The following is a 57,671-nucleotide window of genomic DNA, read 5'->3' as shown; positions in this document are numbered from 1 at the left end:
AATGCACTTGAATATGCAAACAACAATGCGCAGATTTGGATCAGATTACAAAGCCACACTCAAAGTGCTCTGCTACAGATTGGCGATGATGGACCAGGCATACCAGACAAAGACAAACATAAAGTCTTCGATAAGTTCTATCGCGCTGATATTAGTCGCTCTAAACCAGGAAATGGCTTAGGTCTAAGTATTGTGAAGGCAATTTGTGATGTCCATAACGCGCAATTATGCTTATTAGATAAGCAGCAAGGTGCTGTTTTTAATATCGAAATTCCTATGCCTTAAATTCATACAATTTTGTATGAAAGCCGTATTACAACTGTAAAACACGCTCAGCGTTTTTAGCTCTACACTTAAGTTATCGTTAAGTAACGAGAGAGAAACAATGACTAAACTAATTCAACTCAAATATCTCTGTGTTCTGATCTGCTTAAGCCTTACGGGTTGTGGCTCTGGTGGTTCAGAATCAACCTCTCAGGCACCAGAACAAGTTGTCGATAATAGTAGTGGCTCAAGCTCCAGCAACGACTCTGATGACAATTCAGGGCAAGACAACACTGATGATTCGAGCGAAGATTCAGGCTCAGATAGTGACTCAGATCAGAATGATGATGCTGATAACGATGCAGATAATGACTCTGATGATCAAGATGCCGACGACAATACCGGTGACGACACAAGTGAAGAGAGCGATCTAACCTTTGCCACTGCAACCTCGACTTCTCGTTTTATTCAGCATGCCACTTTTGGCGTCACACCGACCGATATTACAAATTTAACTGGTCAAAGTGCCTCCAAGTGGTTTAAAGAGCAACTTCAGCTTACACCGAGTTTAAAACTGCCTGTTGTCAATGAATATGCCCCGACTGAAATCAATGAGGACGATGAATTCGATATACTTCATGTTGGTTCAACAACCATCGCTTTTTGGCGACATGCTATCTCAGCAGATGATCAATTAAGACAGCGTATGGCCTTTGCCTTGTCAGAAATACTCGTTGTTTCAAATGCAGGTGGTGAAGAACTCACAGACATTCCAGAAGCAGTATCAAGCTATCAAGATATCCTAATCAATCATGCATTTGGTAATTACCGAACATTACTCGAGGCTGTCACCTACTCCCCATCGATGGGCTTTTACTTAACTTACATGGGCAACATGAAAGGCGATGAGACAACTGGCAGAGTCCCCGACGAAAACTACGCAAGAGAACTACTGCAACTTTTCACCCTTGGTGTGGTTGCTTTAAATCAAGATGGTACAGAGCAAGTAGATGACGATGGCAAACAAATTGAACTGTATAGTAATGAAGATATTACCGGTCTTGCTCGCGTTTTCACTGGCCTAGATCTTGATCACGATACTGCTGAAGAAACGCAAAGCCACGAGTTTGCGATCCCTATGGCGATTTACCCTGAATTACACTCAGAAAAAGAAAAATCATTTTTAGGAACGCAAATTGCTGCAGGTACGGGCGCTCAAGCGTCAATCACTCAAGCTCTGGATCATATTTTTAATCATCCAAATATGCCTCCTTTTGTTAGTAAGCAGCTTATTCAACGTTTGGTGTCATCGAATCCCACTGCTGAGTATGTAACTAGAGTAGCAACTGCTTTTTCTCAAGGTCAATTTACACTCCCCGATGGTTCTAGTGTTGGCGATAAGCAAAGAGGTGATTTAACCGCGACCTTAGCAGCCATTTTATTTGACCCTGAAGCCACAGGTGAGCCAAGTACTAGTTCAGGTAAAATTAGAGAGCCGATTTTACGTTTTACGCAATGGGCACGCGCATTCGAAATCGAAAACGTCACACCTGAATTCCAAGAAATGCTCTGGGATACCAGCCCTGCAAGTATGTTAAGCCAGCACCCATATCGCTCAAAAAGTGTATTTAACTTTTTTAGACCCGGCTACGCAGCCCCCGGTACTGAAACAGCCGCCAATGGTTTGGTCGCTCCTGAGCTTCAGATCACCAATGCCACTTCTATCCCCGGATACACCAACTTTATGACCTTTTATATCGCAGGCCTTCAAGGAGATGTTGATGTAGAAGAGTTACAAGCCGACTTTGATGACAACAACATTCGACTGGATGCTCGCAATGCAGTGAATAGCTTTTTTACGGATTACGATAAAGAACTGGCATTAGCCAATGATGTTGATGCCCTGCTGGCACATTTAAATTTACTCCTCAGTGCAGAGCAGCTTTCAGCTAAAACGCTAGAGGATATAAAGCCTATTATCAGTAGCATCGAAGAAAATGATGAAGAGGGTTATTTACTGAGAGTAAAACTGGCCATTTTACTGGTTATGACATCACCTGATTACTTGGTTCAAAAATAGGAGCTTTCTCATGAATAGACGACATTTCTTAAAATTCAGTGGCGCTTCTATGATGGCAACATCTATGCTGCAATTAGGACAAGCACTTGCGAATACCGACGCTCAAGATGAAGATTATAAAGCACTGGTATGTGTTTTCTTATACGGCGGAATGGATAACCACGATACGCTTATTCCATATGACAGCGATAGCTACAACACATGGGCAAGCCACAGAAGTAGCTTACTAAGCCAATATACAACGAAACGCACCATAGCAAACCTCAACCCGATTAATACGCCCTCTCGATTTGGCACACGCAGTTTTGCGCTGGCTCCCGAGTTATCTGGCATGGCCAATTTATACCAGCAAGGCAAGTTGGCTATTGTTGGCAATGTAGGGCCACTGGTGGAGCCCATTTCGGCCGAAATGGTTAAACAAAAAACCGCCAAACTACCTGCTCGACTATTCTCGCATAATGACCAACAATCAACTTGGTTATCAGGGCAGACAGAAGGTGCCCAATTTGGTTGGGGCGGGCTCATGAGCGATGCATTAGTAACGCAAGGGCTTGCTGAACAAACACCATTTAATGCTATCTCGACTGATGAAGCCCCTTTATGGCTAACGGGAGAAAACACCTTCCCCTATAATGTCAGCGGCGGCGAAGCGGCAACAATCAGAGCATTAGATGAATTTGACAATAATGCGCAACTAATAGCCCACTTTAGTGCGCAAAACCATAGTTCAAATAACTTGCTACAAAAAGATTTGGCCAAGTTTATGAATGACTCTTATACAGCCAACGAGCAATTTAACAACGCCGTTGCTAACACTGAGGTGTCATTACCACCATTCCCTACCACACCTTTGGCTATGCAATTAGAAACTGTGAGCAAAAGTATTGCAACACGCACCGAGCTGGGCACCAAACGACAAATCTTTATCGTGGCAATGGGTGGCTTTGACACCCATTCAGGCCAAGCGCAAAGCTTACCCAATTTACAAAGCAACATAGACGGTGCACTTGTTGCCTTTAATAACGCCATGGAAAGCTTAAATTTAAGTAATAACGTCACGCTTTTCACCGCGTCTGATTTTGGTCGAACTTTAGCAATCAATGGTGATGGAACCGATCATGGTTGGGGTAGCCATCACTTCGTCATGGGAGGCGCTGTCAATGGTGGCACCATTTTTGGTGATGTGCCCGTATCTGAACTCGACCATGATTTTGATGCTGGAGGCGGCCGATTGATCCCTACAACATCCATTGAGCAATATGCGGCAAGTTTAGGGCAGTGGTTAGGACTAAATGACACATCATTGAGCCAAGTATTTCCTAATTTATCTCAATTTAGTGAGCCATTATCACTATTCAAATAGTGTTTTTTGCTCATTTTCCCCTAGGGCGTGTTTATCTTTGAGGTATGAATTTTGTTCAAATCAAAGGCTTTCAGTACACGAAATGAGCTACGAAGCATAATGGGTTATGCAAGTGGCGAATGACAAAGTAGTGGAAGCTTTTGGTTGAACTCTTCGAGCAGCGCGAGTTGGTCATTTATTCGGCGTTATCGGCTGACTTACATAGAGCAACTATGCTACGCAGCCTCTTCCTGGCCTAAATACCCAACTCACTGCTGCAAAAACAAACAGCAAAGGTCAACACGCCCTAGTAAGCCCCAATCGAATGGGGCTTTTTTTGTTTGGCTTATTTATCACAAATCGATAAGCTGTTTGTGATTCATCGCGTATAGTTGCACACCTGATTAGAACGTTCCAAAATAGTGGTGATATTTACAACAGGCTTATAAAAATGAAAAAGTTATTATTGGCAGCCTTGGTGTTAAGCGCCAACGTTTTTGCCGCCGACACCTTTGATGCACAAACAATTAAAGTAACTGAACAATTAAAACAAAAATCGCTCAATAGCGAATTGGCTTACGATATTGTGGCAAGACTGACTACGGAAGTTGGACCACGTATGGCGGGCACACCTAAAGATCTAGAAGCCGTAGACTGGGCGATGAAAGAGCTAAAGCGTTTGGGCTTCGACAAAGTTTGGAAAGAGCCAGCTAAATTCCCAGCTTGGTTGCGTTATTCTGAATCTGCCGAAATTATTCAGCCGTCAAAGCAACCTATTCACATCACCGCACTCGGTAACAGTGTCAGCACGCCAAAAGATGGGACGCGCGCACCTATTGTCATCTTTGAAACCTTAGAAGAGCTAGAAGCTGCACCAAAGAATGCCGCAAAAGGTAAGATTGTTTTTATCAATTACCGCATGGACCGCAGCCTAGACGGCAACAGTTACGGCCCTGCTGTACAGGCGCGTAACCGGGGTGCCGTTGTTGCCAGCCAAAAAGGCGCAGTGGCATTTATGATGCGCTCGGTCAGCACTGCAAAACACCGTTTTGCACACACTGGCGGTAACCATTATAAAGATGGCATTAAAGCCATTCCTGCCGTTGCACTGGCAAACCCAGATGCAGACCAAATTGAGCGTTTATTGCAACTTGGTCACAAAGTTGAAGTTAACTTAAACGTACAAGCTGAATCAAAAGGCATGGGCATTTCTTACAATGTCATTGGTGAATTTACCGGCACAGAAAAACCTAACGAATACGTGCTGTTAGGCGCACATTTAGATTCATGGGATTTAGGCACAGGCGCACTTGATGACGGCGCAGGCGTGGCGATAATCACTGCTGCTGCAAAGCACATTAGTGAGCTGACTGACACCAAACGTAGTGTACGCGTGGTGTTATTTGCCGCAGAAGAGCAAGGTCTTTGGGGTGCAAAAGCTTATGTGAAGCAGCATCAAAACGAGCTGGGTAATATTGTTGCTGCGGCGGAATCTGATTTTGGTGCCGATCGTATCTATGCGATTGAATCTCGTGTCGCTTCAAACTCATTACCGACAGTGCGTGCGATTGCTAAGCATTTAAAAGACTTAGGGGTTAAATACGATGCGCGAAACAATGCTTTTGGTGGTCCCGATCTAATTCCATTTAAAGACTCTAAAGTCGTGCCTATTTTCTCTCTACATCAAGATGGTACTGACTATTTTGACTACCACCACACTGCTGATGACACGTTAGATAAAATTGACCCAGCAAAGTTAAACCAAAACGTAGCGGTTTACGCTGTGTTTGCGTATCTTGCAGCACAAAGCCCAACTAAAATGATAGGCAAGTAAGTTTACGTATTTAACCTGAGCTCAGGCTATTTAAGGAGAAACACCCAGTTTCTCCTTTTCTTCACCCATCTTCGCCAGATTTAAAAACCACACACCCCACTTCCCCATCTGGCAAGGCGAAAATAGTGACAAATTTATACAACTCACCGTATAATAGTGCCCCTTTTTCAAGCCTGTATTTATAAGAGCTTTTGCTATTTTAATCTCGTTTCGGTAATTGAGTTGTTTTAAGGTCGGGTCATTAATGAATCAAGCTGTACTTATCACTAAACATGATAAATCTAAGTGCATCGCAAACGCACTCGCGCCGCTTGGCTTTGATGTGGTTGAAAGCAATGCGTTTGACACCGATAGCTTAGGCACATTCGCAGGCGACATAGAACGCACGCTCAGCCCTAAAGAAGCGGCTTTAAAAAAAGCGAAAATGGCGTGTGAGTTGCTCGGTGCCGAATTTGGTTTGGGCAGCGAAGGGAGTTTTGGCAATGGTCCTTACCCGGGCATAGTGAACTGGAATGACGAGATTTTATGTTTTTATGAACGTGCAACCGGGCAAGCAATTTATGCAACCGCTTCAGGGCCTTTTGCAATCTCGAGTATTCAAGTAGACAGTGAGACTTGTCGCGATACCTTGTTAAAAAAGCTCAATCATTTTCAAAGCCAGCGTTGGTTACTGAAATTTGATGAGCAAGTCTTAAAGGGGTTAAGTAGCGAAACCTTGATCGAAACTTTAGCTGACAAGCAATTAACCGAAGCGTTAATTGAACCAGATTTACGCGCTATGCACTGCCCGCTTCGCCAGCAGATGATCAGTAAAGCTGCAGACGATTTAGCAAACAGGCTCAATGCCATTTGCCCTAAGTGCAATGCCAAAAATTTTGTTGTAAAAGAAGCTATTGCAGGTTTGCCTTGTGAACAATGCGGCCTTGCAACACAACAAATTAAGCAGCATAAATATCACTGTGAATGCTGCGACCATACTGAATTAAAAAATACCGAACAAACCGCTGCCGATCCCTATTATTGTCAGCTCTGTAATCCTTAAGGTTTACCTATGAATGAATTTGAAACACTCGAGCTTCTCACCGGAGACGAAGGGATCGCCCAAGCCGTTAAGCTGCTTAAACAAGGTGAATGTGTCGCCCTACCGACTGAAACCGTGTACGGCCTTGCCGCGGATGCAACACAGCCAGAAGCCGTGGCAAAAATATTTGCAGCAAAAGGTCGCCCATCAAATCATCCTTTAATCGTGCATATTCCCGATGAAACACATATTGCTCGTTGGGCAGACTCTAAGCCTTCAGATCTACAAAAAATCGCAGACGCATTTTGGCCGGGGCCATTAACGGTTATTTTAAACACCAAAGCTGGGCTGAATAACCCAGTAACCGGTGGAAAAGACACCATTGCACTTCGCGTGCCCTCTCACCCGCTGTTTCTGAAAGTGTTAATTGATTTAGATACAGGATTAGCGGCACCTTCGGCAAATCGCTATAAGCAATTGAGCCCAACGGTGCCTGAACAAGTAGTTGTGCAATTGACGGGGCGTATACCTGCTGTATTAGAGGGCGGCGCATGCGAGCATGGTCTGGAATCAACTATTTTAGATTTAACATCCGATGAGTTAAGAGTATTGCGCGCAGGTCCAATTTCAGCCGCTGAGATTGAACAATGTTTAGGTAAACCAGTCACAACACCGATGGAGCATAACGAAGCGGTGCCGGGTAACGTAAAAGCACACTACCAGCCAAATGCACCTGTGACTTTAGTTAAAACCGCTGAGCTTACTCATGCGATTCAAAATGAAAGCAACAAAAACATTGCGATACTTGCCTACTCAGAGCAGGTTTTAGCCGAGGTAAGTGCATTAGATTTACAGCCAGAACTTATCAAACAGATAGCCTGCGATGCCGCAGGTTATGGTAAAGCTCTATACTACGACTTATACTGCTTAGATAAATTGACGCCGTCTAAAATCTTTGTCGAAACACCGCCTGTGAATGAAGACTGGCAAGCCGTTAATAACCGCCTTTCTCGCGCCGCATCTTTCGAGTTTATTCCTGAATAACCGATCATTAACACAAATGGCCCAGTAAATAGATTTATTGGGCTCGAGTATATTAAACTCATTATATAAACATCTAAGCTACAAATGAATTTCGTAAATCTCTTTTGACTTAATCTCACAACCTACTTACTTATGAAATGTAAAAATTCTCTTAATTTGATCAATCTTAAAACACACCGCCCATAGACACTTTATTTATAGGTAACTGAATGGAAATTTAAAGATTTTAATTGGAAATATTGCCATTCCTTTTCTAAGCTAGGAAATAATTTAACCGAGACGCATGCAAGGATGTATTCATGCTTTCACCGAAGAGCTGGCGTTTTTCGATTCGATTTACGCTTTTTTTTATATTTCTCATTGCCACCACAATAACTGCAGGTGTGGCGATTTTATTGCAATATCACTTTTCTACTCAACAGACTAAACAGAATGCCTTTGAGCAGTTTCAAACGTCATCAGAATACACTCGTGACTACCTAGCTGCAATTGATCACCAAGCCAATGGATTAACCGAGCTACTTTCTACGAATACTAGCTTTAACCAAATCGAAGGGTTATCGACTGGGCAACTGCAAATGTTTGCCAAAGCAATGGAAAATAATCCTATTTATTATTCTATTTTTATTGGCCACCCCTCTGGCCATTTCGGGCAACTTATTAACCTTAATTCGCAAGAAATTAAAACTAAATTAAACGCCTTGGCTTCAGACAGGTGGTTAAAAATTGAAATAGCGCCTAATACAGAAGTACCGACTAGAACGATTACTTTTTTAGATAAAAACTTATCACCTCGTGCTAGCTACAGTGAATATCATGAATTCGACCCGACAGCACGCCCATGGTTCAAGGGCGCAAGTTATGAACAGGTATATAAATCAGCACCTTATCAGTTTAAATCTCTCGAAGCACCTGGGTTAACTTACTCTAAAAACATGCGAGCATCGGAAGCTGTTATAGGTGTCGATATTGCGCTTTCTAGTTTAACTAAGTATCTAAAGAAACATAGCCTAGTCATAGGAAGTGACTTATTTGTTTATCAGGCCACTGGTGAAGTCATTGCAACCAACCAGCTACAAAAGACGGAAAATACGAGTTTCGAATATAACAATTTTTCACTCTCAGAAAATGAAAAAGAAATTATCCGAAATGCACCTAATTTACAAATATCTAATTCTAAGGATTGGAGCCCAATTGATTTTGCCATTTCTGGTCAACCCAAGGGTTATTCAGTTGATAAATTGAATCTGATTGCTCAGATGACCGGTCTTGAAATAGAGTTTGTGAATGGTTTTACTTGGCCTGAACTCGTTGGCAAATTTAAAAACTATGAACTCGATGGATTACAAGCGGTTTATAAAACGTCTGAAAATAAAGAAATGGGCATTTTATCAGACCCCTATTTAGAATTACCATACGCGACTATTACGCTATCCAATGCTCAGGAGTTTACTAACATAGAGCAACTAAAGGGGAAAACCTTAGCTATAGCAAAAGGCTGGTCTATTATTCCCCTATTGAAGAAACAATTCCCAGAAGTAACTTTAATCGAAGTTGATACTCTCAAAGAGGTGTTTTTTGCAGTTAAGAATGGCAAAGCCGATGCCGGATTTGACAACCAATTGTCACTTTTGCAAACCCAATCAGAGTTTTTTATAGATGGAATAAAAGTCAATGAGCCTCTCTCTTTTGCGCCTCATGAATTCCCGTCTTCTTTGCATTTATTACTCAAGCCTGAGTTAAAAAGTTTAGTGCCTATTATTAACCGGGCAATAACGAGTATTTCCCCCTCTCAGGAGGCACAATTAATAAATAAATGGCTAACCATATCAAACATGCTAAATGTAACCAAACAGTCATTTACTGTGCCGCACAAAGTCCTCTTAGATGCAATAGATAATGATTCATTGCAAAATGAACTGCTTAAAGTAAAACTTGATAAAGCTGAGGCCTACGTCTATGTTAGCCCTGTGAAAGTCAATGATGGTCAAGAAACCTTTTTTGCGATCGTCACGCCCACAGATCAGCTTTATGCTAAAAGCTTGAACCAAGTTAAAGCTTCTATATTTCTAACTACAGCATGCCTTGTTTGTTTACTCCCTCTGTCTTACTTATTTTCAGCGCCCATAGTGCAGCCAATTCATAAACTCATGGCACAGAACAAGAAAATCAAATGCAGGCAGTATGATGACGTTGCTATTGAGCACAGTAACATCAAAGAACTTGATCAGCTTGGTGCTTCTTTAGCAGAAATGTCATCGTCAATAAAAAAACATGAAAAACAGCAAGCTGAATTATTAGAGTCGTTTGTAGAACTGATTGCACAAGCCATTGATGACAAGTCTCCCTATACTGCTGGCCACTGTAAACGTGTGCCAGATATAGGTATTAGGTTAGCGGAAGCAGCCTCATCGGCCAGCTATGGCATATTTAGTGACTTCAATTTGAAAACGGCTGAGCAAAAACGTGAATTCAAAATGGCTGCTTGGTTGCATGATTGTGGCAAAATCACCACACCCGAATATATCGTCGACAAAGCAACCAAATTAGAAACGATTTATAATCGTATACATGAAATTCGTATGCGTTTTGAGGTTTTATATCGAGATGCTGTCATTGACTATCACCAAAACACACAGCTTCAACCTCAATCTCAAGCGTTCTACAAAACCGAACTTGAGAGAAGATTCAAACAATTAAAAGATGACTTTGCATTTATTGCAAAATGTAATCAAGGTGGGGAATACCTCAGTGATGAAGCTGTTTCTCGTCTTGAAGAGTTATCTTTAATAACTTGGGAGCGCCACTTTGACGATACACTGGGTTTATCGCAATTGGAGCTAGAAGCCAAACAAGGGTTAAAAACTCCTTTACCTTGTGTTGAAATGCTGCTCAATGATAAAACTGAGCATCTTCAACCTAGAACAATCAAGCCTGAGTATGCCGAAAAATATGGGATCAAAATGGACATCCCAGATCTACTTAGTAATAAAGGCGAGCTTTATAACCTAACAGTCTCTCGCGGCACACTTACGCATGAAGACCGATTTAGAATCAATGAGCACATGATAAGCACCATAAAAATGCTCGATAGCCTGCCATTTCCTGAGGATTTAGCCAATGTACCGCGTTGGGCGTCAACCCATCACGAAACCTTAATAGGCACAGGCTACCCAAGGAAACTAAAAAAAGAAGACTTATCGATCCCTGAACGCATCCTTGTTGTGGCTGATATTTTCGAAGCATTGACTGCTTCAGATAGACCTTACAAGAAAGCGAAAACCTTATCAGAGTCACTGAAAATTATGCAGTTTATGGTCAAAGATCAACACATAGACTCAGATGTTTTTGAGCTGTTTTTAACCTCGGGTGTGTACTTAGACTATGCCAAACATCATCTCGCACCTTCACAAATTGACGAGGTTGATATTGATAGATTGATTGGTAAGGAAAAAGTAGCTTAATCTGGCCGAGTATTATTGTATTTTGACACTTTGATGAAGTGTCAAAATACAATTAATTTCTCAAATTTATTTTCACCCCTTTTCAAGCTGTGAATCGTTATACAAAAATAATGATAATTTCTGGGAAGAATTCATATGCCAAAATTTGCGCACCGTATAAAATCAAATAAGGCTTTTTTTACTTTTTCAATCATATTATGTATCTATATCTTGCTTCGCCTTGTTGCATTTATTCAGCACCAAACAATTAAGCTACCTGGGCAATACTTCTCTTATCAAAACAAACAAGTTCGCTATTTATGCAAAGGTGATAACGCGCCTTTTGTTTTCTTCGAAACTGGATTTGCAGCTGACTCAGAACAAAGCTGGAGTACCATCACCAAAGCATTACCTAATGACTTTACCAGCTGCTATTACGACAGGCTTGGTCATGGTGGTAGTGATAATGTGCCAGTTACTTTTACAACAAATGAAAAATCAGCACTGCAAACTGCACTGATAAAGCATATAGCTGGCAACGAGCCTGTTGTTTTAGTCGCACACTCATATGGTGGCATTATTTCTAGAAGAACAGCAGCAAAGAACGAGATTAACTTGGCTTCACTCATTTTTTTAGACTCTGCCCATGAATATCAGCATGAGATTATGCGAGGAGAATTTGACCCAATTCCTGATTCGGTTAAAAACTTACAGTATCTCAATGCTGCATTAGGGTTGTCTGATATAAAGAATATTTTCAAACATTATGACGCACCAATGCAAAAACGACTTGACCAATATTACGGCAGCTTCAGATACGCACATGTCCTTTCAAGCTATCGACATGAAAAAGGCTTTTATACGCCTTTAGAAACGTTCGGCTATGACTTTGGCAATTTAAAAATGCTGGTAATCAGTCATGACAAACAAGCTTATGCAAATAACCCGAGATTCTTTAGTATTACCGATAAATGGCAAGGCATGCAAAAAAGCATCGCTGCGCTTTCTAACAATTCTGAGCACATCATAGCAACAGGTGCGACTCATAATATTCCAGAAGATGCCCCCGACCTGGTCATCAAAAAGATACGTGAAACTGTTGAGTTAGCGAGGAACCAAAATATTAACAGTCTATGATGTGAGAAATGTTTGTTTACAAATCAATTTATGTATTCAAAATAGTTACACGTTAAAGTAGCCATTAAGTTTAAAGAAAATTATTTAAAGGACTCAGAGTGAATATTTTTCTCATAGTAGCCGGTTCTTTAAGTGCCCTCGCCGCACTTACGCATCTGGGTTGCATTTATTTTGGCGCGCCTTGGTATCGCTTTTTTGGTGCTGGTGAACAAATGGCACAACTTGCAGAGCAAGGCAGTAATAAACCCGCTCTTATTACCAGTGGCATCGTGCTCATGCTTTGTATTTGGTCTGCCTATGCCTTTTCTGCAGCTGGTCTTATTATAAAGTTGCCGCTTTTAAAAACCGCTTTAATCTTGATCTCTTTAATTTACATGGCCCGCGGTGTGGCTGGATTTTTCTTTATTAACAACCCTATGGGTCGTTCAAGCGAGTTTTGGATTTGGAGTTCGGTCATTTGCTTATCCTTTGGGGTAATGCATTTTATCGGCTTAAAGCAACAGTGGGCTAATTTATGAGAAAAGAAGAAATTTTACTGGTTTACGATAAAGACTGTCCTGCCTGTGATAACTACTGCCAAGTCGTTCGTATTCGAGAAAGTATTGGTGAGCTCAAAATTATCAATGCCAGAGAAAATAGCGAAGTATTAGAAGAAATTACTCAACTTGGGCTCGATATCGATCAAGGTATGGTATTAAAGATGGGCGGCGTAATTTATTACGGTGCGGATGCCATTCACACTCTCGCGCTAATAAGTTCTCGTTCTGGTGTTTTTAACAGAATGAATTACTGGCTGTTTAAATCTAAGCGGGTGTCAGCCGTCTTATACCCACTGCTACGCAGCTTTAGAAACCTACTTTTGAAGATGCTGAGAAAAACAAAAATCAATAACTTAAATAGCACGGGAAATGATCGTTTTTGATCATTTCACCAGCGGTAGCACTTGTTTAAATATGGGGTCATTTGCATCTTTTATAAGCTCATATAAACACATTTCAAAACTAGTTAAACCTATTCCTAATTGGTTTAACTTACTTAAAGCAAGCTCCTTGTTTTCACGTGTTCTAGAAGAGATACAATCTTGTACTAGCTCAACACCAAACTCTCTTTGTTTTAAGCTCACCGCCGTTTGATATACGCAAATATGGGCTTCGATACCACATACCAGCCAATTATCGACACTGGCAGCATCTATAGCTTGTAAAAACTCTTCGCTGCCACAGCCATCAAATGTACTTTTTACTATGGCAGGAATATCACCCAAATGCGCTTGCAGTTCTGGGATGGTTGCCCCGAGCTTCTCCGGAAGCTGTTCTAAAAACACGATAGGTAAGTCAAGTAATTTTGCCGCTTTTACTAACTTTACTGTTTGCGCAATCATGACCTCACTATCATGCACTAGAGTTGCCAATTTACCCTGCATGTCAACAATTACTAAACCCGTGTTATGTCTATTTAGCATTTAACGCACCTTGTTATGAAGTTTAACAGCCACCGTCTGCGCCACCTCCGCTATCAAAACTACTAGATGAACAAGACGAGTCATTTGAAAGGTTGTGAGCTGTTATGCTTGCACCAGCTATGCTTGTGGCATTGGTATTATCAGTGCCTTTGCCCATTTTAGTGACTTTACGACTAGGGTTTTCAGGCTTTTTCAAAGTCACAATAAACAGCAATGTGCTTAATGCCGCAGTAGCTATCGCATACTTCCAAGTGCCTGAAATAATGCCTAAAGTGATAGCCAGTACAAGGCCAGCTAGTGCTAAAATGCGAAGAAATAACTGCATTGTAAGCTCCTTTTTATACCAATCATCTTAATTAAGTAACTATTTTAAGAATTGGTATTTTTATTAAAAATAAGCTTTTATTATTTATATAACGAAAAGCAAACTGATACCAACTTGCGCTATTTTTTGCGCAATGTAAAGTATCAATGAGATTTACAGGTGTGCAATGAACTCTTAAAAAACCTTTTCTACCATCTAAAATAAGCGACCAACTCCGTTTACACGAGTCATTTCTATCGCACCACGCTTTTGCATAGTTATATACAAAGTACGACCATCTTTGCCACCAAATGCGACATTGGTTGGATGCCGACCTTTTAAAATGATGGTCTCGAGCAATAAACCTGTCGGTGAAACAACCGCTACCAGCCCTGCTCCGTAACGTGCTATGTAAAGATTGCCCTGCTTATCGCTGCGCATTCCATCTAAACCAAAGTCAGTGAAACTAATCAGCAATTGCTTATTAGAAATATTCCCCTCTTCGTCTAAGTCATAGCGCCATACCTTACGCTGCACGCTTTCGTTCACATAGAGAGTTTTATTATCGGGGCTAACTTCAATACCATTAGTCGTGCCCATATTCTCTTCTAGTAGGGTGACTTTACCATCTTGGGTGATCCGCCATAAATTACCTGTGCTATTCGCCCAGTTTGGATCGCTTGCAAATAAAATACCTTTATCTGTGATGGCAATGTCATTTGGTTGATTCATTCGACTGTCATGAGCAAATACGCGGACCAAACTCGATACGTCTTTGCCTTGTTTCAGAGCATCTGATGACACGGTTAAAATATTATGATTCACATAATCTACAATAAACATGTTACCCGCGCTATCAAATCGAATGCCATTACCTATTGAACCGTTTGCGAGTGTAAGCAAAGTATCGACCTGATTTTGTTCACTCACTCGCCCTACCGTACCTTGTTTTTGATAATTAACCGCATACAACACCCCGCTTTCATCTACAGCAGGGCCTTCTATACCTTGAGTAAAAACACCACCAAGTACAAAGTCTTGCGTGTCATATTTTGTTGCTGAAACTTCATTTGCAGCAGCACTAAAAGCTGTACAGAACAATAAACTAGAGAAATAAATGACTTTCATGGTTTTCCTTAAGCTTGATTTAACTTTGTTGTTGTACTGCAGCACAGTGTAAAAATAACTGACGGACGGGGTAAATGCCGGCGATAACTAATTCATCTGTTAACGCTTGTAATTCGAGTAAGCGCTCGTCCAGTTTTGCTGTCTGTTGCTTGCCCTCACAAACCTCAATGGTGCGTTGCGTATAATCGGCAAAGCGTTTGAGATTTTCATAGGTTGTTTGTAAAGGCTTTAACTTTTCGCTCTTTGCCAACAAACCTTGCTCAGCATTTAAAGCTCGCAGCCATTGTCCAAGTCGCTGTTCAATGTGTGTCATCGCGTATGCATTGCCAGCAATATATGCCTTCACTTGCGCTTTTAAGAAGCGTAACTCTTTACTCTCTACTGCTAAAAAATCCACAAACAAATCTAAAGGTGCTCGCTGATGGTACTCATCGTTCAGGTGCTTAATGTGATGGCGAGTGTAGTAATGACTTGGTTCAAGCAATAGAGCCATTGTGTTCAAAAATGCCAAAGTTTCATGCTGCTGTTGCTGTGAAAGGTTTTTAGAAATTAATCCCGCCCAACCAGCTTGTTGCTGAATGACGTGTTGAAGCCCAACAACTTTTTTCGCGTACTCACTGATTGCATCTAATCGTACATACATATTGCTCGCTTGATTCATTTTAGCTGGTGACCAAAGACGTTCAGCAATAGCGAATAGTCTCGGCCATATCCGCACATCTATGTTGTCTTTGGTGATCATTTCACTCCACATAGTGGCCTCACCTCCTAAGATCAAGGCTTGCTGATTTGGCAAAAGCGCGGGGGCTATAGTTATCTGTTTGGGCGTTTTCAATTCCCTCATAGTAAAGGGGTATCGACTATTACCGATTAAAACGAAACCGCTATTTTTTTCTAGATTAAACTCAAAACTCAATGGTCCCATCCAGCTATCAAATTGGGCAACAAGATGTTGCTCCAGAGCAGATGCAGTCTCTCGTTTTGCTAGTTGATGGTGGTTGTTGTTTAACTTAATCAGTATTTGCTCGCCAAGGATCAATAGTTCGCCCTGCACAGGATTCCCCTTCAAACGCTCAATCACAAATTGTTTTGCATGATTTTTAGGCTGCGCTAAATCCACAATTGGCGGGATAAAATGCGGATCGTTGCGGTAATGATAATCGGTATATTGGGGCTGATCGATATAGAAACCCGTCGATAAAACACCTTGGTAACCTGATTTTGCCACCGCATTTAATGAGTCATGACCACGCCATGATTGCACCAAAATTCGCTTTGGCAATTGGGGGTGAAAAATTTCATCCCACCCTGCCATTTTGCGATTATGTTTAGCAATAATTGGCTGGATTTTACTGTTAAAGTAATTTTGTAAATCGGCACCATTTTGTAATTCTTTACGACGCTTTAGAGACTGAATCTGCTCATCTTCCAGCCAATGCTCTGCATCGACTTCATCACCTCCGATATGAAAATATGGCTCGGGGAATAATGTCACCATCTCACCAATCAGTGTATCAATAAACTCGTATACTTCTGGATTAGCAATATCGAGTAAAGGCTTGAATACCCCCCAATGACGCTCCATTTCATACGCTTTGGTTTTGGTCATCAACTGAGGATAAGCCACCGCAATGGCGCTTGCATGTCCAGGCATACCAATCTCAGGCAAGACACGAATACCTAATAAGCTCGCATACTCAACGACTTCTTTGATCTCTGCTTGACTGTAAAAGTCACCATCTGATGCTTTAGCGGTCAAAAGCGGATACACTTTGCTTTCGATTCGCCAGCCCTGATCGTCAGTTAAATGCCAGTGAAATACGTTAAGTTTGGCAGCAGCCATCCCTTCTAATTGACGCTTAATGGTACTTATTGGAAGAAAATGACGCACACTGTCGATCAACAGTCCTCTCCATGCAAAGCGTGGCGTATCTTGAATATCTACATGAGGAAAAAATACTTCGCTCTTTGCTGGCATTTTTTTTTGTTTTGAATGCACCAATTGTACTAATGTCGTCAGTGCATGTTGAGCACCAAACACACTTTGCGCCTTTATGCTAATACCATGCTGATTAATCATTAACGCATAGCTTTCGTCTTCACCATATTGAGGGACGCTGAGCGCTTGCTCTTGTTGTTGAATATCAACAATCAGGTCAGCGTTTTGTTTTTCACCTTCTAAAACGGTGAAAGTTGAATTACTAGTGCGATTAATATGTGACTTTAAGCGCTGCAATTGAAAACGCTTTCGCTGCTCGCTCATACCTTCAATATAAACTCTGAGGGACGAGTCAAGTTTGAGCGTAGTTGCTTTTATATTAACTAGCTTTGGCATGGGCATTAACGCAGCATTATCTTGACTGTCGTTATTTAACTTTATTGACGCTTGAGCCGAAGGTAAAAAGCAATTGAGAAACAATATGCTAAGAAAAATAAAAACAGTATACTTACTACGCATCTACAACTCCTCAGAGAAATATTTTGTGAGTTTATCTTTAGGCATGAGCGCACCATGATGTTGGATCACTTGACCAGCCAGCCTATGCGCAAACTTGGCAGCATTTTCAAACGTCTCGCCTTGCATCGCTTTTACTAAAAAACCAGCAGCAAAAGCATCGCCTGCTGCTGTGGTATCGATTATGTATTCTGCGGCAATTTTTTTAGGAGAAACTTCAAGTACGTCGTCGGAGGTAAGTGCAATAACACAAGGTGCACTGCCACATCGAATAACTAGCATATCTGGGGCTGGCTCTTGGCTAAAGTGGTGCGCAATGATGCTGTTTACACACTGAGTGCCGTAGACCGCATATTCATCTTCATCCGTTAAAAATGCGACATTTGCCAATGCCATCAGTTGTTGAAACCACTTTTTTGGTATTCCAGTCTGCCATAATGCTGCGCGATAATTATTGTCAAAAAAAATCACTCCACCGCGTTGCTTGAATTGTCTCAGCGCTGCGATGAATTGTGCTCTTTGCTCTGGGCATAAAACAGCAAGTGATATTCCAGATAGATAAATGGCGTCGAACTGCTTATGTTTGAGCGCAGCTAGTAATCCACTGTCTTGATTAAAATATTGCCTCACCGGACTATTGAGTCGGTCAAACTCGAAGTTGCGTTCGCCATTTTCAGCTAATTTAACCCAGTATTGACCCAACTGTTTCTTTTGTTCTGTGATTAAATATGGGCTTTCTAACCTTTCTTGTTGAAGGAGCAAGGCTAAATTCGAACTGGCTTCATCATCACCGATTGCACTGGCATATTGAACAGACTGTCGTGTTTTACCTTTATTAAACTGAGAAAAATACCAAGCAGTATTAAATGTATCGCCCGCAAAACTGATATCGTTATCAGCACGGTATTCGACCATACATTCGCCAAAAAACACCATGCTTTTTATAGTGTTAAAAACTAAGCTTGTCATGATGATTGCTCGCCTATATTGGTCTCATTTGCAACGGTAATAGACTCATCATTGTGAGTTTTGGTCAATAAGCTAACAAGAACGCCCAAACTTAATGCGCTGAAAACAGAGGGGATTATGGGATTACCAAAAAACGCTAGCCACTGACTATTTGCACCCACAACAATACCGGCTAACGCCCCACCAAACAGCGTTGCAAGTGCCCCCTGCCATGTATAGGTTTGCCAAAACCGACCAAGTAATCCCATAACACATAAGCCACTCATGAGTATTGAAATCATCTTGGTGATATAACTCACTATATTGTCTGACCACAATGCAAGTAATAGCGCAATGAGTATGGTGAGCAGCATAGCAACACGGGAGCATAATAATTGTTGCTTGGCACTTTGTGTCTGTGTGCTAAAAGCGCTAAATAAGTCACTCATTAACACGCTCACCCCTGCAATGGCATCTGAGCTGGCACTCGATAGTGTGGCAGAAATGCCAGCGAGTAGAATAAAGCCGCCAAGCATTATGGGTAAAACTTCTAAAGCGAGATATGGAAAAGCATACGCGGCATTATCTAGCTGAGCGTTAATCACATAAGCACTTATGCCAATCAAGGCGGGTAATAAGGCGAAAAATAAATACAAAATGCCAGAAATAAGAAATGAGCGTCGAATGGTTTTAACACTGTCCGCGGCATAAATGCGCTGACGAAATGATGGCGTGGCTAAAACACCAACAAGCACAGCTAAAAACATTGAAAGTGCAGGTAATAGGCCAACATTGTTAAAAGAAAATATACCTTGTTCAAACACAAGTTCACTGCTATTTACAGCCTCGAACCCACCAACATACTGTACTGAAAAATAAGCCATCAGCATAAAGCCTATAAACAATACGATTGCCTGTAGGGCGTCGGTCCAAATAACCGCAGAATATCCCCCCAGAATAATAAATACCGAAAGGCCTGCACCGATTAATAATTTAGCCTGGAACGCAGTTAAATCAGTTAGCCATGATAAATACATACTGCCGCCGATTAGGTGTGCGCCCAACCAACCAATACTTGCCGCATAAATCATAATGGCGAGGGTGTTTTCAACAACATGATGATTGCCGACATAGCTGGCTAACTCTTCACTCATGGTGGTAAATGCTTGCTGGCGTGCTGGTGCAAACAGCCAAGCCAATAGCAAAATACCTGCGGCACCACCTAAACCATATAATGCACCAGCCCAGCCGTTGCTATAGGCAAACCCCACTGCCCCCATTGATGACCCAGTTCCAACCATAGTGGCTACTGTGGTACCTAGGGTAAGGAGAAGGGGTACTTTACGTCCAGCCAATAAATAATCACTGGCATTTTGTTGCTTTCGTGACACCAACCAACTGACCAAAATCATCACCAGCAAGTAAGCTAAAAAGGCCAGCAAAAAATATAATTGGCTCTCAGACATACGTTCTCCCCTGGGGTGTTAGCTATTCTTAATATAACCAACCTGAGCTCTGGATAATAAATCTATATCCAGCGGCTACTTTCAGTTGAATTTACTTGCAATAGGCCTACTATTGACGCGCAAAATTCGCCTTGTTATCCCTAAAAGTTTCTGGCTGCAGAATTGGAGAAATACTTATCAATTCAATATCAATACTTTAGTAAATCTCTTAACCATAGCTCAGGTTAACTAGGTTTTAATTGCCTTTGTAACAAGTGACATCGACTTCGACCTTACAGTCCACCACAAGATCCGCCACCATACAGATCCTCGCAGGAGGATGCGTGCCAAATACCTCAGCAAAAACTTTATTAAAAGATTGGAAGTAACGAGCATCTGTCAAAACCACCGAAACATGCGTAACATGCTCAAGGCCATAACCAGCTTCGGTCATAATTTCAATGCAATTATTAATAGCCAATCGCGACTGTTCAATAATGCCGCCTTCAACCACTTCACCGTCCTTCATCGGCGTTTGTCCAGAAACTTTTAACCAACCACCGGCCTCAACGGCTCTGGAAAAAGGTAAATGCTGTCCGCCCGTGCCCGTTCCGCCTTCGGCACCGATTCTTCTTATGCTCATAACTTCCTCGCTAATAGTTTTTATGATTATGTCTTGTTAAAAAACGTCCAGCTCGCCCCTCTGGTGCATGCGCGTTACTGCATTGCTTGACATTAAAGCTCTCTACACCATTAACCCAAACAGTTTGAATACCTGTAGCGCTTTGTTTTGGCTCGCTATAATTTGCATTATCAATGATTTTCTCAGGGTCGAATAAAACCAAATCAGCAAAATAACCGATTTCAATTTTGCCGCGTTTTTGTAATTTAAAATGTGAAGCTGGCAGCGCTGTCATTTTATGTAAAGCAAGCTCCAATGACAGTAATTGCTCTTCTCTGCAATAATGCCCTAGCACTCTAGGAAATGTACCCCACAGCCTTGGGTGAGGATGAGGGTCGCAAGGAAGTCCATCAGAGCCCACCATACTATGCTCATAGCCTAAAAAAGTTTGCACATCAGATTCTTGCATACAGTGATAGACCGCACCTGCAGGTTGCAGCCGTTTCGCCGCCTCTAATTGAGTTAGATCCCATTGCCTAGCGATGTCTTTTAAATGCTGTTTTGCCATGTCTGGAAATGATTCAGACCAAGTAATAAAAATATCTGTACCTTCATTGACTTGCTTTAAATCTAATGTACTTGAACTGGCCGCGTATGGGTAACAATCGCAGCCAATATGTTGATGCTGTTTTTGTTGCTCAAAATGCGCAAGCACCTCTTCTGAACGACCCCAGTTTTCTTTTCCCGCACATTTAATATGAGAAATCACTAATGGCAATTCGGCCTGTTTTGCCGTCGCAAACGCTTCATCCATGGCATCGATGATCCCCTGAAATTCAGTTCGTAAATGCGTGGTATAAAGGCCATCAAACGGGGTTACAACTTTCGCCAGTTGGTTTACTTCATATTCGCTGGCTTGTTTTGCATTGTAATAAGCAAGCCCGGTACTTAAACCCAATGCACCTTGTGACATCGCCCGCTCTAATAACCCCTGCATTTGCTCAATTTCTGAGTCTGTGGCTGCACGTTCTAAATTGTCCATCACTTGCGCACGAAGGCTAATATGACCAATTAACATGGCTAAATTGACACTGGGTTTCGCCTTTACAAATGCGCTTCTATAGTCCTTTAACTCTGGATAAACAAACTCATTTTTCGCCCCTAGTAAATTAATAGGGTCGCGTAAACCGCTTTTGACACTGGTTGGCACTGCACTGATCCCACAATTGCCTGCAATTACAGTTGTGACACCTTGGCTTAACTTTGCGGGCACAGAGGGTTTTCTTAACACTTCAAGATCGTCATGGGTATGCACGTCAATAAAACCCGGCGACAACACCAGCCCATCGGCTTTAATCACTAACTTTGCTTGCATGTTCAACTTTTTAGCAACTGCAATAATAATGTCGTTTTTCACTGCAACATCGAGCTGCTCGATGGGGTTATCTTTACCAATAAAGACGCGCGCACCACGAATGATGAAATCTGCTGAAGTGTATTTCACAATCATTAATCTCCAAGCGGAAAACGTTTATCAGCAGGTGGCATATCACTATTTTTATCACGATGAAGATCGAGTTGAATTTTAAGACGACGTAACTTCTCTTTAGAACGCCTTTGATTACGCATCGCCACTTCACTTGAGAGAATATCCAATGCCGCCATCATCACGTAACGTGCCGCACTGGGCTTGAAAATATAATCGCTTTCTTGAGTTTTAATAGGTAAGTGAAAATCAGCAAATTGCGACAGTTCGCTATCAGGGCAAACCGTAATGATATGTGCTCCATATTCTTTGGCAATTTTTGCGGCATCCATGACATCCGGTGATACACCACTTAATGATAAGCAAATCACCACATCGTCTTTGTTCACCGTAGACGCTGCCATGCGCATCATCATCGGATCGTTGTGCGCATTAGCAAGTACGTCAAGTCTAAAAAAACGATTTTGACACTCTTGAGCAAGCATACTGCTGCCACCACCGACACCGAAAATCAAACAATGTCTGGCGTTACACACAACACTGCTGGCCTGCTCTACGATGGCTTCATTGATTAACCCAGCATTGAGCTCTAAAATTTCTTGGATCGATGTGTAAACATGAGAAAGTTGCTTCTTCTCTACTATTTCTAAGTTGGTAAACCGCTCACCGATCGCTGCTGATTGTGTTAAACGAAACTTCAAGTCACGAACATTGTCACAGCCTAAACTTTTTGCAAGGCGAGTGATACTTGCATGACTGACTTCAGCCTTATCAGCGAGTTCGTTTATAGATGCACTCGCAGCGAAGTTAAGCTCGGCTAAAATCAATCTTGCCACTCTATCTTCTGCCGGACTAAAGTGCCCTAGGCCTTCTTTTATTTTACTTATTATGTCCATTAGAATCCTTTAAAATTGTGTTGAAATCGTCTTAGTGATCACCCAATCATGTTCGACAATACCAATCTGCCGCCATTTATCGAATGTAAGGCAAGGGTGTGAAGTTGAGAAATTGAGCATGTCACCGACTTGTAAAGCTTGCTGTTCGGGATAACGCAGCATGCTGTGTTGATCCATGATTTTTACAATTTGAAATTCAGCAGTGGGCGTTGAAAGCACAGCTGTTTTAGGCGAATAAATCAACTCTGTTGTTGGAAAGCCCGCATCAAAGGCCACATCACGCTTGCCCATTCCAATAATAGCTAGACCCGGCTCAGGCACTGATAACACATAAGCCCAGACACTTAAGCTGGACTGAAGGTTACCAGCAATGTCACACGCCAATTGGCTCCTTGATAGCACTGCTTGCTGAGCCTGATGATAGATACCTGTGTCATGTATTAAATAACAACCGGGGCGTAAAACAATTCTAAATCTGTGTGCAAACCCATGCTCTGAAAATGTTTTTGCAACTATGTCATACCAGGCTGAACCTGCACCTGTAATAATAGGTATCTGGGTATCAAAGCCTCCTTCCAACGCTATGTGCTGCGCAAGCGTAATAACGTCGCTCACAAAATCAGCCACTTGTTGCTCAGGGTGCTCACCGCTGATCACCCCTTCATAGAATGCTAGGCCCATTAAATTTAAACTTGAATATTGTTTACAGGTCGAGACTAAACTTGAAATATCCTTTGCTGAACGTAATCCACAACGTCCACCCTTTATACCTACTTCAAGTAAGATATTTAGGGTTAAATTGCGTTCAGCGAAAAATGCGCCAAGCGCTCGTAAGTTTTCTTCTGAATCAGCAAAGCAGTAAAACTCTAATGATGTGGATGATAGCCAATTTGCAACTTGCTCAAAGTGAAAACGACCCACTAACTGATTCGCCATAAGGATACGAGAAATACCCGCTTCAATCGCACAGCTTACCTGTGGAACAGTGGCCAAAGTTATCCCCCAAGCGCCGGCTTCGAGTTGCTGTGCAAACAACTCTGTCGACATGGTAGTTTTACCATGAGGTGCAAGTAACATGTTATGTTTACTAGCAAACTCTGCCATCCATTTGGCATTTTGGTTTACTTTTTTCTGCTGAACAACGGCCACAGGCAAGCTAACTTGCTCTTGTAAAATATCCCAACCGGCGGTTTGTAGTTGCACATTGCAACCACTCCCTTTAATAAGCTCTGACACAGCTAACCTCTACCAACACGCAATAAATCATGTTCACAAAAACTTAGAACACGCTTTGTAAAACAAAACTAAACTTTTAGTCATAAAAATACCAGCTCTGCTAAAAACAGAGCTGGTAGATGAATGACTTAGAAAGTCGCACGAACACTTAACGCATAACGTCTGTCAGTCGTAAAGTTAAGTGCTTGTGTTCTGGTGCCAGCCTGATCCATTTGGTATTGGGTCTTGGTTTCTGTATCAAGTAAATTACTTGCCTCAAAGCCCACTTTCCAATTGTCGTTAATGGTGTAGTAAATACTTGCATCCATCATGCCTGTTGCCTCAGCATACGCAGGTACGTACTCTTCTGATTCACGCAGGGTCAATAAGTATTCTGAACGCCAAGTATAAGCGACACGCATAGAAATCTTATCGAACTCATACATACCCACGATGTTCAAGTTTGTATCTGAGTAGCCCTGTAGCGGTAAACCACTAAAGACTCTGAAAGTGTTTCGATTATCGGTGATCGGGTCGCCATTTTCGTTGAAAGCCAGTGTACCTTCGGATACCTCATTTGGATCTTGTAAGCCGTCTTGATCAATGTAAGTAAAGTTAAACTGTAGACCTAAGCCGCCCCAAGCACCCGGTAACATGTCGTAAAACTGAGAGTAAGAGAATTCTGCACCTTGAATGGTGCCAGACCCGGTGTTAGCAGGCCCATACGCAGAAATGTCGTACTTTTCATCGTTAAAAGTGACGTCCATATCGAATGCACGATTTCGGATGATGTTATCAAGTTTCTTGTGGAATAAACCGAAAGTGATATAACCCGCGTCGGCAAAATACCACTCTGTTGTTAAGTCGAAGTTGACCGCTTCTTCAGGCTCAATGTTTGGATTGCCTGATAATGCCGTGACTTCTATATCATCAATACCTACAACTGGATTATTGTCCTCATCGTAATCAGCACCTGGAGTTTGTAATCTGCGTGTGTAATCAAGATTAATGATGCTGATATTACGAGCATCAACTAAGCTTGGATAAAACACTGCTTTTGATGCACCAAAGCGCACAACTACATCTTCAGTAACACCAAAACTTAAATTAAGGCTTGGTAAGATGGTGCTGTAATCAGTGCCATCAACGGTGCTTAGCTGCGACTCACCATTAGCTAGGTCATAATAACGTTTATACTCTGCTTGCTGTATCACCGTATTTAACGATGTACCTTCTTCACCGCGCTTGATCGTCGCTGGGCGAACTACTGCGCCGGTTGATTGTAGCTGATAGTTGATATATCGAAGACCCACATTACCCACAACTGGGATGTCATTTAGCTCAAAATCAAAGTCACCTCTAACATAAAACTCGGTGCGTTTTTCGTTACTTGCACTGATATTATGCGCTGCAAATGGCCCTTCAACACGGTCTGCTTTATCTTCATAAGGTACATATGTGCCAGAACAAACGCCGTTGTTTGCAGCGCTGTTAGTCGCGTTGTGCCAACCGTCTTTACAACCCTGACGCAAAGAGTTTGCATAATCTCTGACTAAGTCCATTTTCGGAAATAAGAAGTTATTTACGTTACCCACCAAAACCTGACCGTTGTAATAATCAGCAAAATCAACGCGCTCAAATAACTCTGGACGATTAATTGCTGCGGCCGCATTACGGTCATATTGATTCCAAGGGGTACCAATTGCAGACCAGCCTTCGTAAGCGGTATCACGAACGGTTAAATCTTTATCAGACATGTATGCGCCGGCACTGATACTCGTGAAGTTACCATCTAATTCATATTTAAAATCAATTTTGTAGCTATCTGCCTCGGCTGTATTGTGTTCAACCTGCTCCATGCCACTGCCTAAAAATAAGTTTGGCACAGGCCCATTCCAATCTTCATTTGGTGACCAGCCTGCAGTCATGATGTTGTCGCTTAAAAACTCAACAATTGGTCTGCTGCCACGCATGTCTAAGAAGTAAGGAGAAACCACATGTACATGGTTACCTCTTGTCTGACCTGACATGCTGTAGTCTTGACGGTGTTTTTCTGAATCAATCATTTGATAGTCAAAATCAATTGTCAGCCTATCAATCGGTTTCAGTGTCAACTTGAAGGATGTGTCGTTTACTGTATTTTCGTTGTAATTCCAACGACTGCGATAGAAAAATGGTGTTTCAGGGCTAACACCCAGCGCAATGCCTGAAGTCACAAAATTATTACTGGTTGTTAGAGGATAACCATTGGCTGCATCATCTTGCCAATTTTGTGATGACCCCATAAATCCCTTAAAGCCCTGTGCTGCCTGACCAATTTGACGTTCATTCCACTCTAATGACGCTTTTGAACGAATATGCTCAATGGTTGCGACTATGGTTTCATCGTCATTTGCCCACTGCAAGGAAGACGTCAAACCTTGACGTTTACGATCGTTATCTGCGGTACTCATATGAATAGCCACTGGTACATGCCAAACACTACCAGCAGGTTGACCTGGTAGTGCTGGACCATCAACCGGTGATGATGGAGCAACGCCGGTGATCCCACCCCACTGATCTAAAGTTGGTACAAATGAATCACCACGCGAATGGAAATTACCTAGACCAACGCCATCACCACGAGTTTGATATTCAGATTGAGATGCGGCAATCAAGAAACCAAACTTGCCTGAATTGGTGTCCCAAGTATCAGAAAATAGCGCTGAAAAAGACGGGGTTACTTCACCTCTATAATCACCATAATTGGCTTTGGCATTCACTGAAATTAACTGCTCGTCAGAATCGAATGGCTTGCGAGTAAGTAAGTTTACAGTGCCCGATATGCCGCCTGAAATAAGATCTGCGGTCTGGTTTTTAACAACTTCAACGGCTCCCAGTAACTCAGCAGGAAAATCTTCATAGCTTAAGCCCCCATTGGGGTTAGCACTGAATGCATCACGACCGTTCACTTCTGAACGAACTCTGTCTAAACCACGAACTAAAACACCCGTACCTTCATCGGCATAATGCTTTGGATCGTCTGAAGAAGCAAAACGTTCAATGGTTACACCAGGGACACGCTGTAATGCCTCTGTCACCGATTTATCAGGTAATGCGCCAATATCAGATGCGGTGATCACATCTTTAACGGTATCAGCAAAGCGCTTAATGTTTTGTGCGCTGTTAATACTGCCACGAATGCCACTGACTTCAATGACTTCGATTTTTTCATCTTTTTTGGCAGCGTTGTCATTTTCTGCCGACGCATTCGCAGCAACAAAAAGCGGGCTTAACCCCATTAACGCATAAGCAACGGCAAGGCTGAGCCTTGTTCGTTTATTTTGATTGTATCCTGTATCGATGACTAGTTTTGACATTTTTATAATCTCTTTTTTCATAAACCAGTGAGCAAGTAATACAACTACTCATACCAAATTAATCATTGGTATAACGTACCCCTTGAATTTAAGGCAAAGATTACATTGTCTTATGTAATAATATTTGCCCGCTCAGTTATTAATGTTACTTTTTAACTTTTAATAATAAAGCAACCGTTACTTTTTAACATAGGTACATTTAATGTAAAGTAATTTTTGTTAAAAAATAATCAGTTTGATAACTTTAAAATTTAAGTTGAATGGACAGAATTAATGGTAGGTTATTGTTATAAAATAAAAAGCGCTGGCGGAAGCCAGCGCTTTTTTATGTTTAGAACTAACTGTTATTTTACAATGTTCATTTCTTTCAGTAGATTTTGTGCATTATCTACTTTGTCCATTACCCAAAGCATATAACGTGAATCTACGTGGATAGAGCGATTCAGGTTGGCGTCATAATCCCAGTCACCAATGATACTTTCGTACACACCATCGAATAATAAGCCAACTAGTTCAGCTTTACCGTTCAGTGTTGGAGAACCTGAGTTACCGCCCGTTGTATCTATATTTGATAAGAAGTTAACAGGTACTGTATTCATGCCACCTGTGTATGCACCATAAAGTTTTTGCTTGATCAATTCATTCTGTTTCTCTGGTGAATTGAACGGCTCAACACCGGTGTTTTTAGCTAGTAAACCTTCAAGAGAAGTAAACGGTGTCGCTACTAGACCGTCTTGAGGTGAATAACCGCCAACGGTACCGTAAGTAACACGTAATGTGCTGTTTGCATCAGCATAAACAGGCTTACCTAGTGATTTATTATACGCAATGATGGCTTCCATTAATGCCGGGCGAGCCGCTTGCTGTTTACCCGCAAGCTCCTTGTCTTGATTTTCAATTTGCTTCATCACAGTAAAGATGGCTTTAGCATATTGAAGGAATGGATCTACACTTGCGTTAATTTGTGAAAACTCAAGATCTGCCATCCATAAACGCGCTTTTTCATCAGCCAGTTTAGAGTTTGCATACATGTCATCTAACAGTGCTTTTTGTTTCGCTTTATTAAAGCCATTAGTTAGATTAAATGCCTTATCAACTTCAACTAAACGCTCTGACTTTGGCAATGCAGCATATAACTCTAAGAAGTGAAGTAAGATGGCCTTGTCTACCGTTTCATCATAACGACGAGTCATACGGCTGAGGCCAGCTTTAAACCTTGGTAAATCGCGAACTTGATAACCGCGCTCACGCTCTGCATCTGGCTTTTGTTTTTCATAAGCTAAACGATAAAGCTTACGTGCAGTAGAAATCATTTGTGAACGATGTACATAACCTAACATACGGTCACGTTGATTGTGCTCTTGAGACTCAGCCACTAATTTACTTAGATCAGATAACACTGAGCCATATTTTGCCTTGCGGTCGCTGTCTGCGTTGATCCAAGCTGCCAAGTCTTTTTCAAACTGTTGCTTGCGTGAGTACATCGAGCCTTTTTTAAAGCTCTCGATCATAGAGCCATAGTTCTTGATGTAGTTGTTGTAACCTGCAATGGTACTCTCATAAGCGATGCGCGCTTGAGAACCTTCAGGTGCATTTTCTTCAATCAGTTCCACATACTTAGAGTTGTGCTTGCGTGCTAACGGGTACGCTGTATTGAAAACGTAATCAACTTCAGTAGCAATACGGTAACGGTTTGTACGACCTGGGTAACCAGTTACCATCACAAAGTCACCTTCTTGGACGCCCTTAGCGCTCACGCTTAAGAATGAGTCAGATGCAAATGGCACATTGTCTTTTGAGTACTCTGCCGGTTTACCGTCTTTACCGACATAAGCGCGATAGAAAGCAAAGTCGCCAGTATGACGGGGCCACATCCAGTTATCGATATCACCACCATATTTACCAACGCCCATCGCTGGCGTGTAAGCTAGACGTACATCTTTGATTTCAAGTGATTTGATTAGGTAGTACTCAAGACCACCGTGGAAGGTGTAGACGTTACAGCGGTAACTGCCATCTGCTTCACACTCAGCAACTAGCGCTTTACGATTTTTATCAATTGCTTCGTAACGTGCTTTACCCGATAGACCATCTGTGCCTTGGTTTACCTTTGTAGTCACATCTGTCACTTCTTCAGTCACATAAACGCGTGAGCCCGGCGCTGCAGGTAAGTCTTCTGATGGTGTTTTCGCTAAGAAGCCATTTTCTAAAATGTTGTTATCAGTAGTTGAGTTGTACTGAATTGAACCGTAAGCACAATGGTGGTTTGTAACTACTAGGCCTTTTGGTGAGACAAATGAAGCCGTACAACCACCTAGGCTGATCACTGCATTCATTGGGAATTCTGTTAGTTTAGAAATCGATTTAACATCAATTTCTAACCCTTTTTGTTTTAACACAGATTCTAATTCTGGTAATTGATGTGGTTGCCACATACCCTCATCAGCAATAGCAAAGTTGCTTGCTGCAAGCACAATAGTGGCAGTTAATGCTTTAATACGCATGGTTTCCCTCAATATTATTATTGCTGAACTTCTATTATTAGATTCAGCTGCTTGTTAGTGTTTTCACTTATCCCCAAAGGAAAAGGATCGGGTACTTTAATGGGCGCACCTAAAATAGCAATTGTTTGCGGTACGCTCTGGGCAATAAATTGTTTCAATTTATGAATAACAGTTAGAATTTACTGTCATGCACAACGGCGTTATGCGCATGTAAACTCTCTTGATGTTCAATTTTAAACTGGTAGTTAGTCACTGAACTCATTGACTCAAGTGTCGCTTTCAATCTTCTGGCTGCATCTTCGCAAAACATTAAGTTCTCCGCATTAAGTGCGGCAAATGCTTGTTCATCTTCGCGTTTAACCGCGGTTTGTACTGGTGTACCAATACTTTGCTCAAAAAGAGTCACCAAGTCAGCAAAATTAGGAAATACCGATTGCTCCAGTGAAAGTTGAATGTAGGCATAAGAACGTTGACTATGCGGGGTTGCAATTGAGCCTTCTTTACTTTCAAGCCAAGCTCGTAGTTGGGCTTTATCAATTTGATCTTGCTCACAAAACTTGCTTTCTACTGCCTCACTTAACAACTGTCTCGACAGTGCTGCGGAGCAAGGGCAAGTGCTGCTGTAAGGAATTGTCAAAGATACATGAATTTGTCTTGATTGTTGACTCTGTACGACCTCAATTTCAATGGGGTAAGCATTATATCCACTGTTATTACTTAACAATGCGGGCTTTAAGAGCGGTAATTCAAATTTTAAATTGAGCCTAGCTTGCTGACTTAAGCCTTTTTGCGAACTCAGCATTGCATCCATCATAGCTGCGAGTGTTTGCTGACTAAATTCTTGCCCTGCAATATACTCATTAAGAAGTAAATACAAGCGTGACATGTGAATGCCTTTTGCGTCACTGTCTAAGCTCACAAATAAGTCTGCCTGCCCATTAACTGCAGTATAATTTTTATTAACTTCAATGAGTAAAGGCACAGATATCTGTTCCATGCCTACCCACTTCAAATGTGTAGGAAACTCTTTATTCTGATTCGAAGTGATATCAGGTAGCAGCATTATTTTTATCTCCGATGATTATTTGTGATCCAACATTGCTATCCAACAGCGAGCTCTCAATGCTTTGCTATATTTTCAAAGCTGAACTATCGGAAGTCTGTGCCATATCTGAAAATGTCTTTCCGAAGAAATTTCGATCTAGCAAAGGCATATCCAGAACTTAACGTTTTGGTCTTACCACTTATCGTGAGCCTCTGTCATTTAACGCAATAATCATTGCATCCACCAATGTTACTTTATAACATATCATGAAGTTTACGCTTTTCAGAAGTACTACGATGAACAAATTTTTCTATAAAGCACTATTTGCAACCTGTGCTGTTTCGGCACTCAGTGCTTGTAATTCAGTTAACAAACCTGAAAATACACTGCGAATTGCTACATGGAATGTTGAACACTTGGCAGAGCAAAACAACCAAGGTTGTAAAGCACGAACTGAAGTTGACTATGAAAAACTGCAAGCATATGCAAGCAACCTTAACGCTGATATTGTTGCATTGCAGGAAGTCGAATCAGCCAAAGCGGTTGCCCGTGTCTTTGCTGAAAAAGAGTGGCAGATTATTATGTCTGACCGAGCTGACTCTGAAACTTATACCTGCAGAAAGAGTGGCCGTTCATCCACACAGCAAAAAGTGGCCTTTGCAGTCAAACGTTCTCTGCAAGTTGATAGCACAGAGCAAATCGCCCAACTATCAGCACCTCGCCCTGGCCTTAGACAGGGACTACAAATCACCATTAAACATGCTGGCAAGACACTCAACCTAGTTAACGTTCATTTGAAAAGCGGCTGTTTTGTCGAGGACTATCAAAACTCGGACAGAGAAGCCTGCACTGTATTAGCCAAACAAGTAAAGGTTTTAGATAGCCTTTTAGAGTCTAAATCATTAGAAGAGGAACATTGGCTAGTACTTGGTGACTTTAATCATAGGCTTGCAAACACTACTAACCGTTTTAGAAAAGACTTACTATTCGCTCCTGGGCTCATGACTGAAAATAGTCAATCTGTAAAATTACTTAACAACTTAACTGACGGCCATAACGGCTGTCACCCAAAATATCCTGCCCCAATAGACCATATTTTTGTCTCGAGTCCATTCAATGACAAGTATCAAAATCCGTCTTTGCAATTCCATTATTTCGACAATATGGATATTGAATACATGCTTAGCGACCACTGTGCGCTAAGCGCCAATTTCGCCTTTTAACTTTTTATATTTACAACCAATTAGAAAAAGAGAAAAACAATGAAAACATTAATCGCCACAGCAATTAGCTCTGCGCTATTACTCAGTGCTTGTTCAGAGCCAAGCAATACAACAACAAATAACACAACGCAAAATGAGCAAGTTTCTGCTTCAATTGAAAGTACGAATCCACTTTTTGTGAAGAGTACTTTGCAATATCAAACACCAGACTTTAATGCCATCAAAGACGAACACTTTATTCCAGCATTTGAGCAAGGCATGCAAGAACAACTAGCAGAAATTGCTGCGATTGCGAACAATACAGCGGCGCCGACATTTGAGAACACCATTGTCGCAATGGAGCAAAGTGGCGAGCTTTTAACACGCGCAAGCCGTATTTTCTTCAACCTAAATGGTACTGATTCAAACCCAGCTCGTCGTGACATTCAGTCGCAAATGGCACCAAAGTTTGCAGCTCACGGTGACAACATCAACCTAAATAAAGCCCTTTTTGAACGAGTCGAAACCATTTACAACCAACGTAACTCATTAAACCTTAACGGTGAAGAAAAGCGACTAGTAGAAGTACTTTACAAAGGATTCGTTCGCTCAGGTGCAAAACTGAATGAAGAGCAAAAACAGCGTATTCGTGAAATCAATAAAGAGCTTTCAACACTGGGCACTCAATTTAGCCAAAACTTGATGGCACTGACGAAGAGCAACGTGATAATTGTTAAAGACAAAGAACAATTAGCAGGTTTATCTGACGCTTACATCACCTCACTGGCTAATGCAGCAAAAGATGCAGGTCACGAGGGACAGTATTTAATTAAAATCACCAACACAACACGTCAGCCAATTTTATCACAACTTGATAATCGTGAGCTTCGTGAAAAAATTTGGCGAGCGTCTGCAGAACGCGCATTAGAGGGCGATAATAATAATGCCAAGATTGTCCCAACCATCACCAAATTACGTGCTGAACGTGCTGCATTACTTGGTTATGAAAGCTATGCACATTTTGGTCTAGAATCTCAAATGGCAAAAGAGCCTCAGGCTGTTCTAGATATGCTATCGAGCATGGTACCTTCGTTACTGCAAAACGTTGATGCAGAAGCTGCTGCCATTCAAGCAAAAATTGATGCATCAGGTGCTGATTTCAAACTTGCAGCGTGGGATTGGTTGTACTACTCAGAGCAAGTTCGTAAAGACAAATATAATCTTGACGAAAATGCCGTAAAAGAATACTTCGAGTTCAATCGTGTATTAAAAGATGGCGTATTCTTTACCATGAACCGTCTATATGGTGTGACCTTTAAGCCTCGTCCTGATCTACCTGTTTACCATGAAAATGTTGAAGCTTATGAGTTATTTGATGAAGATGGCACAAGTCTCGCTATTTTCTATGCAGACTACTTTGCACGTGAAGGTAAACGCGGTGGCGCTTGGAAAAGTGCTTTTGTTAAGCAATCAGGTTTAGACAATCAACGCCCAGTAATTGTGAATGTAATGAACATTCAAAAAGCGCCTGAAGGTGAGCCTACACTGATCAGTTACTCTGAAGCGACCACGATTTTTCATGAATTAGGTCATGGTCTTCACGGTATGCTATCTCAAGTTAAGTATCCTACTCTGTCTGGTACTTCAACATCTCGTGACTTCGTAGAGTTCCCATCAACTTTTGAAGAAGATTGGGCAATGCACCCAGAAGTTATCGCAAATTATGCAAAGCACTACAAAACGGGTGAGCCAATTCCAAAAGAATTACTTGGCAAAGTCATTGAGTCACGCAGCTTCAACCAAGGTTTCGATACATTTGAATATGTTGCCGCTGCACTATTAGATATGGAATGGCACTCAATTCCAGCATCTGCGCCAGTACAAGACATCGTAGAGTTTGAAAAAAACGCGCTACAAAAACATAAAGTAGACATCAGCTATATCCCTCCTCGCTATAAATCAGCGTACTTTAATCACTCAATGGGTGGCTATGCTGCAGGTTACTATGCCTATATGTGGAGTGAAATTTTAGCAGCAGATGCCTATGCATATGTACAAACACAAGGCGGTTTAAATCGTAAGATTGGCCAAAAGTATCGCGAAAACATCCTTGAAGTCGGTAACACTCGCGATCTGATGGAATCTTACAAAGCATTCCGTGGTCAAGAGCCAACCACTGACGCACTACTTAAGCGTCGCGGTTTATCAGTCACTGTTAACTAATTTCAATACTATTACCTATCAAAGCAGTAAGTCATTGTGATGTGTCCCCATTACGTCTTACTGCTTTTTTATACCTAGCCCATAAGCACTTCAGAAAAACTCATCGTTAACCCTATACCAATCCTGAGTTTTCACAGGTAGTATGAAATCAAAAACATACGCCTAACATGAAACTAGCACTTCAACTTTTTCCAATATGGGCAATCGCTTGCTCTGCACTCGCTTATTTCATGCCTAGCTTATTTATTGACTTTAAATCAAGCATAGTACCTTTACTCATGTTCATTATGCTTACAATGGGGCTTACGCTTCGTCCGGCTGACTTTAAACGCGTACTTGATAATAAGAAGGCGGTATTGCTTGGGCTCATTTTACAATTTACCGTGATGCCAATTGCAGCATTTGCACTTAGCCAAGCCATCTCATTAGATAGTGAAATGACGGTAGGTATGATATTGGTAGGTGCTGTTGCCGGTGGAACAGCCAGCAATGTACTGTGTTATTTAGCTAAAGGTGATGTGGCTTTATCAGTGACGATGACAGCTGTCAGCACTTTGCTTGGGGTCGTGTTTACGCCTCTTCTCACTAGCCTTTTTCTCAATCAGTTAATTGATATTCCCGTTTCAGGCATGTTGATGAGCCTTGTCAAAATTGTCTTGCTGCCCGTTATTATTGGCGTGTTATTAAATCATTGGTTTGCGCAAAGCTTAGATAGATTTAGCAAAATACTGCCTTTATTTGCCATGCTAGCAATCATTTTTATCATCAGTATCATTGTTACACTCAACCAAGAAAAACTTCAAACCTTAAGTGTATTATTGGTTGTGGCAGTTATGTGTCATAACATCTTTGGGTTATTGCTCGGTTACTGGGTACCTAAACGCTTTGGCTTTAATGAGCAAGTCTGCCGCACTATAGCTTTCGAAGTCGGTATGCAAAACTCAGGGTTAGCAGTGGCATTGGCAGTTAAATTCTTTACACCTGCTGCGGCCATCGCAGGTACGTTGTTTTCGATTTGGCACAATATTAGTGGCTCAATACTGGCAGGTTATTGGCAAAAAAAGAGCGCCAAATAAGGCGCTCAACTAAAAATATACAGTTACTTTTCTTGGAAATCTTCTGATTCATAATACAAAGGCTTTAATGTGCCGCAATTTACAAACTTATAAGTCAATTCGCTTTCTTGCGGAACACGTTTAGAGGTTCTAAATTTTTGTAAACATGCGCCTGTCATATCAACATAAATTAAATGACTAAAACTCGGCGCGTTTTGTATTTTGTGAATATAAATTCGCTCATTCGTCTTCACATCTACATAATCATATTCTTGCCACTGGGTAGAGTCTTCAAGCCCTTTAAACTCTCTACCATACAATTTGTCTGTAAACTCAATGGTGCGATTTGCATAGAAAAGACTGCCTCCTCTATCAAAGTGGCCCATATACACATCAGCAGTTAAGGTGATTTCTTCGCCGCGTAATAATCGCTGAATATTAAATTTTTGTGGCTTGATTGTCACAAGCTCCGCATCTTTGACTAGATTAAGAAAAGCAACATCCGGGTTTTTAATCTGATAAATAATTTGTAAGTCATGAGGTGGGCGATACCCAGACATATTAACCGCATAAATGTTTGAGCCTTTGTTCACCAAAGCCATAGGGTGCACCCCATAATAAACCGGGTCGAGCGGCTTGGGCTTTGGCTTTTTCTCTTCTTCAGCCACAACAAACGCAGATAATAATAAACCAAATATCAAATAAAATAACTTCATAGTAAGACTCTTTAAGCATCTGATTAAAAAGCAGTATAGCAGTTGAGGTTATAAAAAATCATGACAGATTCAGATTATTTTTAAGCCTCAACAATAAAAGTAAGCGACTTATATCTTAGCGCAAGCATGTAAGAAAGCTTGAATTAAAGGGTGAGGTAAATGCTTTAATGCACTTCTTTCGGGTTGAAAAGCTGTGCCGATAAAAAATGAATGCGACTTAATTTCAAGTGACTTAGGATCGCCATGTTGATCCTCACTGGTAAACGACATCTCAGAACCAGTAAACAAATGTAAATAGTCAGGGTTCACTCCAAAGCCACAATTAAACTCTTCAATAATTTGTCTATTTTTATAAATTACTGTGATAAGAGTACATTCATTTAATTGAATGGTATTTAACTCATTATTCAGACGACATATCAAGGGCGCAATCACAGGCATAGCTGTTTCATGGTCTACTTCAGCATTGCCAGCATGTTCAAAACCTAAAGCATGCTTAACATATTCCAAAGCAGCGTGTTGGTAGCCTGCACAAGTACCAAGAAAAGGAATATCATTTTCGCGAACATATCTTATTGCAGCTAAAACGTTTTCCATATTGGCATAGGGGCTTTTTGGCACACACCAAACCCCTGAAAACTCTGACAGTTTGCCGACACCTATATCGTTGGTATGTATCCATTGAATATCAAAGTGTTGAGGTGAATTTAACTTGATAGCTTTTTCAATAGCTTGGTGGGCAATATTGTTAGAATCAAAATCTCCTAGTAACGCTATTTTCACACGGTTTCTCCTTACAAAAAGAAAGCTTACCTTTTTTAGGAAAAATCACAACAAAACAAATTACATACAATATAGCTACATTACGTTACTTTCATTCTGAATTAATAATCATCTAGGAGGATGAAATGAACTTAAAACTAAAAAAACATCGCTTAAAAAACTATCAACAGACAAACAAATGCCATTAAACGCAACACCAGCCATTGCAGGCGGTCGCCCACCTGCTGATATTGACACTCTGCAATGTGCATCAATGCTTCCTTACTTAACAAAAGTGACTTGCACAGACTGCTACAGCTATAATGCTTGTTTGCCTAGGTTTATAACCTAGACACTTCTCTTTAATAAAATCACTCATACATTTTAAATAATCAAATAAGTAATAAACCAGCTAAGCAGGCCTTTCACTAATTCGTTTTTTCTCTAACTAGTCTCAATAGTTTTGCTCCTAATTTGGTACATAAAAACGCATCACCATTCAATTCAACAATCATACCATTCATCTTCGTTTTTCACCGTTACTGTACTTTTTCAACATCAAAAAACCGGCTCCTTTTAGACTCTGTACATACATTTACTAACAGGGGTTAATATGAAAACCAGTTACCTACTTGCCATTTATCTACTATTTTTGAGCTGCCTTGCTACGGCAAAGACACAAGCACAGCAAACACTTCAACCAGATGAGTTCAAAGCTCAATTCAGCAAAATACTTCAAGAACAGAATGTTGTGGGTGCTCAGCTCGTCATTTTTAACAAACATCAGAATACGTTAGAGTTCAATCATGGTTTTAGTGACCTAGCGCAAGAAATAGCAGTCGATAAAAATACTTTATTTAGAGCCGGTTCAACTACCAAGCCTTTTGTTGCAATGGCCATTATGCAACTTATCGAAGAGGGGTATTTCTCTTTACAGTCTAAGGTGAGTGAGCTTGCGCCTGAAATTAACATTGATAATCCATGGCACGAAACCAGCCCTATCAGAGTCGTTCACTTGCTCGAGCACACGGCTGGGTTTGATGATATGCATTTTAAGAACTTTTATAACAAAACAGGGCAAGAGGTGAACCTGCTTGAATCAGTAAATCGAGATGCAGAGTCACTTGCTGTCAGATGGCAACCTGGTACAAGACACGCCTATGCGAACCCAGGCTATGGCATTTTGGGTTACTTGATAGAAAAGTTTAGCAACCAAGCTTTTGAGGACTATGTAAGCAAAAATATCCTTGCACCATTGAATATGAATAATGCCTTCTTCGGTTATCAACAAGACAACTCGGCATTTAGTCAAGGATTCAATTCAGGTGAGGCAATCCCTAATTATGATATTTTTCTTCGTCCAGCTGGTAATTTAAGTATTTCAGCATCTGAACTTGCTAAGTTTGGCCGCTACTTTCTTGATTCAACTCAGCATAATGCTATTGCATCGATAAACTCGGATATTTTAGCAAAAATGCAAATTCCGCACTCTACTCTAGCGGCAAAGCAAGGTCTTAACTTTGGCTATGGACTTGGTTTATACCAAACAGAGCGAAAAGGCCATTTATGGGTTGGTCACAATGGGGGCGTCGGTGAGTTTATCACAGCATTTGCTTTCTCTCACCAATTAGATATTGGCTATGTACTCATGGTGAACACCAACAGCATTAAATATCGTGAAATTTCGGATATGCTAATGGATTACTTACACCAAAATATCGAGCCCAAACTACAGCCACAAAGCACACAAATAAACTCAGATATTACTGGTTACTATCGTTTACACTCTGACAGAAACCAAATTTTCGCTGGCATAACTTGGCCTTTTAATGCCGTAAAAGTATCTCAACAAGACAATGAACTGACTGTCTCACCGCTTATTCCATCTGAATCATTAACGCTAATTCACCTTGAAGATAATCAATTTATTGAAAAAGGCTCATATATCGCTAATTCGATCTTTTTAGAGCATCCTGAATACGGAAAGGTATTGGTAACAGATGGGCAGTTTTGGGTTGAGTCATCATTCTTTATGGCTTGGTTACCTGTTGTAATAGGCCTACTATTTATCATTAGCTTATCGATTACTTTATTATATCTGCCAATCTGGTGCGTAAACTTTTTCAGAGGCAAATTGAAAAATAAAAGCCAGCTACTCATTCGTCTATTGCCATTTTGTGCAGTGGTAAGCTTAATTTTATTAGCAATTGCATTTACACAAATCACTTGGCTTACAATTGCAGATATCAACGCCTCGACCCTAGTAATTTTTGCTTGCACTTGGCTGTTTGCGCTCTTTTCTTTTATGAGTTTAATCAGTTTTTATAAATTCAAGAAACAGGAAACAAATCGATTCGCCCGAATATTTTTACCAATGAGTAGTATGCTGTTTTCAATTTCAACGGTATATTTTGCAGCGAATGGTTACATAGGCTTAGCATTATGGGCTTGGTAAGTATTTAACCCAAGCTTAATTAAGCAAAACTGAAGTGGTCTAAGAGTACAAAAATTGATGTATTACTTATCTAGAAAGAAGCAATTCTGGGTCTGCCAAATAATTGGGTGGAGTATGTTGGCGGTTGCAAATTTACTCCTCAGATCAATGCCAGACTTTAATAATCTGGGTGAGCAAGTTGTAAACAGCATTGTTATTTTGCTCTTCGGGCTGCTGACCTCTCTTGGCCTGAGAGTGTTCTATATCAAAAGTAGCGTAATTGAAAAATCACTCTCTAGAATGGTAATACCTGTACTTACTTGTTCTTTAGTAAGTACGGGGGTCATGACACTATTTATGCTTGGCACAATATCTCTGTTGCATAGCACAAACCCTGATTATGACTCTGTATTGGGTCACATGAATATTATAAGTAACATCATTGGGCTATACCCAATCACTCTAATTTGGAGCTGTATTTATTTAGGTGTGCAATCACTGCAGCGTTGGAAACAAGTCGAAAGTGAAAAACTATCACTGCAACTGGCATTAAAAGAAGCGCAACTTAACACTCTAATCGGCCAAATTAACCCTCACTTTATGTTTAACAGTCTCAATAACATTAGAGCGTTGATGTTAGAGGATATAAACCAAGCAAGATCGAGTATCACGCAACTTTCTAACGTGATGAGGCATGCATTGAGTGCTGATAAAAAAAGCCATATCCCTCTTGAGCAAGAACTAAAAGTAATTGAAGAGTTTATTGCTATTTCAGGTATTCAATATGAAGGTAGGCTCAAATTTAAAAGCAAGGTAGATGACCAATTACTTCACGTACTCGTGCCCCCTATGATGATACAAATGCTCATTGAAAATGCCATAAAACATGGTATTAGCCTAGTCAAAGGTGGTGGTGTATTAAGTTTGGAGATTAACAAGCAAGCGGATTTCATATTCATTCAAGTCTGTAACCCTGGAAGCTTAAAGCCCTCTTCGACCACCAGCACATCAACCAATATAGGCTTACATAATATTCGAAAGCGTTTACAGTTATTATATGGTTCATCTGCAAGTTTAGAGTTAAGCGAAGCAGACGAGACCGTGATTGCCACGCTTACTTTTCCTATACAGTCTCATCATTCGAAGGCAGAACTATGAAAGCAATCATTATTGAAGATTCTCGTTTAGCAAGATTAGAACTCAACACTATGCTCTGTGAATTTGAACAAATAGAGGTGATAGCCCAAGCGGCAGATCCAGATGAAGGCATTGCTTTAATCAAACAACATCAACCCGAGATCTTATTTTTGGATATTCAGATGCCGGGTAAGAATGGCTTTGAATTACTCGATGAGATCGACTTTCAAGGTAAGGTTATCTTCACAACGGCATACGATGAGTATGCTATTCGCTCATTTGACTACGACGCATTCGACTACTTATTAAAACCAATTGAAACAGACCGATTAACAGTCACCATTAATAAGCTCATCAGACTAGAAGCCTCAGAGCCAGCACCACAAGACACTGAACAAGTGAAGTTTGATGAAAACAGCTCAGTGTTTTTAAAAGACGGCGATGAGTGTGACTTCGTGCCTTTAAAAGATATATTTTTAATTGAAAGCTGTTCAAACTATTGCTTTATACATCATAAGCAACAAAAACCACTGATAAAGAAATCTCTTAACCTATTAGAAGCGCGATTACCTGAAACGCTATTCTTTAGGGCGAATAGACAGCAAATTATTAATTTGAGACAGGTAAAAAACGTCGATATCGCTGTTAATGGCAATTTATTAATTACCTTACATTCAGGCCATGAAGTTGAAGCCTCTCGTAGACACTCAAGTCGCTTCAAGCAGCTAATGAGCTTTTAAAAGCACACAAAATTCAAATGCTAACTCTATTTAGGTGGTTATCAAGTTGCCTCTGTAGTGAACATATCACCACCTTGTCAAAACAGGCTTATCTATTCACTCGTCAAACTCCCTTTACAGTATTCAGCAACCATTAAGCGGGTATGAATGCATCTTGCTGTCATTTTCTATATCATGCGCGCGAAAAATAATTCTTATTAATTTTTAGGACAACAAGTATGAGTAACTCCCCAGAAGCCATGACGTTAGATATGTCTTCAGCCAGTCGGGGTGGCTGGACTCAGCACGACACACAATGGGTATTAAGCCTATTCGGAACTGCGGTCGGTGCGGGTATTTTATTTTTGCCAATTAATATCGGTATTGGTGGTTTTTGGCCACTGCTAATTATGGCTTTACTAGCCTTCCCGATGACTTTTTTAGCACACCGTGGTCTAGCTCGCTTTGTGCTGTCTTCAAAACAAGATAACGCTGATTTCACCGATGTCGTAGAAGAGCATTTTGGCGCTGGTGCAGGTCGTCTAATCTCGCTGCTTTACTTCTTCTCTATCTACCCTATTCTGCTTATTTATGGTGTTGGTTTAACCAATACGGTAGACAGCTTTATGGTGAACCAGTTAGGTATGGAGTCTATCCCTCGCGTGGCGCTATCTGGTGTACTGGTTGCGTTTATGGTGAGTTTAATGCTGGGCGGTGAAAAGCTTCTTATGCGTGCCTTCTCTGCGTTAGTTTATCCTTTAGTGGCAATTTTATTATTCTTATCACTTTACCTTATTCCAAACTGGCAAATGCCAGCGGTGTCTGCACCGGATATGGGTGAGCTAAGCAGCACTTTATGGTTATCTGTGCCTGTGATTGTATTCTCATTCAGCCATGCTGCTGCCATTTCAAGTTTTGCCAATGTGCAGCGCCGCCATTACAGATCAGAAGCGGTTGCTAAAAGTGAAAAGATCTTAAAATACACCTCGTTAATGCTGATCTTATTTGTTCTGCTTTTTGTGTTCTCTTGTATTTTCTCTTTAACGCCTGAGCAAATGGCCCAAGCGAAAGAAGCAAATGTCTCTGTACTGTCGTTCTTAGCTAACGTGTATGACAACCCATATATTGCTCTACTTGGCCCATTCGTGGCGTTTGTTGCGATCACCTCTTCTTTCTTAGGTCACTTCTTAGGTGCACGAGAAAGCTTTAATGGCCTGCTGACTAAGCAAACTAAACTAGGTAATGCGACTGCTGATAAAATTGGCGTTGCAGCTATGTTTGTTTCAATTTGGATCTGTGCGGTAATTAACCCAAGTATTCTGGGTATGATGGAAGCGATTTCAGGCCCTATCATTGCGATGATTTTATTCGTAATGCCAACCATCGCCATCTACAAAGTACCAAGCCTGAATAAGTACAAAGGCCGTTTAAGCACCTACTTTGTGTTAGTCGTTGGTTTGCTTGCAGTATCTGCGTTGTTATTTAGCTGGTAAGTAAGCGCGAATAGCTAAAAATCAAAGCGCCCTATTTACGGGCGCTTTACTATAATTTATCGATTGTATCTTCTTCTAAAAAATACACCTGCGCCCATCAGCATAAGCACACTAAATAATCCGCCAGAGCTACTGCTGCCATTGTTATTATCACCACCATTATCTGGTTCAGTTGGCTTTAATAACGTATTCTTCACTGGCGTAAGTGTATCAGCGGTATTCTCGTTATCATCCACTATTGTTACAGCTTCAATGCTAATAAAGTTGCTTTCATCTGGGTTGACTTGATCGTCTGAACATTTGTCTTGCGAAAAGTCGACTAAAGGAATTGAACCACAAGTTTCTAGCTTGGCGATTTTGTCAACAACCTCCATGCCGTCGCCAATCACTTGTCCAAACACCGTAAACCCGCCGTTTTGCACATCTAGGTTTTGACTGTTGTCTTTTAAATTAAAAAACCATTGGCTGGTTGCGCTGTCAGGGTTACCACCTACTTTAGCCATCGCAATCGTACCGCGAACATTTGAATACACAGGCTCATTGTCAACAGTGCCAAATGATTCAACTTGGCTCAGTGGGATGCTACCTTCATAGAAAAAACCACCACCTTGGAGTACAAAATTAGGCTCCAAGCGATGAAAAATAACCCCTTGGTATCGATCTTCATTCACATATTTCATGAAGTTTTCGACTGTTTTAGGCGTAGTTTGGTTAAATAAATTAACTTGAAAATTGCCTTGCGAAGTTTGAAATTCAACAATGGTGGCCATTGTTGAGCTGCTACCCAATAACATGGCCGCAGAAATAACATATTTTAACACTGTCTTTGTCTCTGATTTGTATTACCGCTGAGCAGGTTACTGACTTATTTAAAAAATGAAAAGTAATCAACCACTCAGCGTAACAATTAATAACAAATAGAAACAAAAAACACGCAACACTATCGTGTTAAACGCATCACTTTTCTGCTTGCTTAGCTGCGCGTTCTTCTTGCCAGCCTGAATACAGTAATATTCCAGCGCCCGCTAGAATGAACATATCTGCGATATTAAATACACCCGTTCTTAAACCACCAATACCCACATTCAGAAAATCAATCACTGCGCCATCGTTAAGCACCCTGTCTAACCAGTTACTTGCACCACCAGATACAATCAAGGCCCACGCCGATGCCATAGGTTTCGTTAATTGTTTTTCCCTAAAGACATAAATAATCATGCCAAGCAAAAATACACCGACTAAGCCAATGAACACCAAATCGCGCATTGATTCAGACATTGTGCCACCCAAACTTAGAAATGCACCGCGATTTTCGGTGTAACCAATGCGGAACAAATCGTTAAAGTAGCTAGTCATTTGCCACGGAGTCAGCACCGCAGCGGCCCACAGCTTGCTGAGTTGATCAAATAATAACGTTGATAAGGTCAATGCGACAAAAGTGATTTTAGGAGAAAGTCTTGCAAACATAAGTACTGCCAATGATAAATATGTACCAAAATTTCTCCCAAACTAACTTAGTCCCTCTAAAATGGCAATCTCAATCAGTTTAATTGATGTTGAAGCGGCAACTGCAAACAAAAACATGCGCCGCCTAAACCTTGCTCTTTTTCAAGTACAAACAATTTACCGTCATGTAATTGTGCAATAGAGCTTGCTATGGCTAAACCCAAACCACATCCGCCTGAATCTCTAGAGCGACTTGGGTCTAGTCGAGTGAAAGGTTCAAAGATCCTATCGGTTTTTCCTGGCGGGATCCCCATGCCATCATCTTCAATAAAGCAACAAATATAGGCGTCATTTTGGCTAAAACTGACTTGGCAGGTACTTTTTGCAAAACGCCCAGCATTTCGTAGCAAGTTAACAAACACACGATTAAGTAGATTACTGTCAGCATTGACCATTAATTCACTATTTATCACTTCAAATTTAATCGCCGGATAAAAGCTTTGCACATTCTGCACGGCTTGTTTAGCCAACTCATCAAGGTTACTACTGACCTTCTGCACCGCGGTAGAGCCATCTTTTAAGCGCGCATAAGAAAGTAACTCTTTTACTAAATCATCTAGCCCTTGTAAGGCATTTTGCATTGATTGAGTTAGATCACTTCGACTTTGGCTATCTGCATCTTCAAGCATATCGAGCGCAAATTGCATTCGTGCCATCGGGCTGCGAAACTCATGTGCAACGCCATGTAACAAGTCTCTTTGTAAGTTAAGTTGAGTTTGGTTCTGAGCGCTGATGTCGGTCAAGTAGGTTTTGATATGGGCAATATGATCATCAATTGAGTTAGTGCGCTGAGTTGGTTGTTGGTTTAGCGCTGCAATCGTGTGAGATAATCTCTTTTGTTCAGACCAAACGAAATACACAAATATCGTTAAAAAGCCAATATTTAAAACACAAGCAACAAGCCATAATACCCAATCTGATAACCAATTTGTAAAGCTATCATAGTAGACGTTCTCTAACACCATGAGTTGCTGCGTATCTAAAACATAAAATACGCTAGAAGTAGAAAGATCAACAAAGCTATTGTGCTGATGTAGTTGCGCGCGGTTCAGTAAGTCTTGCTCATAAAACCCTAAATCTTCCTTAAACATTATATAGGCTTCGGCAAAATAACGTTCACTCAGCTTGAGAGCATGGGCTTCCCACTGTTGTGCGTTCGCGTTTTTAAACGTCGTACTCACTTCAGCCGCAACCGTGCTTAAATGGGCTTCCCACTCATCAATTGCTTCTTCAACTAAAGCCGGTTGCAAATAGTCAAACGTCAGTTGGCCCACCACCAAGTTACTCAAAACAATGAGGATGACTGCCAGTAGGCTGTTTTTAGCATTAAGTTGCAATGAGATACCCTTTATTTCTTACCGTTGTCAGTAATTTGGGATGCTTAGGGTCATCACCGAGTTTTTTGCGTAACCTCGACACCCTCAAGTCTATCGACCTATCAAGTGGGTCGTAATCCAGCTTAAATATTTGTTTGTGCAAACTCTCTCTTGAGCACACTTCACCTGCCATATTGGCGAGGATCACCAATAGATCAAACTCTGCACTCGATAACTCTATCGGCTGAGATTGATACGCCACTCTTCTATTAGGTAAATCTATAGACAATTGTCCATCACACACCTTTAAGTGCGTTTTTTGTTGCGAAGCAAGATTAGACTGACGCCTTAATTGCGCTCTTATATGTGCCAATAAGACTCTTGGTTTAATCGGTTTACATAAATAATCATCGGCACCGACTTCGAGTCCAGTGACTTCATCAATGTCATCCACCAGCGCAGTCAACATAATGATGGGTCCGGTAAAACTTGGCCTGATTTGCTTGCAAATAGTAAGACCGTCAATACCTGGGAGCATTAAATCAAGAATAATGAGATCGGGTTGCTGTAAAGACAACAGCGACATAGCGCTATTACCATCATTAGCAACCGTTACTTGATACCCGTTTTGGGTTAAGAATTGGCTGATCAAATCAGTCAATTCCATGTCATCATCGATTAGTAAAATTGAATGCACGTATTTGGTTTCCGACATTAACTGGCTGTCATTTAACATAAGTGTATCATTCAATTGAAGCTTTTGAAGTTGATGTGACTTTTAAACACGCCTCCAAGAGTAGATTGTTATAGCCTGCCGCATATTCATATAATTTCGAGCGAGTTTGCTTATCCTCAGTGGTTTTTAATACGTCTTTGCTTTTAGTGATAAATCTCACGCCACATAATGTTTTTAGCTGCTCACTATCATGCTGCTCAAGCCCTGCAATGACCAAGCGGCGGCTCGATAAAGCCAACAATCGGTAGTCATGCTTAGCAATTGCCTGTTGCGCATGCTGTTGAAATAACTTTTCAGATGCCTCTTTGCTACTCGTCTGAGCAGGCTGTGCGATGGTCGCACAGCCTGCAAAGCACAAAGAGACAAAACATAAACTGATGTGCTTTAACATGCTCTACCCTCTTTTTACTCGACGTGTAAACAATGCGAGTAGACTAAGTAATGAGAGCATGCCAAACGAACCAGAATCATCTTTATCATCATCGTCGCCACTATCAGGGTTAGGGTTGCCTTTCACTGTTACTGTCACTACAGCAAAGCTGCTACCGCCTTTACCATCTGTTACCGTGTATTTAAAAGCATCATCCCCTGAAAAGTCATTTGCTGCAGAATAAACAAGTTTGTCATCGCGAATAGACACTGTGCCTTGCCCTGAATATTCCACACTGTCTATGGTCAGTTTATCATCGTCTTTATCAAGGTCGTTCTTGAGTACATCAAGGGTGACTTGCTGTGCTTGGTACTCTACTTCAAAGCTGTCATTTTGCGGTTCTGGCAAATCGTTTACCGATTTCACAGTGACTTTAAGCTGAAAAGGCTCACTGCTTAATTTACCGCGCATAACCGTCACTGGCACAGTTAATTCACCATTAAAGTCAGCACTCGGTACTATCGTATTTTTATCAATGCTATAGTTGTCCCCCGCTTGCAGCGTTAAACTATCGAGTGCTTTATCGGTCGCCATAGTTAAATCGCTGAGCTTTACTTCTAAAGTGGTGTCTTCATCTAACTCAAGTAGCTTTTGACCAGTAATTTTTGGCGGCTGCTCTTCACCTGAGCCTTCGCCCACACTAATTGTAAAATTACCCGTATTCACCGCGAAGAAGATATTATCACTACACTTAACCTGTAACCGAGCTTGCTCAGTCACTATGTTCTCTAGCTGAACTGTGTATTCCCCTGAGTTAGCGACACCTTCTGCTAATACTTTCTTGAAACTTTGGCCCGCATCTTCAGATAATAAAATATCTACTTTTTCACAAGCAACGGGCGCTTGTTCTGTGCCTGCTGTATGCCATTTAACTAACTGCTCTGACGATCGCCAAGCACTTGAAGCGTCCGGTAAAGTCACTGAAAAACCTTGATCGTTGGCAATCACTTTGATCTGCATAGCGTCATCGCTCACACCGCCTTTACCATCTCTGACAATAAGACGGAAATCTAGATTACGGTTAGTCGTCGCATAGGCTTCACCAAAATTGAGCGTACCTGTAAGCACATCTGATATTTGTGGCACTGTTCGTGTAGGCTCAGCAACAGGATTAAAAGTTCTAAACAAAGGACGCTGGCCGTCATCGACAGCATCTTGTTGTTTATCTGCTGAGGCTGGACCTAAATTAAACTGCTGCCAACTATAAGTGAGCGCTTCACCCGAAGTTGAGGTTGCAGAGCCAACCAGTTTAAAAGGCGTGCGAGCAGGAATGACGTAATCTTTTCCTGCATCGGCACTGGGTTGAGCACTGGCTCTGTCTTTATGAACACCACAGTTTTTACCTGCGCCTAATCGGCTAAATACATTCATTTGGTCAAGTGAATGAATATGAAAATAAGGATCTGAGTTAGGTTGCAAGTCCTGCTCATCACAAATACCTGTGTATCCCATAATGGTTGAGCCACTGCCTGGCTCATAAGCGCTGTTTTCTGCACGATTGCCTATACACGCCCCCTGTTGACCATTAAATGTGTGATCAGCCCCCAATTGGTGACCAATCTCATGGGCCACATAATCTATATGGAACGCATCATTGCTAGGCTCTTCACTGCCCGTTATCCCTTCGGCTTTGTATTCAGTACACACCACTTCAAAACCCGCTAAACCACCTCCACCTGTCCCAACTAAATGGCCAATGTCATAACTTTGCTCACCAATTAGCTGATTTATTTTCTCGCTAAGAATATCTATATCTTGATCAGTATTGGCAAATGGATCTGCTTCAGGGTCTAAAAATATTAATTTGTCATTATCAGCAACCAACTCAAAACGCATCGCTAAGTCTCTTTCGTAGACGTCATTGAGTCTATTCACCATAGTTACTAATGCAGCCATCACCTTGTCTTTGCTGCCACCATGGTATTGGGCGTATTCGCCCGTTGTAGCAAAAGCAATACGATAGGTAATATGGCTATTTGGGATGGTTTCGCTTTGCTCTGTACTTTGGTTTTGCATTAACACCTTTAAATCTCGGTGCTGAAGATGTGAATTAGCACGCTTGATAGGCGCACCTTGCTTTATTTTGCTGTGCGAATGTGCATTTTTATCTTTGTAGCTCACATACACATTTTCTTGTTGTTCTGGGTCAACATAAATGCGCTGACCTTGATAGTTAAACACCCCATAAAAGCCCTTTGGTCCATAATCAAAACGCCCTGTATTTGCTGGGTTATCAATATCAAAACCTGTAAAAGTTTTAATCTGTGGAAACTTTTCAGCTAAACCTTTCGACATGACCTGGCTTGCTTGCAATTTAAACTTAACCAATTCGCCACTTGGTAAAGGTAATGTAATCACTAAGTTTTTATCGGCAAACATCAATCTAGCAAGCAAAGCGGCTTGATCTAATCGATATAATTGTTTGCTTACACTCTCCTGCGAACGGGCCTGTGATAATGGCTGCCAAAGCTCTGAAGCCATAGCCGCAGATGAGATAACTTGGCTCAATGCCAAGGCTAAAAGTGTTTTTTTCATTGTGATGTTTTCCCATTGATGAGTTCACATTCACTTTAGCGAGACTAATAAAGGAATTGGGTAACGATTTGTGGAGGCTTTGTATCAACCTCGATACAAAGCCTCCACAACATAACAGGCAAATGAAATAGAAATGAATGCTGAGGTGCTAGTTAAGCTATTGAAGATAAGAAAAAGGAAGTTCATTCACAAAAAAACGACACGATTTCGCTGCAACATGGTAGGTTCAGCACTTTCTTAACAACGAGTTAAGTCTTAATTTTCATTTGTTTCTTTGAGATATAAATACAGTGGCAAGCCGCACGCAACACCGATGCTCAAGGTAGCAGCTATCGCAAAAGCAGCGCCTTTAACTTGATGCTTTTTACTATCTGTTACGATGAAGCAAATAAGCGCAACTGCGGCTATAACCACATCTAACCAAGCTAACACGCTAATATTGTTTGCTGTGATTGCTTGCCAAAGTAATTGTAGGTTTAAGCCGTTATCAAACAGCCAAGGTAATAAGGCCCCATACGGGAGTACCGCGCCTAAAATGGCGAGTAGTAAATAAATTTTTGCCATATTTTCGAATTCCTTTTCAATAAATTACTTAATTAACCTGAATTTTGGTTAAGAGATTTACTAGCGTATTGATATTTAAATGATAAGTGATTTTTCAAGTCTGCATCTGGAGATAGATTTATTATCCAGAGCTCAGGTTACTTAAATATACACATCGTTTTGTGCGGTCAGTTCACCGCCTGCTTCACCCGTATTTACAACCCCTTTTGGCTCAACAATCATCACTTTACACTCATGTTCAGCAAATGGCTTATGCTCCTCGCCCTTGGCTACAACACACATTTCGCCCGTTTTCAGATGAACGCTTCGGTCTCGAAACTCAATACCCATCTCGCCTTCGATGACAATAAACACTTCATCTGTGTCTTTGTGGTCGTGCCAGGTAAACTCACCTTGAATTTTAACCAGTTTAAACTGGTAGTCGTTCATCTCTGCGATCACTCTTGGCGACCAATGTTCATTGAATTTAGCAAACTTGTCTGCAAAATTAATCTGATCTTGTTTCATTTTTGCCCCTGTTATTTCAAGTTCTATAACTAAGCTAAAGCATTTTTTATTTAAGACCCAAAGATTTAAACTGAATATCACCAATAAAATTGTAATGAATTATTTTGCTATTTTGTCAGTAAGCCCTGATAGTGATTTCTGATAGGCCAATGGTGTTATGCCAAACCATTTTTTACATGCATGGGTAAATGAAGATTGCTCCACAAAGCCCAACTCATAGGCGGTTTGAGCAATGGTATTGTGTTTAAGCAAATTATCTATACGAGATTTACGTTCAGTCTCTAGCATATCCGAAAAACTCGCTTGCTCCGCTTTCAGCTTTCTTTGTAATGTACGTGCACTCATAAAAAGTGCTTCGGCGATACGTTTTTGATCGCACCCTTGTAAATTACTTGTAGCACTAAGTAAAGTAGCAACTTGCTGTTTGATATTGCTATTTCGAATAGTTTGAGAATGCTCAGATTGAGAGAGCTTGCTTTGAGAGAGCTCAGCTTCAGAAAGTTTAACCAATGCTTGAAACATGGCCTTATTTTCAGAGGTAAATGGCAGTGCAAGCAGCGACCTATCGAAGCTGATGCGGTTTTCATTAGTATTTGTTATTACCTCGCAATTAAACCATTCTTTTAGCTGTTCAATTTCTTGTGCTGACAGAGCAAAGCTGAATGTCACTTGATGAGGAGAAAGCGTTTCACCGAGGATCTTCCTTACCGTCGCAACCCAAGCTGTGGTATTTCTAAGTACCATCTGTTTGCAGTCGGTGGTGAGCGGTTGCCAATCTAAGTGCGCAAATGTGTCAGTCACATTTAGCTGGGTTTGCCCAATATCAGCCACCAATGCGTCAAATCGCCTGAGTACGTCTATGGCCTGTGCGAGATTCTCACAGCTTTCGACCAAATAGCCCAGTATACCGTAATCTCTTGCTTGAATGTGCTTGCCCAATTCAAACCCAAACAAGCTAAGCTCTGTGCTCTGTGCACCAAAGTTAAGTAAATCAACATAAGTTTGCATGACAATGCGCTCAGATGAGAGCTGTGCGATATCGCATTTTATCTCTTTAGAAGAAATGCCCTGCTCATTCAAAAAAGCCAAGACACTGTGCAAATATGCATTTGAAACTGACGCCATAACAACCCTGTCGCAAAATAACAAAACCTTGTCGTATTAGCGCAAGAACCTCACTTATTGTCAAACTATGCTGTTAAAAAACTCAAACGTGACTCGATTATGTTAGTCGTTGAATCTCAAAAACAGATTGCTTGTAGCGCAGATACTTTGCTGAATGCCTTGCTCGACCACAGCAATCTTGACCGCTTTTTTAATGCTAAATTCAAAGTACTCAAACCTGCTAATAAAGATGAAATAGCTGGTGGCAAGGGGTGTATTCGGCAGGTATCAATATTGGGTATCAGTTTTGAAGAGCAAATTACTCAAGCTGACCAAACTGGGATTTGTTATAAGGTGCTCAATGATTTTCCTGTTCGCCAGCACCGTGGTGAAATTCACTTTCAAAAAACCGGCGAACACACTCAAGTTTCGTATCGAATTCAATGTCAAAGTCCTTGGTATATTCCCAAATTTGCGCTCAAAGCCATCCTTCAAAAAGACATTCAACAATGCCTAAATAGACTTGGAGATATGTATGATCCCCGTTGAACTGATTTTACTTGGTCTCAGTCCTATTTTCTTATTATGTGTCGCTGTTGAGTTCTATAAAGCAAGGCAGTATTACAACATAAAAGACAGCTTAAACAACGCTGTGCTCGCGCTGTTGCATCAAGGTAGTGATGCCATCGCGCTCATATTATTGATGCCATATTTTAATTTGTTACATCACTTTGCCTTGTTTGATATCCCACTTTCACTTGGCAGTCTATTCGTCGGCTTCTTACTTCAAGATTTTTTATACTATTGGTTTCATCGTGCGTCTCATAATATCCACTGGTTTTGGCTTGCCCATGTGGTGCATCACAGCTCAAAGCACATGAACTTCACAACCGCTTTTAGGCAGAGCCTTTTATATCCCCTAGTAGGCATGTGGCTATTTTGGTTGCCCATGATTTTACTCGGCTTTGCGCCTGCTATTGTGTTTGCCATTGTCGCCCTCAACCTCGCCTTTCAGTTTTTTGTGCATACGCAAACCATAGGCAACTTAGGGTGGCTCGAAAAGGTATTCAACACACCGACACACCATAGAATTCACCACGCAACAAACGCCTCTTATATTGATAAAAACTATGCTGGCGTCTTAATCATTTGGGACAAGTTATTCGGTACGTTTGTAGAAGAAGATAAAAGCCTGATACTCCGCTATGGCATTGTGGGCCCAGAACCCAATAACACGCCATGGAGTGCTAACTTTATGCAAGTTAAAATACTCTATAAACAAGTGTTAATGGCCAAGGGACTCATGAGAAAACTCAAAGTGTTATTTGGGTACCCCTCTCATGATTAACACTTTCAATAGCTTTACCTGATGGAAAATAAGGCTTTATAATTGTACCTTATTCTTTGTTTTAGAATAAAAGCATCGAAACATTAATAAAAATAAATATGAACTCATGGAAACCTAAATGAAAAGACTTTTATTTACTCTGCTTATAGCAACCCTTCTGTCTGGGTGTGCAGCGACAACTATAAAAAAAGATTACAACTTAAATGAGTCTTCTAATAAAGGCCTATTAGTAACTTCAATCAGTTATCAAGGAGGTTACTCTGGCTATGCAGTTTATTTCAGTGACGCAAATAGTGATAAATTCGATTATGTTGAGTTTGGTGCAGGTGTTTCACTCATACCAATTCCTCCAAAAGGGGACTTTTCTCACCTAAACAGAAAAGGCGAAGTTTTTGCTACCGAACTTCCCGCTGGCGAATACCATATTTGGCGTTGGAGAGTTCAGAGCGGCTATGCAACCTTAACACCCATTCACCCAATGAAAGTTGAATTCAAAATTGAGCCTGGTAAAGCAACTTATATTGGTAATTTTGATTTTATTCAAACAAGTAGCCTAGGTTTAACTGTGACGGGTGTTGATGTGAATTACACCGACCAATCGGAAATCGACCTTGATGTTCTCTTTAAGAAATTTCCTAACATAAAACGTGAGCAAGTAATTAAAGGTATCAAAGAGGGTGCGACATATTCTGGAATAGGCGGTTCTAGCCAAACAAGCTGGAATATTCCTATCATTCTTTAGTATTTTCACAGCCAGATATCGACTTTTTATCTGGCTGTAAACTGCCAATTAATCATTGGCACTCTTCCTTTATTACTTGCTCATAACTTTATACCCTTATGCATCACTGCCACATCAACACCTCGGTAATTAACCTGTGTTTCAATCTCCCAGCCAAGTTTGGCATAAAGACCCCCATTCAAAGACTCTGTCTGCAAGTGTAGGTGGTTTATATTGAGTTCAATGGCACGTTTTTCTGCGTGCTGAACCAATTGAGAGGCAATGTTGCGACCTCTGAATTCAGGATTAACGTACACACCGCCCAGCCAATGTGTTTTTTCGGGATAAATGGTCATTTCGTGAAATTTAAGCTGTGCGGCCCCCACCAAAGTATCTCCTTCAACCGCTAAGATGATTAATGGAATACGATCAATATTTAAATACGCTGTGAGCTTCTCTTGAAATGCAAGCTCTGAGCTGTTTTCAACATACTCACCCCATTCATCAAAATACCACTCGGCTAACTGTTTAATATGTTGAGGATGCTTGGCTAAATACGTCCATTCAATGGGCATGGTTATTTCCTTATACATTTGTTTAAGCACATGATAAACATAACGAAAGGTGAGGTTAAAGCCAACCAAAAAAATTGATAAATGTGAGAAAGGACTATTTGAAAGAGATAAGAGGTTTGGCGGTACATTCAATATCACCGAATCACCAAACCCCACAGAAATTAATTTAGGTTTTCTTCAATGAACAACGATTTTTCGATTTGCTGAAAAATACTGTTGTAGTATTCAGGATCAGTCACCATTTTAGTATCAACAATTTCACCGTCACTATTCATACGTTTACCAACAGCATTAATACGCACTGTACTCACGCCCGATAACTCAGTAACGTTGGCTGAAATATCTACCACTAAAATATCTTCGAAATTATTATCACCAAAAATCCAATTCAGACCAAAGGTTAAATAAGTTGCGACCGCTTTAGTGACAATTTCGGCGCCATTGAGCTCGGTAGAACTATAATGCGCAATCACCACACCAGAGTTAGCATCAGACGACTTTAAAGTGAATCCTCTGTCTAATAAAGCATTTATTAACCCTTTATAAACTCGAATATGATCTGAAGTTTGATACTCTTTGGTTTGTAAACTTCGTACTTCCATTGTCGACATTTGCGCCTTGTTCGAGGCACAGCCAACAAGAAATAAAGCCACACAAGCTGCAATGACTAATTTCAGTTTAAACATGCTTATACCTCAATTAAAACTTACTGCGGTGGTAAGCAATCGAAGCAACATTATCTTGCGCATCAAATTTAATGATCACGGTAAGTGTTTTAGAGCTCACTTGGCTAGAGCCTTGCTCTGAAGAAATAATACCGCCACCATTACCTGAGAAGTAACCTAACGCACCGCCTGTGGTTTGATATACCTGCTCTTTTGAAAAGCGATCATATACCCAAACTTCATTGCCTTCTGGGTTAGTTTTAACAATATTTGGGCTACCAAGTGCCGTTAACACGTCTGTTGACGGCATACCTGTTGTTATTTCTTTTTGTACAACACCCACAGTTAACTGATTGGCATTGTCTTCTTTTTCAGCGCTTGGCGAAGTCGCACAACCAGAAAGCGCCGCAGTTAAAGCTATTACAGCTAAACAACCATATTGTTTTTTCATCTTGTTTTCCCTAAAGAATAATTATTATCGTCCAATATATTACACTAATTTCAACAATTAAATACCTATTTTAGTCCCAGCAAACTGCCTCAGCTTAAACCTAAATATGTTGTTCGATACAGCAATTCGGCGCATCGCAACAAGTTTGTGTTTTGATGACGATGTTTTTCACTTAAACCTTTTTGTTTTTTCTCTCGACTAAATAAATTCACGACATAAAGAATGGAAACAAAATGAAGCTTTTAAAACTGATCGGTTTGCTCTGTGCATTTTTAGCCACAACTGCTTCTGCAGAAGCAAATTTAGCCACCTTTAAATACATTGAACATGAAAAATACCAGATAACTGAACAGCAAAAAAATCACATAGAGAAAACAGCCAAACAAACAATCTTAGACTTTGAAAACTTGCTGTCAGAACTCAAGCGACCGATGAGGCCGGGATTGATGCCGCTATAAACGAAGGGCTTCGTGGTACTATATTTCATGAATTGCATCACACTCTTAGAGGTTGGACAATTTATGACAATAAATTCCCTGCTGGCATAGACGTAGCGACGATTAATGAAGGTTTAGCTGACGTTTTCGCAGAGCTACAAATTGGCCGAGAGATGAACAAAATGTCGAAGACAGAAGATTTCAACAGCTGGGCTAAAGAAATTCTCGCGCTACCCAAAAATGCGAACTACGGCCAGTGGATGTTCGACCACCCTGACGGACGTGAAGCCATTAGGTATCGAACCGGCGCATATATTGTTAAATTGGCAATGAAAAATTCAGGGCAAGACATTGTGGCTCTAAGCAAGCTGCCTATTAAAGAAATATATGATTTAGCAGGGTTTAAATACGGAAGTAATAAACTATAAAAAAGATTGAACTCAACTTTACTGTGAAAATTATAAAGTGTGTATAGCAAGGTATGTACTAGCGCCCTCCACCACTATCAGTCAAGTTGCCAGTGCAGACCCATACACTAGGCTACTTGACACCCTCCTAACATTCGTTTGGGCTTTAGGCAAAACACACTTTTTAAAGGACTACTTTTGAAAGCCGTATTGTGCTTTCTTTTATTTTTCTAGTACTAGTTTTTCTAACACTTTGTATAAATATGGCTCCAATTGTAAAGTTGTAGAAGACAATGAGCCCATACGGTTTAAGTCCGAAACAAGAAAAGCGATTAAATCATTTGTTAAAAATGAACAGCCGATGGAGAAAATAAAAAGTGCTTATACAAACAAGTAAGTACAAGAATCGCTGAATATGAAGTTGACTTTGTTGTTAAAAAAGCAAGCTTTTTTAACCCTGTTGAATGCTTGTATAGCTAATGCCTTTGTTAACAGGCTAAATATTGTTGGCTAGAATATGCGACGAAGGAGCAAAAGCTAACTATATTTTGACCTTGTTTAACAACTTGTTAGGTACCGATTTCACCGAGCTTTTTAATTGAGATTAAAAACAGGACGGGGAAAAACCACATTCCAATAACTGCAAATATAAGCGTTGGTTTTAACATTACGAACATCGGCATATATAAATGATACAGCGGATAGTTTAAGGCAAAACCGACTATCTCCGAACCGTTGAAACCTGAACATTCGAATCCAAACAGCATTGCATCGGTACCGTAGCAACCAACAAACCCCTGCGCTTTAGGGCCGAAGTCAACCAAGCCTAGAACAGTTAGTCCGATGACAAAAAGTATAGCGACTAACAATATATATATCGCAGAGATAGTCTTGCTTAACTTCCAATGCTTGATTTTCAATTAGGTACCTAACGCCTCGCTTAACCGGCGAAAAATAGCAGGCTAAAATTAGCGGCGAAGGAGCGCAAGCCTGCTGTTTTGCGAATCCGGTTTCATTGCCTTGTTATACCTAATTCCACTGTGTTAACTGGATTTCTCCTTCACCTAAGTACTCAAAAGTAGCATTAACAAGCCCACCACTATTATTTAAACTTACCAATAATTCGCAGTCTACTTCAGAGCCACATACAAAAGGAGTACCTAAAAAATAATAGGTATCAGCTTGCTTAATGAAAGTATTATCCAGCAACTCTATCAACTTATAATCATATTTAGTACCAACAGAATCTTCCGTTTGAGACTTAATTCGATTTAATTTATATTGCTTACTTGAGCTGTCTGCTGGTGGATTTTTAATATTTGATATATTGATTATAAGTTCATATTGACTCCCCCAAGTAAAGTCAAAGCCTTCAATTTGACTGTAAAAGAAATTGACGTTGTCATTACCGTCTTTCGTCATAAGGCATAACCTTTGTCCGACACCATAACAAGGGCTCAGATGAGAAAGGACATTTAATTTATCTGTATTTTCACTAGTATCACTACCGCACGCAACCAATGTAATGGAACTTAATAATATGGCTATCCGCTTCAACATAACTTTCCTTTAGGTTGGTGTTACCCACTAAAAG

Annotated in this window: 51 protein-coding genes (1 of these 51 running past the window's edge); 22 read left to right on the top strand and 29 right to left on the bottom strand. The window is 40.9% G+C overall.

Going from position 1 to position 57,671, the window contains the following annotated elements; genetic code table 11:
• The 10 genes from CWB72_RS12535 to CWB72_RS12490 form a co-directional block, all read left to right on the top strand.
• Positions 1–285, top strand: partial view of a sensor histidine kinase gene (locus tag CWB72_RS12535; RefSeq protein ID WP_138565982.1) — the end only. Its footprint begins 1,083 nt before the window's first position; the window shows 285 of its 1,368 coding nt (coding positions 1,084–1,368); its start codon lies beyond the left edge, outside the window; the stop codon is at positions 283–285.
• Between the two features lie 100 nt (positions 286–385).
• A complete protein-coding gene (locus tag CWB72_RS12530; protein ID WP_138631845.1) occupies positions 386–2,344 on the top strand; it encodes a DUF1800 domain-containing protein in 1,959 nt (652 codons plus the stop codon).
• 10 nt (positions 2,345–2,354) lie between these two features.
• The gene (locus tag CWB72_RS12525) at positions 2,355–3,707 is read left to right on the top strand and encodes a DUF1501 domain-containing protein (RefSeq protein WP_138631843.1); all 1,353 of its coding nucleotides are present in this window, start codon (positions 2,355–2,357) and stop codon (positions 3,705–3,707) included.
• Positions 3,708–4,137: 430 nt separating this feature from the next.
• Positions 4,138–5,520 carry a M20/M25/M40 family metallo-hydrolase gene (locus CWB72_RS12520; protein WP_138631841.1) on the top strand — a complete coding sequence of 461 codons (1,383 nt, stop codon included), beginning with the start codon at positions 4,138–4,140 and terminating at the stop codon, positions 5,518–5,520.
• 244 nt (positions 5,521–5,764) lie between these two features.
• Positions 5,765–6,562, top strand: coding sequence for a DUF6671 family protein (locus tag CWB72_RS12515; RefSeq protein WP_138631839.1), 798 nt, complete (start codon positions 5,765–5,767; stop codon positions 6,560–6,562).
• Positions 6,563–6,571: 9 nt separating this feature from the next.
• The gene (locus tag CWB72_RS12510) at positions 6,572–7,585 is read left to right on the top strand and encodes an L-threonylcarbamoyladenylate synthase (RefSeq protein ID WP_138631837.1); all 1,014 of its coding nucleotides are present in this window, start codon (positions 6,572–6,574) and stop codon (positions 7,583–7,585) included.
• Between the two features lie 299 nt (positions 7,586–7,884).
• Positions 7,885–11,049 (top strand): HD domain-containing phosphohydrolase, encoded by a 3,165-nt coding sequence (locus tag CWB72_RS12505; RefSeq protein ID WP_138631835.1) that lies wholly within the window; start codon positions 7,885–7,887, stop codon positions 11,047–11,049.
• Between the two features lie 135 nt (positions 11,050–11,184).
• Positions 11,185–12,165: an alpha/beta fold hydrolase gene (locus tag CWB72_RS12500; RefSeq protein WP_138631833.1), complete on the top strand. Its 981-nt coding sequence runs from the start codon at positions 11,185–11,187 to the stop codon at positions 12,163–12,165.
• Positions 12,166–12,263: 98 nt separating this feature from the next.
• Positions 12,264–12,683, top strand: coding sequence for a hypothetical protein (locus CWB72_RS12495; protein ID WP_138631831.1), 420 nt, complete (start codon positions 12,264–12,266; stop codon positions 12,681–12,683).
• On the top strand, positions 12,680–13,087 hold the full coding sequence (locus tag CWB72_RS12490; protein ID WP_138631829.1) for a DCC1-like thiol-disulfide oxidoreductase family protein: 408 nt from the start codon (positions 12,680–12,682) through the stop codon (positions 13,085–13,087). The genes CWB72_RS12495 and CWB72_RS12490 overlap by 4 nt, the downstream gene beginning before the upstream one ends.
• Here CWB72_RS12490 and CWB72_RS12485 read toward each other — a convergent pair whose 3' ends face one another.
• From CWB72_RS12485 to folE2, 13 genes are all read right to left on the bottom strand, one after another.
• A complete protein-coding gene (locus tag CWB72_RS12485) occupies positions 13,088–13,627 on the bottom strand; it encodes a hydrolase (protein WP_138631827.1) in 540 nt (179 codons plus the stop codon).
• A 22-nt stretch (positions 13,628–13,649) separates the two neighbouring features.
• The gene (locus CWB72_RS12480; RefSeq protein WP_138631825.1) at positions 13,650–13,952 is read right to left on the bottom strand and encodes a hypothetical protein; all 303 of its coding nucleotides are present in this window, start codon (positions 13,950–13,952) and stop codon (positions 13,650–13,652) included.
• 195 nt (positions 13,953–14,147) lie between these two features.
• Positions 14,148–15,059 (bottom strand): SMP-30/gluconolactonase/LRE family protein, encoded by a 912-nt coding sequence (locus tag CWB72_RS12475; protein WP_138631823.1) that lies wholly within the window; start codon positions 15,057–15,059, stop codon positions 14,148–14,150.
• 19 nt (positions 15,060–15,078) lie between these two features.
• Positions 15,079–17,517: a beta-N-acetylhexosaminidase gene (locus CWB72_RS12470; RefSeq protein WP_138631821.1), complete on the bottom strand. Its 2,439-nt coding sequence runs from the start codon at positions 17,515–17,517 to the stop codon at positions 15,079–15,081.
• The gene (locus CWB72_RS12465; RefSeq protein ID WP_138631819.1) at positions 17,518–18,483 is read right to left on the bottom strand and encodes a PfkB family carbohydrate kinase; all 966 of its coding nucleotides are present in this window, start codon (positions 18,481–18,483) and stop codon (positions 17,518–17,520) included.
• Positions 18,480–19,928, bottom strand: coding sequence for a sodium:solute symporter family protein (locus tag CWB72_RS12460; RefSeq protein WP_138631817.1), 1,449 nt, complete (start codon positions 19,926–19,928; stop codon positions 18,480–18,482). The genes CWB72_RS12465 and CWB72_RS12460 overlap by 4 nt, the downstream gene beginning before the upstream one ends.
• 235 nt (positions 19,929–20,163) lie before the next feature.
• Positions 20,164–20,550: a RidA family protein gene (locus tag CWB72_RS12455; protein WP_138631815.1), complete on the bottom strand. Its 387-nt coding sequence runs from the start codon at positions 20,548–20,550 to the stop codon at positions 20,164–20,166.
• A 10-nt stretch (positions 20,551–20,560) separates the two neighbouring features.
• Complete coding sequence (locus CWB72_RS12450; RefSeq protein WP_138631813.1) at positions 20,561–22,039, bottom strand: N-acyl-D-amino-acid deacylase family protein; 1,479 nt, start codon at positions 22,037–22,039, stop codon at positions 20,561–20,563.
• Positions 22,039–22,911, bottom strand: a complete 873-nt coding sequence (locus CWB72_RS12445) for a MurR/RpiR family transcriptional regulator (RefSeq protein ID WP_138631811.1) — start codon at positions 22,909–22,911, stop codon at positions 22,039–22,041. Before CWB72_RS12445 ends, CWB72_RS12450 begins: the two co-directional genes overlap by 1 nt.
• A 9-nt stretch (positions 22,912–22,920) precedes the next feature.
• A complete protein-coding gene (locus CWB72_RS12440) occupies positions 22,921–24,114 on the bottom strand; it encodes an amino acid deaminase (protein ID WP_252371551.1) in 1,194 nt (397 codons plus the stop codon).
• Between the two features lie 161 nt (positions 24,115–24,275).
• Positions 24,276–27,485 carry a TonB-dependent receptor gene (locus tag CWB72_RS12435; RefSeq protein WP_138631807.1) on the bottom strand — a complete coding sequence of 1,070 codons (3,210 nt, stop codon included), beginning with the start codon at positions 27,483–27,485 and terminating at the stop codon, positions 24,276–24,278.
• A 344-nt stretch (positions 27,486–27,829) separates the two neighbouring features.
• Positions 27,830–29,989, bottom strand: coding sequence for a S46 family peptidase (locus CWB72_RS12430; protein ID WP_138631805.1), 2,160 nt, complete (start codon positions 29,987–29,989; stop codon positions 27,830–27,832).
• 172 nt (positions 29,990–30,161) lie between these two features.
• Positions 30,162–31,052, bottom strand: coding sequence for a GTP cyclohydrolase FolE2 (gene folE2, locus CWB72_RS12425; RefSeq protein WP_171037294.1), 891 nt, complete (start codon positions 31,050–31,052; stop codon positions 30,162–30,164).
• Between the two features lie 278 nt (positions 31,053–31,330).
• On the opposite strand from folE2, the gene CWB72_RS12420 reads away from it, so the two are divergent.
• From CWB72_RS12420 to CWB72_RS12410, 3 genes are all read left to right on the top strand, one after another.
• Positions 31,331–32,257 (top strand): endonuclease/exonuclease/phosphatase family protein, encoded by a 927-nt coding sequence (locus CWB72_RS12420; RefSeq protein WP_171037293.1) that lies wholly within the window; start codon positions 31,331–31,333, stop codon positions 32,255–32,257.
• Between the two features lie 39 nt (positions 32,258–32,296).
• The gene (locus tag CWB72_RS12415; RefSeq protein ID WP_130256931.1) at positions 32,297–34,459 is read left to right on the top strand and encodes a M3 family metallopeptidase; all 2,163 of its coding nucleotides are present in this window, start codon (positions 32,297–32,299) and stop codon (positions 34,457–34,459) included.
• 167 nt (positions 34,460–34,626) lie between these two features.
• Entirely contained in the window at positions 34,627–35,535 is a 909-nt protein-coding gene (locus tag CWB72_RS12410) for a bile acid:sodium symporter family protein (protein ID WP_138631799.1), read from the top strand.
• 23 nt (positions 35,536–35,558) lie between these two features.
• Here the strand turns inward: CWB72_RS12410 and CWB72_RS12405 are convergent, their stop codons facing one another.
• Both CWB72_RS12405 and CWB72_RS12400 read right to left on the bottom strand, forming a co-directional pair.
• Positions 35,559–36,230, bottom strand: coding sequence for a hypothetical protein (locus tag CWB72_RS12405; RefSeq protein ID WP_138631797.1), 672 nt, complete (start codon positions 36,228–36,230; stop codon positions 35,559–35,561).
• Between the two features lie 108 nt (positions 36,231–36,338).
• Positions 36,339–37,013 carry a glutamine amidotransferase-related protein gene (locus CWB72_RS12400; RefSeq protein WP_138631795.1) on the bottom strand — a complete coding sequence of 225 codons (675 nt, stop codon included), beginning with the start codon at positions 37,011–37,013 and terminating at the stop codon, positions 36,339–36,341.
• A 592-nt stretch (positions 37,014–37,605) separates the two neighbouring features.
• Between CWB72_RS12400 and CWB72_RS12395 the strand changes: the two genes are divergently transcribed.
• The 4 genes from CWB72_RS12395 to CWB72_RS12380 all read left to right on the top strand — a co-directional run bounded on the left by CWB72_RS12395 (position 37,606) and on the right by CWB72_RS12380 (position 42,775).
• Positions 37,606–39,447: a serine hydrolase domain-containing protein gene (locus tag CWB72_RS12395; RefSeq protein WP_138631793.1), complete on the top strand. Its 1,842-nt coding sequence runs from the start codon at positions 37,606–37,608 to the stop codon at positions 39,445–39,447.
• Positions 39,448–39,561: 114 nt separating this feature from the next.
• Complete coding sequence (locus tag CWB72_RS12390) at positions 39,562–40,584, top strand: sensor histidine kinase (RefSeq protein ID WP_171037292.1); 1,023 nt, start codon at positions 39,562–39,564, stop codon at positions 40,582–40,584.
• Entirely contained in the window at positions 40,581–41,303 is a 723-nt protein-coding gene (locus CWB72_RS12385; RefSeq protein WP_138631789.1) for a LytR/AlgR family response regulator transcription factor, read from the top strand. Before CWB72_RS12390 ends, CWB72_RS12385 begins: the two co-directional genes overlap by 4 nt.
• Positions 41,304–41,521: 218 nt before the next feature.
• Complete coding sequence (locus CWB72_RS12380; RefSeq protein WP_138569146.1) at positions 41,522–42,775, top strand: aromatic amino acid transport family protein; 1,254 nt, start codon at positions 41,522–41,524, stop codon at positions 42,773–42,775.
• 56 nt (positions 42,776–42,831) lie between these two features.
• Here the strand turns inward: CWB72_RS12380 and CWB72_RS12375 are convergent, their stop codons facing one another.
• From CWB72_RS12375 to CWB72_RS12335, 9 genes are all read right to left on the bottom strand, one after another.
• Positions 42,832–43,596: a peptidylprolyl isomerase gene (locus CWB72_RS12375; protein ID WP_249349284.1), complete on the bottom strand. Its 765-nt coding sequence runs from the start codon at positions 43,594–43,596 to the stop codon at positions 42,832–42,834.
• 136 nt (positions 43,597–43,732) lie between these two features.
• Positions 43,733–44,242, bottom strand: coding sequence for a signal peptidase II (gene lspA, locus CWB72_RS12370; protein WP_138631787.1), 510 nt, complete (start codon positions 44,240–44,242; stop codon positions 43,733–43,735).
• A gap of 74 nt (positions 44,243–44,316) precedes the next feature.
• Positions 44,317–45,618, bottom strand: coding sequence for a sensor histidine kinase (locus tag CWB72_RS12365; RefSeq protein ID WP_138631785.1), 1,302 nt, complete (start codon positions 45,616–45,618; stop codon positions 44,317–44,319).
• A complete protein-coding gene (locus CWB72_RS12360; RefSeq protein WP_252371550.1) occupies positions 45,608–46,333 on the bottom strand; it encodes a response regulator transcription factor in 726 nt (241 codons plus the stop codon). Before CWB72_RS12360 ends, CWB72_RS12365 begins: the two co-directional genes overlap by 11 nt.
• 7 nt (positions 46,334–46,340) lie before the next feature.
• Positions 46,341–46,724 carry a hypothetical protein gene (locus CWB72_RS12355; RefSeq protein ID WP_138631783.1) on the bottom strand — a complete coding sequence of 128 codons (384 nt, stop codon included), beginning with the start codon at positions 46,722–46,724 and terminating at the stop codon, positions 46,341–46,343.
• A gap of 3 nt (positions 46,725–46,727) precedes the next feature.
• Positions 46,728–49,298, bottom strand: a complete 2,571-nt coding sequence (locus tag CWB72_RS12350) for a reprolysin-like metallopeptidase (RefSeq protein WP_138631781.1) — start codon at positions 49,296–49,298, stop codon at positions 46,728–46,730.
• Between the two features lie 255 nt (positions 49,299–49,553).
• Positions 49,554–49,862 carry a DUF2834 domain-containing protein gene (locus CWB72_RS12345; protein ID WP_138631779.1) on the bottom strand — a complete coding sequence of 103 codons (309 nt, stop codon included), beginning with the start codon at positions 49,860–49,862 and terminating at the stop codon, positions 49,554–49,556.
• Between the two features lie 141 nt (positions 49,863–50,003).
• A complete protein-coding gene (locus CWB72_RS12340; protein WP_138631777.1) occupies positions 50,004–50,369 on the bottom strand; it encodes a cupin domain-containing protein in 366 nt (121 codons plus the stop codon).
• 99 nt (positions 50,370–50,468) lie between these two features.
• Positions 50,469–51,494, bottom strand: coding sequence for an AraC family transcriptional regulator (locus CWB72_RS12335; RefSeq protein WP_138631775.1), 1,026 nt, complete (start codon positions 51,492–51,494; stop codon positions 50,469–50,471).
• A gap of 99 nt (positions 51,495–51,593) precedes the next feature.
• Between CWB72_RS12335 and CWB72_RS12330 the strand changes: the two genes are divergently transcribed.
• From CWB72_RS12330 to CWB72_RS12320, 3 genes are all read left to right on the top strand, one after another.
• Complete coding sequence (locus CWB72_RS12330; protein WP_138631907.1) at positions 51,594–52,022, top strand: SRPBCC family protein; 429 nt, start codon at positions 51,594–51,596, stop codon at positions 52,020–52,022.
• Positions 52,009–52,821 (top strand): sterol desaturase family protein, encoded by an 813-nt coding sequence (locus CWB72_RS12325; RefSeq protein ID WP_138631773.1) that lies wholly within the window; start codon positions 52,009–52,011, stop codon positions 52,819–52,821. The genes CWB72_RS12330 and CWB72_RS12325 overlap by 14 nt, the downstream gene beginning before the upstream one ends.
• A 118-nt stretch (positions 52,822–52,939) precedes the next feature.
• A complete protein-coding gene (locus tag CWB72_RS12320) occupies positions 52,940–53,563 on the top strand; it encodes a membrane lipoprotein lipid attachment site-containing protein (protein ID WP_138631771.1) in 624 nt (207 codons plus the stop codon).
• Between the two features lie 80 nt (positions 53,564–53,643).
• Here the strand turns inward: CWB72_RS12320 and CWB72_RS12315 are convergent, their stop codons facing one another.
• The 3 genes from CWB72_RS12315 to CWB72_RS12305 form a co-directional block, all read right to left on the bottom strand.
• A complete protein-coding gene (locus CWB72_RS12315) occupies positions 53,644–54,117 on the bottom strand; it encodes a GNAT family N-acetyltransferase (RefSeq protein ID WP_212747891.1) in 474 nt (157 codons plus the stop codon).
• Positions 54,118–54,278: 161 nt separating this feature from the next.
• Positions 54,279–54,803 carry a hypothetical protein gene (locus CWB72_RS12310; protein WP_138631769.1) on the bottom strand — a complete coding sequence of 175 codons (525 nt, stop codon included), beginning with the start codon at positions 54,801–54,803 and terminating at the stop codon, positions 54,279–54,281.
• 13 nt (positions 54,804–54,816) lie between these two features.
• Positions 54,817–55,233: a hypothetical protein gene (locus CWB72_RS12305; RefSeq protein WP_138631767.1), complete on the bottom strand. Its 417-nt coding sequence runs from the start codon at positions 55,231–55,233 to the stop codon at positions 54,817–54,819.
• A 233-nt stretch (positions 55,234–55,466) separates the two neighbouring features.
• On the opposite strand from CWB72_RS12305, the gene CWB72_RS12300 reads away from it, so the two are divergent.
• Together CWB72_RS12300 and CWB72_RS12295 are read left to right on the top strand one after the other, a co-directional pair.
• Positions 55,467–55,691 (top strand): hypothetical protein, encoded by a 225-nt coding sequence (locus CWB72_RS12300; protein ID WP_138631765.1) that lies wholly within the window; start codon positions 55,467–55,469, stop codon positions 55,689–55,691.
• Positions 55,676–56,098 (top strand): DUF2268 domain-containing putative Zn-dependent protease, encoded by a 423-nt coding sequence (locus tag CWB72_RS12295; protein ID WP_138631763.1) that lies wholly within the window; start codon positions 55,676–55,678, stop codon positions 56,096–56,098. Before CWB72_RS12300 ends, CWB72_RS12295 begins: the two co-directional genes overlap by 16 nt.
• Positions 56,099–56,646: 548 nt before the next feature.
• Here the strand turns inward: CWB72_RS12295 and CWB72_RS12290 are convergent.
• Both CWB72_RS12290 and CWB72_RS12285 read right to left on the bottom strand, forming a co-directional pair.
• Complete coding sequence (locus CWB72_RS12290) at positions 56,647–56,997, bottom strand: hypothetical protein (protein ID WP_138631761.1); 351 nt, start codon at positions 56,995–56,997, stop codon at positions 56,647–56,649.
• A gap of 109 nt (positions 56,998–57,106) precedes the next feature.
• Positions 57,107–57,637 carry a DUF4377 domain-containing protein gene (locus CWB72_RS12285; RefSeq protein WP_138631759.1) on the bottom strand — a complete coding sequence of 177 codons (531 nt, stop codon included), beginning with the start codon at positions 57,635–57,637 and terminating at the stop codon, positions 57,107–57,109.
• Positions 57,638–57,671: the final 34 nt, after the last annotated feature.

Source organism: Pseudoalteromonas phenolica (genome assembly GCF_005886345.1).
Classification (GTDB): Bacteria; Pseudomonadota; Gammaproteobacteria; order Enterobacterales; family Alteromonadaceae; genus Pseudoalteromonas; species Pseudoalteromonas phenolica_A.
Note: the sequence above shows the minus strand (reverse complement) of the source record. Positions and strands in the feature narration are given on the sequence as shown.

Excerpts from the sequence above, each read along its gene's own strand:
- CWB72_RS12530 (WP_138631845.1), top strand. The coding sequence starts at position 386 with ATGACTAAACTAATTCAACTCAAATATCTCTGTGTTCTGATCTGCTTA.
- CWB72_RS12525 (WP_138631843.1), top strand. The coding sequence starts at position 2,355 with ATGAATAGACGACATTTCTTAAAATTCAGTGGCGCTTCTATGATGGCA.
- CWB72_RS12520 (WP_138631841.1), top strand. The coding sequence starts at position 4,138 with ATGAAAAAGTTATTATTGGCAGCCTTGGTGTTAAGCGCCAACGTTTTT.
- CWB72_RS12515 (WP_138631839.1), top strand. The coding sequence starts at position 5,765 with ATGAATCAAGCTGTACTTATCACTAAACATGATAAATCTAAGTGCATC.
- CWB72_RS12510 (WP_138631837.1), top strand. The coding sequence starts at position 6,572 with ATGAATGAATTTGAAACACTCGAGCTTCTCACCGGAGACGAAGGGATC.
- CWB72_RS12505 (WP_138631835.1), top strand. The coding sequence starts at position 7,885 with ATGCTTTCACCGAAGAGCTGGCGTTTTTCGATTCGATTTACGCTTTTT.
- CWB72_RS12500 (WP_138631833.1), top strand. The coding sequence starts at position 11,185 with ATGCCAAAATTTGCGCACCGTATAAAATCAAATAAGGCTTTTTTTACT.
- CWB72_RS12490 (WP_138631829.1), top strand. The coding sequence starts at position 12,680 with ATGAGAAAAGAAGAAATTTTACTGGTTTACGATAAAGACTGTCCTGCC.
- CWB72_RS12485 (WP_138631827.1), bottom strand. The coding sequence starts at position 13,627 with ATGCTAAATAGACATAACACGGGTTTAGTAATTGTTGACATGCAGGGT.
- CWB72_RS12480 (WP_138631825.1), bottom strand. The coding sequence starts at position 13,952 with ATGCAGTTATTTCTTCGCATTTTAGCACTAGCTGGCCTTGTACTGGCT.
- CWB72_RS12475 (WP_138631823.1), bottom strand. The coding sequence starts at position 15,059 with ATGAAAGTCATTTATTTCTCTAGTTTATTGTTCTGTACAGCTTTTAGT.
- CWB72_RS12470 (WP_138631821.1), bottom strand. The coding sequence starts at position 17,517 with ATGCGTAGTAAGTATACTGTTTTTATTTTTCTTAGCATATTGTTTCTC.
- CWB72_RS12465 (WP_138631819.1), bottom strand. The coding sequence starts at position 18,483 with ATGACAAGCTTAGTTTTTAACACTATAAAAAGCATGGTGTTTTTTGGC.
- CWB72_RS12460 (WP_138631817.1), bottom strand. The coding sequence starts at position 19,928 with ATGTCTGAGAGCCAATTATATTTTTTGCTGGCCTTTTTAGCTTACTTG.
- CWB72_RS12455 (WP_138631815.1), bottom strand. The coding sequence starts at position 20,550 with ATGAGCATAAGAAGAATCGGTGCCGAAGGCGGAACGGGCACGGGCGGA.
- CWB72_RS12450 (WP_138631813.1), bottom strand. The coding sequence starts at position 22,039 with ATGATTGTGAAATACACTTCAGCAGATTTCATCATTCGTGGTGCGCGC.
- CWB72_RS12445 (WP_138631811.1), bottom strand. The coding sequence starts at position 22,911 with ATGGACATAATAAGTAAAATAAAAGAAGGCCTAGGGCACTTTAGTCCG.
- CWB72_RS12435 (WP_138631807.1), bottom strand. The coding sequence starts at position 27,485 with ATGTCAAAACTAGTCATCGATACAGGATACAATCAAAATAAACGAACA.
- CWB72_RS12430 (WP_138631805.1), bottom strand. The coding sequence starts at position 29,989 with ATGCGTATTAAAGCATTAACTGCCACTATTGTGCTTGCAGCAAGCAAC.
- folE2 (WP_171037294.1), bottom strand. The coding sequence starts at position 31,052 with ATGCTGCTACCTGATATCACTTCGAATCAGAATAAAGAGTTTCCTACA.
- CWB72_RS12420 (WP_171037293.1), top strand. The coding sequence starts at position 31,331 with ATGAACAAATTTTTCTATAAAGCACTATTTGCAACCTGTGCTGTTTCG.
- CWB72_RS12415 (WP_130256931.1), top strand. The coding sequence starts at position 32,297 with ATGAAAACATTAATCGCCACAGCAATTAGCTCTGCGCTATTACTCAGT.
- CWB72_RS12410 (WP_138631799.1), top strand. The coding sequence starts at position 34,627 with ATGAAACTAGCACTTCAACTTTTTCCAATATGGGCAATCGCTTGCTCT.
- CWB72_RS12405 (WP_138631797.1), bottom strand. The coding sequence starts at position 36,230 with ATGAAGTTATTTTATTTGATATTTGGTTTATTATTATCTGCGTTTGTT.
- CWB72_RS12395 (WP_138631793.1), top strand. The coding sequence starts at position 37,606 with ATGAAAACCAGTTACCTACTTGCCATTTATCTACTATTTTTGAGCTGC.
- CWB72_RS12390 (WP_171037292.1), top strand. The coding sequence starts at position 39,562 with ATGTTGGCGGTTGCAAATTTACTCCTCAGATCAATGCCAGACTTTAAT.
- CWB72_RS12385 (WP_138631789.1), top strand. The coding sequence starts at position 40,581 with ATGAAAGCAATCATTATTGAAGATTCTCGTTTAGCAAGATTAGAACTC.
- CWB72_RS12380 (WP_138569146.1), top strand. The coding sequence starts at position 41,522 with ATGAGTAACTCCCCAGAAGCCATGACGTTAGATATGTCTTCAGCCAGT.
- lspA (WP_138631787.1), bottom strand. The coding sequence starts at position 44,242 with ATGTTTGCAAGACTTTCTCCTAAAATCACTTTTGTCGCATTGACCTTA.
- CWB72_RS12360 (WP_252371550.1), bottom strand. The coding sequence starts at position 46,333 with ATGTTAAATGACAGCCAGTTAATGTCGGAAACCAAATACGTGCATTCA.
- CWB72_RS12355 (WP_138631783.1), bottom strand. The coding sequence starts at position 46,724 with ATGTTAAAGCACATCAGTTTATGTTTTGTCTCTTTGTGCTTTGCAGGC.
- CWB72_RS12350 (WP_138631781.1), bottom strand. The coding sequence starts at position 49,298 with ATGAAAAAAACACTTTTAGCCTTGGCATTGAGCCAAGTTATCTCATCT.
- CWB72_RS12345 (WP_138631779.1), bottom strand. The coding sequence starts at position 49,862 with ATGGCAAAAATTTATTTACTACTCGCCATTTTAGGCGCGGTACTCCCG.
- CWB72_RS12340 (WP_138631777.1), bottom strand. The coding sequence starts at position 50,369 with ATGAAACAAGATCAGATTAATTTTGCAGACAAGTTTGCTAAATTCAAT.
- CWB72_RS12335 (WP_138631775.1), bottom strand. The coding sequence starts at position 51,494 with ATGGCGTCAGTTTCAAATGCATATTTGCACAGTGTCTTGGCTTTTTTG.
- CWB72_RS12330 (WP_138631907.1), top strand. The coding sequence starts at position 51,594 with ATGTTAGTCGTTGAATCTCAAAAACAGATTGCTTGTAGCGCAGATACT.
- CWB72_RS12325 (WP_138631773.1), top strand. The coding sequence starts at position 52,009 with ATGATCCCCGTTGAACTGATTTTACTTGGTCTCAGTCCTATTTTCTTA.
- CWB72_RS12320 (WP_138631771.1), top strand. The coding sequence starts at position 52,940 with ATGAAAAGACTTTTATTTACTCTGCTTATAGCAACCCTTCTGTCTGGG.
- CWB72_RS12315 (WP_212747891.1), bottom strand. The coding sequence starts at position 54,117 with ATGCCCATTGAATGGACGTATTTAGCCAAGCATCCTCAACATATTAAA.
- CWB72_RS12310 (WP_138631769.1), bottom strand. The coding sequence starts at position 54,803 with ATGTTTAAACTGAAATTAGTCATTGCAGCTTGTGTGGCTTTATTTCTT.
- CWB72_RS12305 (WP_138631767.1), bottom strand. The coding sequence starts at position 55,233 with ATGAAAAAACAATATGGTTGTTTAGCTGTAATAGCTTTAACTGCGGCG.
- CWB72_RS12300 (WP_138631765.1), top strand. The coding sequence starts at position 55,467 with ATGAAGCTTTTAAAACTGATCGGTTTGCTCTGTGCATTTTTAGCCACA.
- CWB72_RS12285 (WP_138631759.1), bottom strand. The coding sequence starts at position 57,637 with ATGTTGAAGCGGATAGCCATATTATTAAGTTCCATTACATTGGTTGCG.